The sequence below is a fragment of the Camelimonas sp. ID_303_24 genome, assembly GCF_053543495.1.
This window is the reverse complement of sequence record NZ_JBLLJM010000003.1, coordinates 171,299-228,969: the sequence shown is the minus strand read 5'-3', so window position 1 is coordinate 228,969 and position 57,671 is coordinate 171,299. Positions and strand designations below refer to the sequence as shown.

42 protein-coding genes and 2 tRNA genes (2 of these 44 running past the window's edge) are annotated in these 57,671 nt (G+C 66.2%); 15 read left to right on the top strand and 29 right to left on the bottom strand.

The genetic code is table 11. The annotated features are described in order from the left end of the window. Nucleotides 1-589, bottom strand: partial view of a hypothetical protein gene (locus ACERNI_RS04015; RefSeq protein ID WP_448831974.1) — the 5' portion only. 2,294 nt of this gene lie to the left of the window's left edge; 589 of the gene's 2,883 nt are visible here — the first part of the coding sequence; it begins with the start codon at nucleotides 587-589; the stop codon falls past the left edge of the window. Nucleotides 590-681: 92 nt separating this feature from the next. Next, entirely contained in the window at nucleotides 682-5,721 is a 5,040-nt protein-coding gene (locus ACERNI_RS04010; protein WP_448831973.1) for an RHS repeat-associated core domain-containing protein, read from the bottom strand. 178 nt (nucleotides 5,722-5,899) lie between these two features. Between ACERNI_RS04010 and ACERNI_RS04005 the strand changes: the two genes are divergently transcribed. The 4 genes from ACERNI_RS04005 to ACERNI_RS03990 all read left to right on the top strand — a co-directional run bounded on the left by ACERNI_RS04005 (nucleotide 5,900) and on the right by ACERNI_RS03990 (nucleotide 13,192). Further along, nucleotides 5,900-7,522 (top strand): hypothetical protein, encoded by a 1,623-nt coding sequence (locus tag ACERNI_RS04005; RefSeq protein ID WP_448831972.1) that lies wholly within the window; start codon nucleotides 5,900-5,902, stop codon nucleotides 7,520-7,522. Between the two features lie 188 nt (nucleotides 7,523-7,710). Beyond that, nucleotides 7,711-8,427 (top strand): hypothetical protein, encoded by a 717-nt coding sequence (locus tag ACERNI_RS04000; protein WP_448831971.1) that lies wholly within the window; start codon nucleotides 7,711-7,713, stop codon nucleotides 8,425-8,427. Then, complete coding sequence (locus ACERNI_RS03995; RefSeq protein WP_448831970.1) at nucleotides 8,424-9,920, top strand: hypothetical protein; 1,497 nt, start codon at nucleotides 8,424-8,426, stop codon at nucleotides 9,918-9,920. The genes ACERNI_RS04000 and ACERNI_RS03995 overlap by 4 nt, the downstream gene beginning before the upstream one ends. Before the next feature lie 44 nt (nucleotides 9,921-9,964). Continuing rightward, on the top strand, nucleotides 9,965-13,192 hold the full coding sequence (locus ACERNI_RS03990) for a hypothetical protein (protein ID WP_448831969.1): 3,228 nt from the start codon (nucleotides 9,965-9,967) through the stop codon (nucleotides 13,190-13,192). 249 nt (nucleotides 13,193-13,441) lie between these two features. On the opposite strand, the gene ACERNI_RS03985 is transcribed toward ACERNI_RS03990, so the two are convergent. The 13 genes from ACERNI_RS03985 to ACERNI_RS03925 form a co-directional block, all read right to left on the bottom strand. After that, a complete protein-coding gene (locus tag ACERNI_RS03985; RefSeq protein WP_448831968.1) occupies nucleotides 13,442-14,665 on the bottom strand; it encodes an acyl-CoA dehydrogenase family protein in 1,224 nt (407 codons plus the stop codon). A 523-nt stretch (nucleotides 14,666-15,188) separates the two neighbouring features. Then, complete coding sequence (locus ACERNI_RS03980) at nucleotides 15,189-18,728, bottom strand: AAA family ATPase (protein ID WP_448831967.1); 3,540 nt, start codon at nucleotides 18,726-18,728, stop codon at nucleotides 15,189-15,191. After that, complete coding sequence (locus ACERNI_RS03975; RefSeq protein WP_448831966.1) at nucleotides 18,728-20,014, bottom strand: metallophosphoesterase family protein; 1,287 nt, start codon at nucleotides 20,012-20,014, stop codon at nucleotides 18,728-18,730. The genes ACERNI_RS03980 and ACERNI_RS03975 overlap by 1 nt, the downstream gene beginning before the upstream one ends. Before the next feature lie 201 nt (nucleotides 20,015-20,215). Next, nucleotides 20,216-21,088: a glucose-1-phosphate thymidylyltransferase RfbA gene (gene rfbA, locus ACERNI_RS03970; protein ID WP_448831965.1), complete on the bottom strand. Its 873-nt coding sequence runs from the start codon at nucleotides 21,086-21,088 to the stop codon at nucleotides 20,216-20,218. Between the two features lie 570 nt (nucleotides 21,089-21,658). Then, nucleotides 21,659-22,984 carry a nucleotide sugar dehydrogenase gene (locus tag ACERNI_RS03965; protein ID WP_448832157.1) on the bottom strand — a complete coding sequence of 442 codons (1,326 nt, stop codon included), beginning with the start codon at nucleotides 22,982-22,984 and terminating at the stop codon, nucleotides 21,659-21,661. A gap of 173 nt (nucleotides 22,985-23,157) precedes the next feature. Next, a complete protein-coding gene (locus tag ACERNI_RS03960; RefSeq protein ID WP_448831964.1) occupies nucleotides 23,158-24,501 on the bottom strand; it encodes a UDP-glucose dehydrogenase family protein in 1,344 nt (447 codons plus the stop codon). Between the two features lie 161 nt (nucleotides 24,502-24,662). Continuing rightward, the gene (locus ACERNI_RS03955) at nucleotides 24,663-25,520 is read right to left on the bottom strand and encodes a sugar transferase (protein ID WP_448831963.1); all 858 of its coding nucleotides are present in this window, start codon (nucleotides 25,518-25,520) and stop codon (nucleotides 24,663-24,665) included. A 386-nt stretch (nucleotides 25,521-25,906) separates the two neighbouring features. After that, nucleotides 25,907-26,308 carry a monovalent cation/H(+) antiporter subunit G gene (gene mnhG / locus ACERNI_RS03950; protein ID WP_448831962.1) on the bottom strand — a complete coding sequence of 134 codons (402 nt, stop codon included), beginning with the start codon at nucleotides 26,306-26,308 and terminating at the stop codon, nucleotides 25,907-25,909. Then, the gene (locus ACERNI_RS03945; RefSeq protein WP_132009374.1) at nucleotides 26,305-26,586 is read right to left on the bottom strand and encodes a K+/H+ antiporter subunit F; all 282 of its coding nucleotides are present in this window, start codon (nucleotides 26,584-26,586) and stop codon (nucleotides 26,305-26,307) included. Before ACERNI_RS03945 ends, mnhG begins: the two co-directional genes overlap by 4 nt. Beyond that, entirely contained in the window at nucleotides 26,583-27,092 is a 510-nt protein-coding gene (locus ACERNI_RS03940) for a Na+/H+ antiporter subunit E (RefSeq protein ID WP_448831961.1), read from the bottom strand. The genes ACERNI_RS03945 and ACERNI_RS03940 overlap by 4 nt, the downstream gene beginning before the upstream one ends. Then, nucleotides 27,089-28,750, bottom strand: coding sequence for a monovalent cation/H+ antiporter subunit D (locus ACERNI_RS03935; RefSeq protein WP_448832156.1), 1,662 nt, complete (start codon nucleotides 28,748-28,750; stop codon nucleotides 27,089-27,091). The genes ACERNI_RS03940 and ACERNI_RS03935 overlap by 4 nt, the downstream gene beginning before the upstream one ends. Nucleotides 28,751-28,791: 41 nt before the next feature. Continuing rightward, nucleotides 28,792-29,130, bottom strand: a complete 339-nt coding sequence (locus ACERNI_RS03930; protein WP_448831960.1) for a Na+/H+ antiporter subunit C — start codon at nucleotides 29,128-29,130, stop codon at nucleotides 28,792-28,794. Then, complete coding sequence (locus ACERNI_RS03925) at nucleotides 29,130-32,138, bottom strand: monovalent cation/H+ antiporter subunit A (protein ID WP_448831959.1); 3,009 nt, start codon at nucleotides 32,136-32,138, stop codon at nucleotides 29,130-29,132. Before ACERNI_RS03925 ends, ACERNI_RS03930 begins: the two co-directional genes overlap by 1 nt. 211 nt (nucleotides 32,139-32,349) lie before the next feature. On the opposite strand from ACERNI_RS03925, the gene ACERNI_RS03920 reads away from it, so the two are divergent. Continuing rightward, nucleotides 32,350-32,652, top strand: coding sequence for a helix-turn-helix transcriptional regulator (locus tag ACERNI_RS03920; RefSeq protein WP_448831958.1), 303 nt, complete (start codon nucleotides 32,350-32,352; stop codon nucleotides 32,650-32,652). A 64-nt stretch (nucleotides 32,653-32,716) separates the two neighbouring features. Here ACERNI_RS03920 and tenA read toward each other — a convergent pair whose 3' ends face one another. From tenA to ACERNI_RS03900, 4 genes are all read right to left on the bottom strand, one after another. Then, a complete protein-coding gene (tenA, locus tag ACERNI_RS03915; protein WP_448831957.1) occupies nucleotides 32,717-33,400 on the bottom strand; it encodes a thiaminase II in 684 nt (227 codons plus the stop codon). Nucleotides 33,401-33,558: 158 nt separating this feature from the next. After that, a complete protein-coding gene (locus ACERNI_RS03910; RefSeq protein ID WP_448831956.1) occupies nucleotides 33,559-34,797 on the bottom strand; it encodes a saccharopine dehydrogenase family protein in 1,239 nt (412 codons plus the stop codon). Between the two features lie 48 nt (nucleotides 34,798-34,845). After that, nucleotides 34,846-35,946, bottom strand: a complete 1,101-nt coding sequence (gene nspC / locus ACERNI_RS03905; RefSeq protein WP_448831955.1) for a carboxynorspermidine decarboxylase — start codon at nucleotides 35,944-35,946, stop codon at nucleotides 34,846-34,848. Nucleotides 35,947-36,143: 197 nt separating this feature from the next. Beyond that, the gene (locus ACERNI_RS03900) at nucleotides 36,144-36,452 is read right to left on the bottom strand and encodes a hypothetical protein (RefSeq protein ID WP_448831954.1); all 309 of its coding nucleotides are present in this window, start codon (nucleotides 36,450-36,452) and stop codon (nucleotides 36,144-36,146) included. A gap of 197 nt (nucleotides 36,453-36,649) precedes the next feature. Here ACERNI_RS03900 and ACERNI_RS03895 point away from each other — a divergent pair, with 197 nt between their 5' ends. After that, complete coding sequence (locus ACERNI_RS03895) at nucleotides 36,650-37,150, top strand: peptide deformylase (RefSeq protein WP_448831953.1); 501 nt, start codon at nucleotides 36,650-36,652, stop codon at nucleotides 37,148-37,150. Between the two features lie 460 nt (nucleotides 37,151-37,610). Then, the gene (locus tag ACERNI_RS03890) at nucleotides 37,611-38,873 is read left to right on the top strand and encodes a Glu/Leu/Phe/Val family dehydrogenase (protein WP_448832155.1); all 1,263 of its coding nucleotides are present in this window, start codon (nucleotides 37,611-37,613) and stop codon (nucleotides 38,871-38,873) included. A 292-nt stretch (nucleotides 38,874-39,165) separates the two neighbouring features. Here the strand turns inward: ACERNI_RS03890 and ACERNI_RS03885 are convergent, their stop codons facing one another. Then, nucleotides 39,166-39,549 (bottom strand): YbaN family protein, encoded by a 384-nt coding sequence (locus ACERNI_RS03885; RefSeq protein WP_448832154.1) that lies wholly within the window; start codon nucleotides 39,547-39,549, stop codon nucleotides 39,166-39,168. A 220-nt stretch (nucleotides 39,550-39,769) separates the two neighbouring features. Continuing rightward, nucleotides 39,770-41,266 carry an MFS transporter gene (locus ACERNI_RS03880; protein WP_448831952.1) on the bottom strand — a complete coding sequence of 499 codons (1,497 nt, stop codon included), beginning with the start codon at nucleotides 41,264-41,266 and terminating at the stop codon, nucleotides 39,770-39,772. A gap of 331 nt (nucleotides 41,267-41,597) precedes the next feature. Here ACERNI_RS03880 and ACERNI_RS03875 point away from each other — a divergent pair, with 331 nt between their 5' ends. Together ACERNI_RS03875 and alkB are read left to right on the top strand one after the other, a co-directional pair. Further along, nucleotides 41,598-42,158, top strand: a complete 561-nt coding sequence (locus tag ACERNI_RS03875) for a TetR/AcrR family transcriptional regulator (RefSeq protein WP_448831951.1) — start codon at nucleotides 41,598-41,600, stop codon at nucleotides 42,156-42,158. Nucleotides 42,159-42,253: 95 nt separating this feature from the next. Further along, entirely contained in the window at nucleotides 42,254-42,883 is a 630-nt protein-coding gene (gene alkB, locus ACERNI_RS03870) for a DNA oxidative demethylase AlkB (protein ID WP_448832153.1), read from the top strand. Nucleotides 42,884-43,031: 148 nt separating this feature from the next. On the opposite strand, the gene ACERNI_RS03865 is transcribed toward alkB, so the two are convergent. The 3 genes from ACERNI_RS03865 to ACERNI_RS03855 form a co-directional block, all read right to left on the bottom strand. Then, entirely contained in the window at nucleotides 43,032-44,921 is a 1,890-nt protein-coding gene (locus ACERNI_RS03865) for a PAS domain-containing protein (RefSeq protein WP_448831950.1), read from the bottom strand. Nucleotides 44,922-45,073: 152 nt separating this feature from the next. Then, a complete protein-coding gene (cueR, locus tag ACERNI_RS03860) occupies nucleotides 45,074-45,484 on the bottom strand; it encodes a Cu(I)-responsive transcriptional regulator (protein WP_448831949.1) in 411 nt (136 codons plus the stop codon). A gap of 117 nt (nucleotides 45,485-45,601) precedes the next feature. Further along, nucleotides 45,602-48,076 carry a heavy metal translocating P-type ATPase gene (locus ACERNI_RS03855; RefSeq protein WP_448831948.1) on the bottom strand — a complete coding sequence of 825 codons (2,475 nt, stop codon included), beginning with the start codon at nucleotides 48,074-48,076 and terminating at the stop codon, nucleotides 45,602-45,604. A gap of 359 nt (nucleotides 48,077-48,435) precedes the next feature. Between ACERNI_RS03855 and ACERNI_RS03850 the strand changes: the two genes are divergently transcribed. Continuing rightward, nucleotides 48,436-49,410 carry a TerC family protein gene (locus ACERNI_RS03850; protein ID WP_448831947.1) on the top strand — a complete coding sequence of 325 codons (975 nt, stop codon included), beginning with the start codon at nucleotides 48,436-48,438 and terminating at the stop codon, nucleotides 49,408-49,410. Nucleotides 49,411-49,415: 5 nt separating this feature from the next. On the opposite strand, the gene ACERNI_RS03845 is transcribed toward ACERNI_RS03850, so the two are convergent. Further along, entirely contained in the window at nucleotides 49,416-50,309 is an 894-nt protein-coding gene (locus ACERNI_RS03845) for a LysR substrate-binding domain-containing protein (RefSeq protein ID WP_448831946.1), read from the bottom strand. Between the two features lie 119 nt (nucleotides 50,310-50,428). On the opposite strand from ACERNI_RS03845, the gene ACERNI_RS03840 reads away from it, so the two are divergent. Then, on the top strand, nucleotides 50,429-51,496 hold the full coding sequence (locus ACERNI_RS03840) for a YeiH family protein (RefSeq protein WP_448831945.1): 1,068 nt from the start codon (nucleotides 50,429-50,431) through the stop codon (nucleotides 51,494-51,496). 61 nt (nucleotides 51,497-51,557) lie between these two features. On the opposite strand, the gene ACERNI_RS03835 is transcribed toward ACERNI_RS03840, so the two are convergent. Both ACERNI_RS03835 and ACERNI_RS03830 read right to left on the bottom strand, forming a co-directional pair. Next, nucleotides 51,558-51,632, bottom strand: a tRNA-Gly gene (locus tag ACERNI_RS03835). A 187-nt stretch (nucleotides 51,633-51,819) separates the two neighbouring features. Then, nucleotides 51,820-51,894: transfer RNA gene (locus ACERNI_RS03830), tRNA-Gly, on the bottom strand. A 435-nt stretch (nucleotides 51,895-52,329) separates the two neighbouring features. Between ACERNI_RS03830 and trxA the strand changes: the two genes are divergently transcribed. The 3 genes from trxA (at nucleotide 52,330) to ACERNI_RS03815 (ending at nucleotide 54,273) form a co-directional block, all read left to right on the top strand. After that, on the top strand, nucleotides 52,330-53,229 hold the full coding sequence (gene trxA / locus ACERNI_RS03825; RefSeq protein WP_448832152.1) for a thioredoxin: 900 nt from the start codon (nucleotides 52,330-52,332) through the stop codon (nucleotides 53,227-53,229). A gap of 46 nt (nucleotides 53,230-53,275) precedes the next feature. Beyond that, entirely contained in the window at nucleotides 53,276-53,944 is a 669-nt protein-coding gene (locus ACERNI_RS03820; protein ID WP_448831944.1) for an LON peptidase substrate-binding domain-containing protein, read from the top strand. Nucleotides 53,945-54,042: 98 nt separating this feature from the next. Beyond that, complete coding sequence (locus ACERNI_RS03815) at nucleotides 54,043-54,273, top strand: Trm112 family protein (RefSeq protein WP_448831943.1); 231 nt, start codon at nucleotides 54,043-54,045, stop codon at nucleotides 54,271-54,273. Nucleotides 54,274-54,296: 23 nt separating this feature from the next. On the opposite strand, the gene ACERNI_RS03810 is transcribed toward ACERNI_RS03815, so the two are convergent. Further along, nucleotides 54,297-54,842, bottom strand: a complete 546-nt coding sequence (locus ACERNI_RS03810; RefSeq protein ID WP_448831942.1) for a hypothetical protein — start codon at nucleotides 54,840-54,842, stop codon at nucleotides 54,297-54,299. Between the two features lie 40 nt (nucleotides 54,843-54,882). After that, nucleotides 54,883-57,234, bottom strand: coding sequence for an NADP-dependent malic enzyme (locus tag ACERNI_RS03805; protein WP_448831941.1), 2,352 nt, complete (start codon nucleotides 57,232-57,234; stop codon nucleotides 54,883-54,885). Nucleotides 57,235-57,596: 362 nt separating this feature from the next. On the opposite strand from ACERNI_RS03805, the gene rpmB reads away from it, so the two are divergent. Further along, nucleotides 57,597-57,671, top strand: partial view of a 50S ribosomal protein L28 gene (rpmB, locus tag ACERNI_RS03800; RefSeq protein ID WP_448831940.1) — the 5' end (the start) only. The gene runs 213 nt beyond the window's last position; only the first 75 of its 288 coding nucleotides appear in the window; the start codon lies at nucleotides 57,597-57,599; its stop codon lies beyond the right edge, outside the window.

Below are 57,671 nucleotides of genomic sequence, written 5' to 3'. Positions count from 1 at the left end.
CGCCATCCGTCTGCGGGTTGCCGTTGCTGTCGCAGAAGAACGGTCCGCTGCCTGCCGGCAGGGTCATGACAACAGGTATCCCGGGCAGACCCATGCCATTTTTGCTGGTCACCGTTGCAGTCGCCTGGATCACCGAGCCCATGGTGATCTTGTCCGGGACAAGCGTCGCGGCGAGATTGTCCACCTTTGGCGGGATGAACGTGATGAGATTGCTTGGCGAGATGCTGTTGTGGTTTTCAAGCGTGTAGGTCGCCATGACCATGACTTCATCCGGTGATCCGTCGTAGACGGTGACGGTGGCCTGGCCCTGGCTGTTCGTCTTCGCAGTGTAGATGGCGCCGTTGCTTCCGCTATCGGCAGGGCTGAGACGCGCCTGCTGGTTTGCTGGTAGTGCGGAGTCATAGGTTGGCATCGCGATCCTGAAGATGACCGTCTGGCCGGGGTAGGCGACGTTGCCATTCGTCAGCGTGGCGGTGAGCGCGACGCCATTCGGATTGCCGTTGTCGTCATAGGTGGGAACATCGTTGCCGCCGCCCTGAAGCCGCAACTTGAAGTTTCCGTTTGATTTGGTGTCATCGCCATTGCTCATGATAATTTCCTTGAATATCTTTGGTAATATTATGAATTTGGTTGCTGGAATATTTGCCAAACTGACTGTTTCTGGCGTGAGTTGCTGGTGTTTCAGGCGCCGCGCGCGCCGGGGAAGACATGAGGCGACGCGCCAGCCGGCCAGCGGGCGGAGCCGGCCGCATGACGCAGCGGTTTGCGCCAGTGGCGTTGTCGCGCCGGGCTGTCATCGGGAAAGATGTCGCTGGTGAACGCGTCGTTGCCGTCGCCATGACTGGCGAGATCGGCGGGGCGCCGGCTGGGGCCATGGACAGGCGCATGCTGGTTGCGCCCGGCGCCCTTCTGGCTGATGAGCGCCTGGTTGGTGGGCGTTGCCTGGTGGCGGGGTCGTTTGCCTTTCGCCGGCTGCACTGATGTGAGCGCGCTGGCTTCGGGAATGGCCGCCGCCGGGGGGGCGGCCATCAGGACGGGCGTTGTTGTCGCCGCGTTGCCCGCCGGGCTGGCGGCGGGAGCGCTGGCGCCGCCGCCGCCTTTATAGCCGAACAGGCCGCCAAGTCCCAGCAGGAAGCTCCATTTATGAATTTCATGCACGGTGTCGCCGGCTTTGGCGTCGCCGTTCGCCGCGCTGCCGGAAGCGGGCGTGTCATAGCTGGCGGCGCCGTCGTCCAGGAACTGGTCGGCGATTCCGGTCGCCCCCCAGACGGTGAACGAGGCTGCGGCGACGACGCCGGCAACAAGGGCGAAGCCAATCCCGGTGGTGGCGATCGCCGCGACGGCGCCCACGGTGGCGACGGCGGCGACGACAGTCACCACGCTCCACAGCAGGACTTTCCACCATTTCGCCCGTCCTGACGGATCATTGAAGTTTACGGGATCGTTATCGCAGTATGCGAACGGGTTTGCGCCGCCTTTGCCGAATGGGCTTTCTGCGTCTGGTGTGAGGAACCTGCCGATGTCAGGTTTGTATGGCCTGTATCCGTTTCCGAGGTGCTGGAGGCCTGTTGCGGCGTCGCGGTAGTGGCCGTTGTATCCGGCCATGGGGGCGTTTTCCGGGATGTTTGCCGGCGTGGCTCCGTAGGGTTCGTAAGCAATGGTGTTGAAGTTTCTGGTTCCGGCCGTGGCCCAGCCGATGACGGTTCCGGCGGGATCTGCGGCGAGGATCGCGGTTCCCTGTGGTCCTTCCTCGATTGCGGGGCCGCCGGCGGCGTGGAGCCATGAGGTGGCCTCGCCGTCGTCGATGTCGCCGTTGGCGGCGTCGACGACGGCGGCCAGGGCGTCGCCTGCGTAGAAGAAGTATCGTGGATCGCCTTCGGCGGGGATCTGGCAGATGAGGCGGTTGAGGGCGTCGTAGCGGTATGTGGCGATTGTGACGCCGTTCTCGGCGACGCTGGCGAGGCGGCCGAAGCCGTCATGGGTGAAGCTGCGCCCGGCCATGGCGGTGATGGCTCCGGCTGCGTCGGATGTCACGGCCTGGCCGTTGAGGGTGGCGAGGACGAAGGGGTTGGCGTCATCGTAGGCGCAGGTGGTCGCGGTGGGTCCCTTTGCGGTTGTGCGCGTGATGCGGGTGATGTTGTTGCAGGCGTCGTAGGCGTAGGCGATGGCGGTGATGGGGGTTCCATCGTCCGCGACGGGCCCCCTGGCGCCGGCGCAGGCGACGGTTTTGAGGCGCAGGCGCTGGTCATAGGTGTAGGCGTTCTGCTGGATGGCGGCGCCGTTGAGCAGGACGCTGGTTTTGGCGACGAGGCTGTTGGGGCCGTATTTCTGGGTGGCGGTGGCGACGGATGTGCCGCCGGTGATGATGAGCGTATCGCCGCCGGTGATGGCGACGGTCCGGGATATCTCGCGTCCGAAGTCGTCATAGGTGATGGTGGCGGTGGCCAGGGTGTTGCCGCCCCGGGTCACGGTCCATCCGGCGATGCGTCCGCTGGCGTCGTCATAGGCGTAGGCGATGGTCGATCCGCCCTGGCGCGTGGGGTTGTTGCTGGCGGTCCTGAGGCGTCCGCTGGCGTCATAGGTGAAGGTGTATGCGCGTCCTGTGGGGTCGGTGTAGGTGAGGGGCCTGCCGATGGCGGTGTATGTCCATGAGGCCACGCCGAGATCGACGCCGCCCATGGTGATCTGCTCGGAGCTGAGCAGGCCCCAGGCGTCATATGTGCGGGTGATGGTTGAGCAGTTGTCCGGGTTGCTGCTGTCGGTCTGTGTTGCGGTGTGGAGGAGGCCGGCGGGGTTGCCGTCGGGGTTACCGGCCGGGTCGTCGTTTTTGTAATAGGTGAAGGCGTGGGAGAGGCTTCCGTTCCTGACGGAGCGCGTGCTGATGGCCTGTCCCAGTTCGTTGACATAGGTGCAGTCGACGGTGTTTGCGCCGGTTATGGCGTGGGATGCGGGGCGCGTTGCGGCTCCGTCATAGGACCATGTGGCGGCCTGTTTTCCCCACGCCTGGGCGATGACGCGCCCGAGGCCGTCATGGGCGCGCGTGGCGACGGTGGCGCTGTTGATGGCGATGGCGGTTGGCAGGGGCTTTGTGAAGGCGGTGTCGTAGGTTGCCGTGATGACGGTCGCGTCCGCGAGGGTGATGGTTGTTGGGCGGTTCCAGTCGTCGTGTGCGGCGTGGGTGACGTTTCTGGCCTCGTCGGTGTGGATGCGGGGGCGCTTGCGTCCGTCATGGGTTGTGGCGGATGCGCCGTCGGTGAGGCCCTTTGCGGTGAGGCGGGTGAGGGTGGCGGGTGTCTGGAGATCGTCGTAGCCGGTGATTGTCCTGCCGGCGCTCTGGGGGGCGACGTTGCGGGTCCATGATGCGATGCCCTTGCGGGATACGGGGTCGAAGTCGTCGCGGCTCCATGGTCCCGCGGTGACCTGGCGTATGTTGTTGAGGGTCCAGTCGTCGTAGCCGAATGACCCGGTGCTGGTGCTGGCGGCGGAGGTTTTTCCGGCGACATAATCGAGGATGGCGGCGGTGTCTGGCCTTCCGAGGGCGTCATAGGATGCGGTGGCGACGTTGAGCCACTGGTCGGCGCCGCCCACGGTTCCGTTGCCCCTGTCCATTGCGGTGAGGCGTCCGGCTCCGTCGAGGGCGATGCGGGCCTTGCGCCCTGCATTGTCGGCGATGGTTGCGGCGAGGGTTGGGACGGCGTCGGCTCCGCGTTTTGCGAGGGTGTAGGCGCAGTTTGTGATGTGGGCGTATGCGGAGCCTTCGGCGGCTGCGAGTGTCTGGATGCGTCCGAGCCAGTCGTATGCGCGGGTTGTGACGACGCCGAGTTCTGAGACGTTGCGGGTGAGCTGTCCGGTTCTTGCGCAGAATGAGCGGCTGGCTGTTGCGGTTGCGTCCGCGGCAGCGTGGCCGGTGAAGGTCATGGTCTCGGTGAATGTGTCGGCGGTTGTGTCATAGGCCATGACGAGGGATGCGACGTTGCGGAAGCTGCCTTTTTCGTCAGGCAGCTGCTCGGTGACGGCGCTGATGCGCGCGAGGTCTGCGCCGGTTTTGACATAGGCGATGTTGAGGATGCGCAGCTTTGTCTTGACGCCGTTTGCGATGGTCTTGCCCGGGTCGAGGGTTGATGAGCGGACGGTTGTGGGGACGACGGCGTATGGGGCGGGTCCGGTTGCCTGGCCGCCGCCCGGGATTGCAATCCTGTCCCACGCGAATTCGTGCAGCTCGGTGCGTGCGTCGAGGAGGTTTCCGGCGCCGTCGTTCACCTGGGGCCATGTGATGGTGATGGTTTTGATGTGGCGTTTGCGTCCCGAGAGGCTGTCGGGGCAGGCGTATGTGAAGCCGTCTGTTGTCGTGGTCTGGTTGTTGCGCGCGTCGTAATAGACGTAGTCGGTCCTGACGCCGTCGGGCGTCTGGATCATGGTGCGGACGCCGTCCTGGGCGTCATAGGCGAACCGGGTGACCTCCGCGCGCGCGCCGCCCGTCCCGTCCGCGCCGGCGGGGGACGCATACGTCGTCGTCACGCTCTGCGGAAGCTGGTAGTTGTTCGGCTGGTTCTGGAAGCTCTGGGATGCACTGCCATAGTAGGCTGTGACGCGTTTGCGCGATGTATTGTTGGCGTAATTTTCGATTTCTGAGGAAAGCCGGTGAAATGCGTCATAGCTGCGGGTGGTTATGACGGGCGTGGCGCCGGCATTGTTATGTGTGACTGTCGACGTGTACGCGTATGGCGGAGATTCGCCGGCATGTGCGTACAAATTGTCCAGGGTGGGATCATACTGCGGCGCGCCCGCGCCGAAATGCCCATCGCCGCCGCCAAGAAAATTGGCGGTGCTGAAGGCGTAGGTGAATGTTTCGACCGGCCCTCCGCCATGGGCGGTGCGGGTGAAGCTGCGCACATAGGGCAGCGGCGCGCTGGGGCCGCCGGGGGGGAAGCCGTGGCCGGCAATCTGGTAGGTTGCCTCTTCCACCATCCCGAGCGGATAGGTGACCCTGCAGAGAACCGGCCCCTGGGGCGGGGTATTGTCATAGCTGAAATTCCACGCCCAGCTCTGCGCCTTGCCATCGGCGTCCTTGCCGCTCGCGGTGAGTGAAGCCAGCTGGTCCATGACGATGGCGCCCGCGTAGACCACCTGGCTGGCCGAGCCGGGCCACAGGGTAAGGGTGAAGCCGGTCTGGCTGTAGCTCGCCGTCAGAACCTTGACGCCGGCGTTGTCGGTGATGCCGGTAATCTGCCACCTGTCCGGATTGTTGTGGTCCTCCTGCCAGCTGAGCGTGAAGGCGGCGCCGCCTGGCGCATAGATCCTGTCCGGCACCTTGACCGTATGGGCATCATTCGGGCCCTTCAGGATCTCGATCGTGCCATCGCCGTGGTCGACCCGGTACGCGCCGCCGCCCGATGAAAAGCTCAGCGATGTCAGCTTGGCCTGGTTCAGGCTGAACGATTGTCCGTTCTGCTGGACCGTGTAGTTTTCGCCGTTCATGCAGGTGAGAACGCGCGCGTCTGAATCGTAGGAGCTGAAGTTGAAGGTCCAGCCGGTTCCCAGTCCGAAATTGTCAGACTGGAATGGCGCATAACCAATCATCAACGGAAGCTTTGGGCCGCGAAACACATTCTCGGAGCTGTGCCCGAGTGTCGCCGTACACGTGAACATGCCGGTGCGGGGATCGACATTGCTTGAGACGCTGTTCACGAAATTGTCGGAATGGGAAAAATATGCGGACATCTGAATGCGCGCCTGAATATTGTTTCGGATTCATGCATGATATCACTGGGTAATCCTGGGTATATTTCGATCTGAAGGCGCATGTTTTATAACTAAATCATTCGATTTTGCATTTTACGTGCGCATCATGGCGGCGAACGTATGCTTGTTGCGTCAATGTTTTTTCATGGAGTTTGACGTGACTTACAACGGAACCATGACGTTGCTGCCCACCAGGAATCTGGCTGATCCAACTGATCAGAAAACCGGGGTGATCTATCGCAACCAGATCGTTCATTGTGTCGTGACCTATGCCGCGTCTCCTGACGACAGGAATCTTCCGGCAACCGCCATTGACGTCCAGATTGATTTTCTCGGCGGCGTCCAGCCTGACGCCGACACCCTGTCGCAGAATAACGGCCACTGGGTGCTTCCGCTCCGCAAGATCGATGGTTCGGAGCCGGTGCAATACCAGGGGGACTTCTATGCCTTTTCCCCCACCAGCGGGCGCGGCGGAGCGAATGTCGGTTATGAGATCACCCTGAGCGGCTATACAGGAAACAATGAGGCGCAGTGGCTGCTCCAGAAGGGGCCCGCCACGACCAGCTACTCGCTCGATGCCGCCGCCATCTCCGTCAACCCGGCCGACAATCTCAATGCTGATGAGCCGTTGGTGAGCAAGGTGGTGATGAAGGCGACGGTGACGGACGCGACGGGCGCTCCCGTGCCGGACTATGTGGTGTTGTGGTCGGGGGACAAGGATCCGCAGACCTTTGACCGGGTCAATGCATTCGCCGGCGCGGCGCGGCTTCATCCGGCGGCCACAGTGAGCTCGGAGGTTTCGCCAAACAGCCCCGTCATTCGCAGCGTTACCGATAGCAAGGGCGTGGCGCGGCTGACGCTGACGCCAAAGAAAGATGCGCTTTGTCTTGGGGTGCGTTGCTTCGCCCTGGCCACATCGCCTGTCGCGATGGATCTTGTGGCCGTCTATGACGCCAGCAAGCCTGACTTCCGCTACAACGAGCCGCGGGTTGATCTCGCCAACAAGGATGGAAAGTACGATCTGGATTCCATTCAGGCGAATTTCGTGCCTGTTTCTATCGGAACGAGCGTATTCCAGCAAGGTCAAAGCTACGATCTGTTCGTTTTCATGAATGGGCGAAACGTGCAGTACCAGGCCTTGCTCTTCCCGCCGGGCGACGTTCTGCCGGTCGATGTGCAGGTGTTGTTGAGCAAGGCGCTGTTTCGTTCAGATTCAACAGCAAAGGACGGCAAAGAGCCAGAGAATACAATCTACTATGTCGTCAACTCCCAGCAGGAGGGCTGTCTGACGTCATTGCATACGGCGGCGTTTCAGTGTGTGGGCGAGCCAGGCCTGTTCAGGCCGGATACGACCATTTCGCCGCGCGACCTGCCGCGGCCTGTGGTCGCGAACGCTGGTCCGGTGGTTAACGCCAATACCATCCAGAACGACCTGCAACTCCAGATTCCCGTCGGGAAGGACGCGGGCTGGACCCCACAGGTCGGCGATCTGCTTGTCTCGACCATTTATCTTTCCGGCTGGAACATCTGGACCGAGATGTTTGCAGGCAATGTGCTGAGCCAGAAGAAGCAGCTTGCCCAGGCAGACCTGGATGCGGCCCAGACGGTGGCGACCTATTCCAGGGCCAATTTGTATGGCTACGGGCCGGATCCGCGCGATCCCCTGCAGCAGGGCTCTTTCTACGCCGAGTATTACATCGTCAGAAAGGGTGAATCTGATGTAAAACAAAATCAGGTATATTCTGATTATGTTACCCTAAATCTCGATACGGGTGGCTAGCATCTGCCGGTCTCGCGGGGGAATGACGGTCTCTGAACGGCCTGTTTTGCGCTTCCTCCCGGTTTTCAAGATCATGATTTGTGTTTGGCGATGTGATTTCATCTGAGGCGCCAGCGCTTTCAGCTGTTCGCCCGGTTTGCTCCGGGGTGTGGTTGTCGCGTTGAAAAGGCGTCCCGGGAGATGCTGCAATGGCGATAACCAGTCTTGTTGCGACCCGTTTCGCGCCGGTTACCGTGACCGGGATAACGCCGCTGACCGGATACAACACGGTCTGGATCAGCGGGGCCGCCGGGGAGGTCATCAATGTTGCCCTCTCCGGCGGCGGCCGGTTTGGCAGCCCCGGCGGCAACGCATCGCAAATCCTGACGCTCGACGGCAATGGCGATGGCCTGGTCCGGGTGTGCTTTCCGGCCTCGGCCAATGGCCCGGCGACAGCGGTGCTCACAGCGAAAGGCGCCTCCGGCGGGCAATGGCGGCGGGTGCTGTCGTTCGCCCCGCTGATGGCCGGGCCGGGCAAATTCCTCTGGTATGGCGCAGCCGTAGGCGCCAGCGCCGGGGGCAAGCAGAACGCCGCCATCTTTGTCGCCCTGGACCAGAACTCAGATCTTGGGCCCATGCGGCTTGTCGCGGCCCGGGCCGCGGGGGCGGGCCTGATACGCAGCGGCGGCGCAACCGCGGACCGCAAGATCCTGAGCGTTGGCGCTGATGGTTGTGGGGAGATTCAGGTGGTTGATCCCTTGCCAGATACTGTCACGGTCCGGGCGTCCATGCCGGAATCCGCTGATGGCGAGGTCCTGTTCGTGAACTGCCCCTTTGTTGCGGATGTGGGGCTGGCGGGAACAGGTCCGGCGGGCGTCGCGCTGCTGCGACGCCCGGGGGCGACCGGCGGTGGAGGCTTGTCATGATCGCGAAGCGAAAGCCGCGCCGGCGGTTTCAGTATGGCGGCTATGAGGGTCTTGCGCCCCCAACCCTGCCCCAGGCGCGCAATGGCGCGCTTGACATGAGCGGGGTTGGAGATGCGGTGCAGGTGCGCGTTGCCCGTTACACCGACTACCGGATCAGCGACAGCTTCATTGTCCTGCTGGATGGCGCGCCAGCGCCGTTCGTTCCGCCGCCTGATGACGCCGGCGGCGACATCACGCTGCTGGTTCCGGCCTGGGCATTCAGCAATGGCAACCTGGCCGTGTGCTATGGCGTGGCGGATGCGGCCGGCAACGGGGCGCTCTCGCCGCCCACGGTGGTCGAGGTGTCCGGCGCGACCGGCACATGGCTGCCGCCGCCAGTGTTCCCCGATTTTCCTGCTGGCCGGGCGACTTTCCAGGCCGTCGCGCGGGCTGGCGGCGTCCGGGTGCGGACGCCGTGTGCCGACCTGCGGGATGGCGACAGCATCATTGTGACCTGGCAGGGGTACACCGGGGCCTGGGCGCCGGTTCCGGATGCGATGCGCGTGCTCCTGTCGCGTCCGGTGACGGCGGCGGATATTGCCGCTGGTCATATCGATGCCGTTGCGAAGATGGGCGATGTGCTGGTGGCCGGCGATGGCGGTCACTGCGTTGCGCGCTATGTCATTCACCGGCCGGGTGCCCGCGGTCCAGACGCGGTCCAGGCTTCCTTCCCGGAAAAACCCGCTTGCGCATGTGTATCCGGGCAGGAGCTGGCCACGGACCATCTGGTCGCGGACAATCCCGCCGGCGGGAGCCAGCCTCGGGGAGACGGGGCCTGGGAGAGCGGCGCCGGCATATCCCGCGCGGCCCTGCTGCAGCTGGCGGTGGGGGATCCTTTCATCCTGGCCAGCGCGACCTCGGGCGCGCCGTTCCGCACGCTGGACAGGCCCTGGCTGGCGCCCGCCAACCGGGTGTGGATACTGGCCCCGCCATTTCACGCCGTCACCCTGTCCGTCGATGCCGGCATCCGGTTCGCCGCCAGTGGCAGCGACACTCTGTCCGTTGTCACGGATGCGGCCGGTCTGGCGGTTGCCGATATCTGCCAGCAGGGGCCGAGCCCCACCTGGGTCGATTGCACCGTGACGGCGGTCGATCTCGAAGCGCGGGGGAGCGCCGCCAGCGCCGTCAGCCGCTTCCCGGGGCGCTATCTGGTCGACCAGACGGGAGCGATGAGTTACGGCTGCCGGGCGACAGCGATCGCCGGCGGCAATGATGTCTGCCAGATCAGCGTCGTGCTGCCGATCACCATGGTAGACGTCGCCGTGGCGGCGAGCGGCTCCGCCCTCGTCAATGGCTATGAAGCCACGGGCGTCATCGAGGTGCATCTCGACCAGACATGCACGATCAGCATTACAAATGACGTCGCCGAAGTTTCGACGATCACGCTTGGCGATGGCGTAAATTGCCATGCCCAGATCGATGTCGCATTCGTTTTGACGCCATTCTCCGAGTAAAATTATTTTTACTTAAATATATACTATAAATATCTGGAGTATTGATGATGACTGAACGGCCGGATGATCCCCCCGCGGGCTCTGCGACCTGCGCCATTACCCTGTTGCCAGTGAATGCCCAGCAAATCGTTGGGAGCGACATGACCGTATCGGGCGCCATTTCGGTGGGCGGCGTCGCCCAACCGGGAGCCACGGGAACATTTACGCTTCTGGGCGGGGCGCTGTTTAACAGCACCGGAGCGGCGACCTGCGATGTCACCGCCGATGATGTGGGCCAGATTCCGCCCGAGACATTCACCTGGGACCAGGCTGGACTTGGCAAGGTGCGGCTCACGCCGACCAGCCCGGCTGGCGCCCCGGGCTTGAGGGATTACACATTCATCAACGGGTCGCCGCTGCCCACGGTGGGGCTTGAGGTGGACCGGAACCAGGCGCCGGCGAACGGCTTCTCCGAAATTGTCGCCACGGCGTCGCTCACCAACGCCGGCGTCGCGGTGACCGACGGATCCATCTTGTTCGAGCTGCCCGGCCTGAGTAGCGCCCGGTTCGCGGACGATGACAGTGGTCAGAGCAGCAAGGTGGTCCCCGTCGATGGGCGCGGACAGGCTGTCGTGGCAATTGTCGATACGGTGGTCCAGCAGGGCGCGGTGCGTGCGTCGGCTGTCGGCAAATATTCGCAGGCGTCTCCTGGCCTGCAGGATATCGCATTCACGGTCCTGCCGGACCTGACCCTGAGCCTGAGCCCGCGCACCGTAACCTTCAACGCGGCGGAAGGCGGCGCGGTCATCGCCATTAGCGTCACGGGCACTGGCGGGGTTGGCGTTCCATATGCGCCGGTGAACCTCAGCGTCATCGGCGGCGATGCGTATTTTGACGCGTACAATAGCAATGCGACCCTCGTGGTGACCAACGCCGACGGCAAGGCCAGCGTAACGCTCAACGCGTTCACCTGGGGAGGCGGTCTGGTTTTTGGCAGCGTGGAGATGGTCCCTCCGGGGGGAAGCGCCCCGCAAACGGCGGTGGACCAGGTCAGCTACACCAGTGCGGCGCCTCCGGGGCTTTCGCTCAACGTCTCCGCCATCGAGTATGCGACAGATGGCGCTTTTGACAACTGGACATCGCTTGACGCCAGGGGCGCAACCTGCACCGGCGGCCCGGCGACCCTTTCCGGCCGGGTGCGGGTGAGCGCGCAATACATGCTGCGCGGCGCGCCCTGGAATGGCTACGGCGATATGGTTTTTTCCGTCGACGCCCAATCACGCGCGCAACTGATGGCGCCGTTCGCGTTGCCGCCGGATCCGCCAGTCTTTCCCGCCGCCGCCGTGACGGCAACATATAATCCGCCGCAACCGGATCAGTTTGTTCCCGACAATTCCGAAACCGGCCATGCGCCGGCCCAGGTGTGGATGCAGGACGGGGTCACTGAAACCGCCCTTCTGGCGTTGACGCCCGGCCCCGGCGCCGAAAGCGCCCGCGGCAACAGCGCGCCAATCGTGTTTGGCCAGGCTTGGGCTGGCGTGACGAAGGTTGTGGTCAATTTTGTTGGCGGCGGCGGCCAGGTCGCCGGCATTTACCAGAATGGCCTTCATCAGGCCGCCATACAGGTTGTTTTGACCCTTGAGGATGTCTTCGCACAGGATCTGACGGATGATAACAGGCCAACGGCGCAGCAGGTAATGGATGCTGTCCAGCTGATGGATTTCGGCGCCAGCAGCAATTACTCCATGGCTGGCCGGCCTGCTGCGCGCGGCCAGTTCGCCTTTGTTGGCGTGGGCCAGACGTCAAACTGCTTCGACAAGCAAATTCCCGCCATGTCAGGCATGATGCCCGCCCGGGCGGCGGCGATGCCAGATGACGGGCCGACTTTTTACGAAAACAAGGCGACGATCAGCTACTATCTCGTATTCAATGACCAGGGGAGCGGGCGTCTGCCGGGAACGACCGTGGGCATGGTCGTCAATCCAGCCTATCCCTATGTGGGCGGCAAGGTTCTAAAGTTTAACCAGGCTAACGGAGCGGACAGCGCGACGACTGTCCAGATCAATTCGCGCGGGACAATCGCGTATGCCGACAGTGATCTGCTGCAGTCGGTCATCCGGCGCAAGGGCCCTTCCGAGACCGATGCCGGCCCGAGCGTTTACAATGGCAATGACGCCGCGGGCAATTATGCCCGGCTTTGGGACATCACTGTCTCCCTGCGCAATTCGCGCTACGGCATCGACCTGTTCGGCGCATTCCTGCCGTCGTCGTCCCTGCCTGCGCCAGGGGATGCCGCGACCCGCAGCACCGGAGATAGCGTATTTTACGATGTGAAACGGGGCGCTTTCCAGACAAAGGCGTACCTCTGGCAAGAAAACAACTACCTTGTTTCAGAGGATGACTATGACGATGACGCCATGGACAGCGGCGTTGGGCTGACAGTTCCCGCGGGGCAGAACATCACGCTGGATGGCGTCGCCAGTTTGAGCCGGCAGTCTGTCGGCGCGGGGGAAATCGGTATCACTGTCGCCGCCGGCTTCGGCGATCTGGGGCCATCGGCGGGGACGTGGAAGCCGATGGCGTTCAAGCTGGTTGACCGCTATGGCAATGCAACCGACGAATATCGCGTCAATCTGGCTTTGCCGCAGCCGCCTGCATTGCTGGGCGATATGGCGAACGGCAGCTGGTTGCCGCTCACCAGCGTGGCCCCGGACGATGCCCCGGAGGTCATCGCCGACACTGGCATCACGATTTCACGCGTGGTGACGGTCGATGCCGGGGGCAGCGACTATGGCAACCAGAAAAAACAGCTGGGCTGGGATACGACGCCGTCCGCCGGGCAAAGTTTTGTCGGAGGTCTCCCCGCGACTTTCATCAGCCCGGGCACATCCTGGGTGCTGGAACAGGTGAACGCCGCTACGTCAAACAATGAAAAATTGTATGGCATGTCCGGAACATTCCAGGGCGCGACAAACTATATTACAACATTCAACTCAAAAGATAATAATAGTAGTGGTTATCATATGGTGATTGGCGTCACGGATGCTGGAAAGCGTGACTATGTCCAGCTGAAGCCATGCTGGAATACCGGAACCGCGATGATTTTCGCCACGAAAAGCGCCGGAACGCCAACTGACGGGACTTACTGGCAGTGGTCCGGGACGACGGATCAGACGAACCTGTTCAATGTGATGGTGTTTGGCTACCCGTATGGGTCGCCGCCATCCCAGATGGCCCTGTGGACGTTTGACGTGTACGGGCAGTCAAAAATGACGGATCCGCCAGTTACCTGAAAAACGGGGAGGCGGCCTGCCCCCGGCCGGGGCTGGCCATCGCCGGGATGGCCTGGTTCCGGCCTGAAGCCTGCATATGTAGAAGGCATTTGCGCCCAAACCCGGAGTGTTCGGCGCATCGGGTTTGGGCGTGGCCTGGACGGCGCCTGAACCTTTCAGGTCACGGATGCGTCGGCGCTTCCGTGACCTGGTTCGATTTGTCAGCTTTTGTTTGCCAGTTTTTACTTGTCGACTTTTACTCGCCGACTTTTATTTGCTGGCGTTGACGTATTCCTGGATTTTCATCTTGCCGAGCTGCGACATGTGCACTTCGTCCGGGCCGTCGGCGATGCGCAGGAAGCGGTTCAGGGTGAAGAAATAGGCCAGCGGGGTGTCGTCGCTGACGCCCATGCCGCCGTGGGCCTGGATGGCGCGGTCGATCACCGTCTGCGCCATCTGCGGCGCGATGATCTTGATGGCGCCGATCAGGTCCTTGGCCACCTTGTTGCCGTAGCGGTCCATGTGGTCCGCCGCCTTAAGGGTCAGCAGGCGGGCCATCTCGATCTCGCAATAGGAGCGGGCCACATCCTGGCGGATCGAGCTCTGGTCGGCCAGCTTCTTGCCGAAGGCAACGCGGCTGTCGACGCGGTTGGCCATGATCTCCAGGGCGCGCTGGGCCTGGCCGATCGAGCGCATGCAGTGATGGATGCGGCCCGGGCCGAGGCGACCCTGGGCGATCTCGAAGCCCTTGCCCTCGCCCATGATGATGTTCGACTTCGGAATCCGCACGTTCTCAAGCCGCAACTCGGCCTCGCCGCCGGGCGAATGCAGGCTGCCGAACACGGTGGTGGTGCGCACGATGTTCACGCCGGGCGTGTCGCGCGGAATGATCACCGTTGACTGCTGCTGGTGGCGCGGGTTTTCCGGGTTGGTCTTGCCCATCAGCAGCAGCAGCTTGCAGCGCGGGTCCATGATGCCCGAGATCCACCACTTGCGGCCGTTGATGACGTAGTCGTCGCCGTCGGCGCGGATTTCGGTCTCGATATTGGTGGCGTCGGAGGAGGCGACCTGCGGCTCGGTCATCAGATAGGCCGAGCGGATGTCGCCGTTCAGCAGCGGCGTCAGCCACTGGTCCTTCTGCGCCTGGGTTCCGAACTTGGCCAGCACTTCCATGTTGCCGGTGTCGGGGGCGGCGCAGTTGAACACCTCGGACGACCACGGCACGCGGCCCATGATCTCGGCCAGCGGCGCGTACTCAAGATTGGACAGGCCAGGCGAGTATTCGCCGTACTCATGCGGCAGGAACAGGTTCCACAGGCCCTCGGCCTTCGCCTTTTCCTTCAGTTCGTCCAGCTTCGGCCAGTGCTTCCACAGATTGTCGGGATTGCGCACCCAGGCATGGTGGTCATGCTCATTCGGGTAGATGTGCGCGTCCATGAATTTCTCAAGTTTGGCCTTGAGTTCGCGGACCTTCTGGCTGGGTTCGAAATCCATGCTGGGCTCCTGTTGTCTGGCGCGCGCGCCGGTTGCATCCGGGGCGCCCGCCCTGCCTGGGGTGGCGCCCGCGTCCAGGTCTCCGACCTTCCAGCAAGGCGCCTTGCGAAAATTTCAGAACGCGTCGCGGGCGATGCGGGCGTTACCCGCAGGGCGCGCGTCCTTCAGGAAAAACAATGCCGGCTCAGCATCCGGGGCTCCCATCCTGGCGCGCGCCTGTCCGGCCCGATGCGCGCTGGCTGGCGCAGGCGGTCGGCGCAAGGCGCAAACGCCCGGCCGCTTGCCGGCAGGGCAGGCGGGGACATGGCGACATGTCTGATATGGGAAGCGCGAGGATGGCTCCGGGACCATGGCGGGAACGTCGTTCTGTTGCGACGTGTCCCGCGCGTCATGGTCCCGGACGCCGCCGTCCTTGAGACGTTTTCTCCCTGTATGGGCAGATTTATTGCAAGCTTCCGCAACGCCGTCCAATTGGCAATTTTTCCGGAAACAAGCTGTTTTGGTTATGGATCGGCGGTGTTTCTCAGGCGGAAAGCTCGTGCAATATGGCGTCGGGGCAGCGCTGGGCCGCAATGTCGCATAGGTGGCGGTGATGGGTGAGGTAGATCACCTGGGATCTGCCGGCCATTTCCGCAAACAAATCAACCGTCGCGGCTGCGCGCGCGTCATCGAAGGTTTCCATCACGTCGTCCGCGACAAACGGCGGCGGCGTCTGGCTGGCGGCGAAATCGTGGAAGGCGGCGATGCGCAGGGCAAGGTAGAGCTGGAACCGGGCGCCCTTCGACAGCTTCTCGACTTCTTTCGGCCGGTTTTCCCGATCCATGGCGACCAGCACTTCGCCAGATGCGCCAGGTTGCGCCGAGAGACCCGCCCAGGCGCCGCAACTCATCTGGCTGAAGGCGCCGGAGGCGCGGCGCAGCAGGGAACTGCGGTGGCTGTCGCGCCAGGCTGACAGCGCCTGCTCCGTGGCGGCGACGCCAAGGCGCAGTTTGAGATAGTCGCGCGCCTTGGCGGCGATTTCCAGCAGCACCGTCTGGCGCCGGGTTTCGAGTTGCGCCGCCGCAGCGTCAGAACCGATGTCCGCGATGGCTTTTTCCAGCCGGCGGCGTTCGGCGTGCAGTTCCAGCACATGGGCGTGGGCGGCGTCGATGTCGGCCGCCAGCGTGGCGGCCTCGGCCTGCAGTGCGCCGCGGTCGGCGTCCGCCAGCTGGCGATCGGCGTCGGCGATGCCCGCCGCGCCGGTGTGCTGCAGAATCTGCTGCTCCAGTTCGCCAATCTGCGCCAGCGCGTCATGACGTTTTTGCGCCGCCGTAAGCGCGCGCTGGGCCTCCGCCAGGGTCTCAACGCGGAAGTGGCCTGTGATGTGGGCGGTTTCAGCCTCCAGCAGCGCTGCCTGCTGCGCAAGCTGTTGCAGGCGTTCGCGCACGTCGGCCTGTTCGTTCTGGATGTCCTGGGCGCGGCGGCGCGCGTCGTCCGCCGCCGCTGCCCGCGCCTGCAGGCGCTGATATAGCGCCAAAGCATTGTCCGCGTTGCCACTTGTCCTGTCGTCGGTTGCTTCGGCGCCCGTAGGCCCAGCGTCTGTCGCCCCATCGCCCGCCGCATGGCGTTGCGCCAGCGCCCGCACCGCGTCCGTGAAGCTCTGCCGGTCCCGCTCCATCTTGCCGATGCGGCTCATCAGGTCCTGGCGCCGCGACAGCGCCGCCTCAAGCTGCGGCAACACGTCGAGCGCCGCCCGCACCCGCGCCGGCGCGGGCAGGGGGCGTACGGCGCCCAGCCAGCAGGCGGCGCAGGCCTCGGACCAGGCCTCCGTCCAGGCGCTGGCGGCGGCTTCCACCCGCTCCAGTCCCTGTTTGCGGCTCTGGTATTCCCGCGCCGCCCGCCGCCGCTCATCGTGCTGGCGGCGGCTGGCGTCGACGGCGGCGCGCAGCCGGTCCGCCGCGGCGATCAGGTCGGCAAGGCTGGCGTCGGGTCCGGCAACGCCAGCTGGCGCGAGCACGGCGCGCAACCCGGCGGTGGCTTCATCCTGCAACACGCTGGTTTCGGCCAATTGCTGCTGCTTCGCCAGCAGCGGCTCCCATGTCTCCAGCGCCCGCTGGCGCCGCAGCAGCCAGTCGGCCAGGGCGTCTGGGGCATCAAGCGCCGCCAGATCCGGCGACAGCGCCCCGGTGAGCGTCCGGGTGCGCTGGCGCAGTTCGCCGATCCGGGTCTCCGCCGCGCCCAGCCGGGTCGCCAGTTGCGCCAGGCGCTGTTCGATCTGCGCCTGCTGCTGCCGCAATTGCACCGCCTGCAACAACTCCTTCTGACGGGTGAGGCGGGTTTCAGCCACCATGTCGTCGTGGCGCATGGCGGTTTCGAAGGCATCGGCGCTGGCCGCGTCCAGCGTCAGCCGGTGCGCCGCCCACGCCTGCTCGCGCCGGGCGCGCGCCTCGGCCACGCCGGCTTCGTCCACGGCGCCGGTGATCCTGGCAAGTCCCGCCAGCTCGGCCAGCGCCTTGTCATGATCGCTCCGCAGACCGTCGATGGCCTGGTTAAGGTGCTCGCGCGCGCGCAATGCCCCGGCCAGCTCTTGCGCCAGCGCCTCCAGCACGGAGGCAGCTGGCGCCGTCATCGCCGCCAGCGCCCCGGCCTCGCCGCGCCACGGCGCCAGAAGTTGCAGGTGCTGGTCGAGCCGGGCGCTGGCATCGGCGACCTCACGCCGCTGCGCCGCCAGCCGCCGGTCAAACCCCTGCTGACGGGCATTGTCGGCGGCCATCGCCAGCCGCGCCTGCCAGTCTCCGTCCTGAGCCAGGGCCGCATCCGCCGTGGCTGCGGGCAGGTCCGCAAGGGCGGCTTCCGCCTGGTCCAGCGCCGCCCGCGCATCGGCGTCTTCGCGCCGCGCGTCCTGCAACTGGGCGTCGAGCGCCGCCCGGCGGTCGATCAGCTCACGGAAGGTGAGAACGAGGCCTGCCGGCAACGGCAGGCGGGCGGCGTCGTCATCGGCCGGGCGGCCGAGCTGTCGCAACAGCGCGGTTATGTCATGGGCGCTGGCTTCCAGGTCATGGCGCCGGTTGGGAAGGCTGCGCGACCCCGAGACATATTGCGCGTGCAGCGCATCGAGCGCCGGCAACTCCACGCCAAGCCGCAGGCCGGCCTCATCCAGCCGGATGGCCGCCAGCCGTTGCGTCAGCTCTTCCTCGCGCTGGCGTTGCGCCCGCAGGCTTTCCTGCACCCGGGCCTGTTCGATGATCAGTTCGCCCGTCCGGTCAGCCCAGACCGCCGGCGCCTCGGGATATTCGGGCAGCCCGGCCAGTCTGGCGCGCTGCGCCGCCAGCCGCGGCGCCAGGTCCAGGGCGGCCAGCACGCCGCGGATGTCGTCGCTGCGGCGCTGGAGTTGCCCCTGGTCCCTGCTGGCGGCCGCATAGCTGGCCAGGCAGCGCTCCAGCTCGGTCCGCAGCGTCGCGTGGCGTGAGGCGATGACGTCGATGGCGTCGCGCTGCTGGCGCAACTCGGCCAGTTCGCTCTTCAGCCTGCCCAGTTCGGTGTTGCGGCCGCGCGGTTTCCAGAAGGCGTCGGCGCGGGCGCGCAGGTCGCCGAGCGCGCCGGAAAGGGCGCCAAGCCCGGCGCTGGCGGAGAACAGCATCTCGCCCAGCTGGCCCTTGCTGGCGATGGCCTCCTTGCCGCCCGCCTCCAGCGCGTCGGCGTCGAGGGAGAACATGTTGGCGTAGGCGGAGCGGCCAAGGCCGCCCATCGCCTCGACCAGCGCGTCCTCGGGCACCGGGTTGCCGTCGGCGTCGAGCAGGCTGTTTTTGGCCCGCTTCACCCGCACGTAATCACGCGCCCCGCCAGCCAGCGCCAGCCGCGCGCCGACGCGCATCAGTTCGTAGCCATGCTGAAAGGCATAGGGCGTGTTCGGCGCCATGCCATAGAGCAGGTCGAGCCAGGCGTTCAGCGCCGTGGTTTTGCCAGCTTCGTTGGGGCCGAGCACGATGTGCAGGTCAGGCTTGCCGGGACGGGCCGGGCCGAAATCCAGCGTCTGGTCGGTGAACCTGCCGTAGCGGGTGAGGTCGAGCCGTTCGATGCGCATCAGGCGTCCTGCTCCACGGCGTCCGCCTGCAGGCAGGCCATGGCGTCGGCGGCTCCCTCGCGGGCCAGCGCGGCGATCAGTTCATCGCGTCCCACATCGCTTCCAGGATCAAAATCGTCGCGCAGTTCCGGCGGCAACTGGCTGATCACATCGGCGAGCGCTGCGCGGGCGGCGGCGACGAAGGCCCCGGATGGCAGCACCCGCTCGCTGATGAGCCGCGCCAGCTCATGGGTAGGATCGGCGTCGGAGGCCATGGCGGTGGGCGCGACGTCGCGCAGGTCCGGGCCGATTTCCACCTTGTCGATGAAGCAATTGTCCAGCCGCTGCGCAGCGGCCATCGCTTCCGCGAGCAGGCGGTCGGCGTCGCGCCGCGCCCAGCCGGCCATGGCGGTGGCGCCGCCCAGTCGCAGCCGCGCCACCAGATGCTGGCTGCCAACGCCCTGGCGCAGGTTCGCCAGGCTTTTGTGCAGCCGCTCCGCCACCTCCGCCCGGGATTGCGCGCCGCCGAGATCGACCTCGGCCCGGGCAAATTCGGCGATGCTGGTCAGGCGCTCCTCCAGGGTAATGGTGCGGGCGTCATCGATGGAAACCAGGGTGACGGAGCGGGGCCCCGCTTCGTTGATGTCGCGCCCCTGCGGATTGCCCGGCATGACGACATCGCAGCGCCCCCGGTAGACCGCGCGCTTGTGAATATGACCCAGCGCCCAATAGTCGAAGCCGCTGCCGTCCAGATCGGCGATGGAGCAGGGCGCATAGACGTCGTGCCCCTCGGCCCCGCCGAGGCTGGTGTGCATCACGCCGATATTGATCGCTCCGGCCACCGGAGCCCTGAATTTTGGCAGCAACGATTCCGGCGCGTGGGGGCGGGCGAAACTGAGGCCATGGATGAACACCGGCATGGCGCCCGCAGGGCGCGGCGCCTCGATGGCCTGGGCGCGGCCATCAAACACCGTGACGTTTGGCGGAAGGGTCAGTTCCTTGGTGATACGCGAGGCGGCGTCATGATTGCCGCGAATGATGTAGACCCGCACGCCGGCCTCCTCCAGCCGGCGCATCTGCCCGGCCAGAAACAGCGCGGTTTTCATCGAGGTTTGATCGCCGTCATACAGGTCGCCAGCGACGATCAGCGCATCAACCTGCTCCTCGATGCAGATGTCGACGATGCGCGCCAGCGCCTCACGGGTGGCGTCGGCAATCAGCCGGCCGACCCCGGCGTCGCGCAGCGCCAGCGTGCGCAGGGGAGAATCCAGATGGATGTCGGCAGCGTGCACGAAACGAAACGCCAATCCCGTCTCCTCCTGGCGCCGGAGCGCCTGTGAAAAATGGGCGTCTTCCCGCCGGCGCCAATGCCGGCGCAACGGGTTTCATACCCGAAAACCAGAACGCGCCGCATCAGGGGTGATGCAGCGCGCCATTTACTGTCGGGCAAATGCAAGCCAGATGCCAGGCAGATGTCAGGGACATGTCCAGAGACTTGCTGCGGAACGTCAGCGCCCCTCGTGCGCCCGCCGCACCAGATACTGGCCATAGCCGCTTTTGCCGAGCTCCTGTCCCAGCCGTTCAAGCTGGGCGGCTTCGATGAAGCCCCGCTCGAACGCCACTTCCTCAGGGCAGGCGATGCGCTGGCCCTGGCGCTTTTCCAGGGTGCGGACGAAATTGGCGGCGTCCACCAGGCTGTCATGGGTGCCGGTGTCGAGCCAGGCGAAGCCACGGCCCATCTGCTGCACGTTGAGCTTGCCGCGCTCCAGATAGGCGCGGTTGACGTCGGTGATTTCCAGCTCGCCGCGCGGCGATGGCTTCAGATTGGCGGCGATGTCGACCACGTCGCGATCGTAGAAGTACAGGCCGGTCACCGCCGAATGCGAGCGTGGTTTCGCTGGCTTCTCCTCGATGCTGAGCGCGCGGCCGCTCTTGTCGAACTCGACGATGCCGTAGCGCTCCGGGTCCGTGACGTTATAGGCGAACACCGTCGCTCCGTCTGGCTGCGCCCGGGCGTTGGCCAGCAGGTTGGTCAGGCCATGGCCGTAGAAAATATTGTCGCCGAGGATCAACGCCGAATTGTCGTCGCGGACGAAATCCGCGCCAATAATATAGGCCTGCGCCAGCCCGTCGGGGCTTGGCTGCTCCGCGTAGGAGAATTCAACGCCCCAGCGCGCGCCGTCGCCCAGCAGACGCTGGAACTGCGGCAGGTCATGCGGCGTGGAGATGATGAGAATTTCACGGATGCCCGCCAGCATGAGCACGCTGAGCGGATAATAGATCATCGGTTTGTCATAAACCGGCATCAGTTGTTTTGAGGTAACCAGAGTCAGCGGATGCAGGCGCGTGCCGGAACCGCCGGCCAGAATGATACCCTTCATGAACTGTCAAATCCCGATGCGTGAAGCCCCTGATCGCCCGGACAATGAGCAAAACGCTTCCAGTTAGCAAGTAAAAGCAGCGGGGAGGCGGCGGCCGGACCTGTAACGGAGCCGCGGCCGCTGACCGGCGCCAGCGCCCCAGCCGGGCGTGATGCCCAAACCAGACGCGTCAGGCGCATTCGTTGTCGGGCAATGGCAATGGGCGGCCGGTTCTGCAGGTCGGTCATCACGCGGATGTGAATTTTGCAGCGCGTCCGTCGGGCGGGGTCATCACAACCTGGCGGCAACCGTCAGCGGCGGACGCCATGCGCCGGAGCGGTCAGGCCTGCTGCCTCAGGTGTGGGCCAGCAGATACAGCGCGCCAACCAGAGGGGCGACAATGCCAACCAGAAAAGGCAGCAGATTCTTGGCCATGATACGCATTCCGTCCGGGCTTGGTCTGGCTGGGAGCGCTGCGGCTAACCCATCCGTCTGTCATTAATCATTTGTTTACTCTGTTATAAAGCGAAAAAGCAGGCTGTGTGTTCCCACACAGTCTGCTTGGTTAATGCCAGTGGTCGGGGAGGAGGTTCAGGCGCGAACGATGCGGTCGCGGTTGGCGATGACGCCGGCGGTGGCGTTGCGCGTGTCGATCACCAGCGGCACGCTGGCGGTCAGGGTTTCATAGTCGACGCCATCGTGATCGGTCGCCACGAGCGCCGCGTCGAAGCCGGCCAGGGTTGCCGCCGACCAGACGATGGAGGCGCGGCCAGCCAGCGGCGCGTGCTCGCGGGTCATGGGGATGACCGGGACGAACGGATCGTAGAACGCAACCTGGGCGCCGCGACGCTCCAGCTCTTCCAGCAGGACGAACGCCGGGCTTTCCCGGGTGTCGTCGACATTCTTCTTGTAAGCCACGCCGAGCAGCAGGATGCGCGCGCCATGGACGCTGCGCTGCAGGCGCGCGCTCAGGACGTCGGTCAGCCGCTCGATAACCCGGTGCGGGGCGGCGGTGTTGATCTCGCCAGCCAGCTCGATGAAGCGCGTCGGCACGCCAAACTCGCGCGCCTTCCAGGTGAGATAAAACGGGTCGATCGGCACGCAATGGCCGCCGAGTCCGGGGCCTGGATAAAACGGCATGTAACCGAACGGCTTTGATTTCGCCGCCTCGATCACCTCCCAGATGTCGATGCCCATGCGCTCGTAGATCAGCTTCAGCTCGTTGACGAGCGCGATGTTGACCGAACGGAAGATGTTCTCCGTCAGCTTGACCGCCTCGGCGGTGCGGGCGTCGCGCACCGGCACGACATGGGTGACAATGGCGCCGTAAAGCCGCTGCAGCAGATCGCGGGTCAGGTCGTCATCGGCGCCGGTCACGCGTGGAATCGTCGATGTGCCGAAGCTGGCATTGCCGGGATCCTCGCGCTCCGGGGAATAGCCCAGGAAAAAGTCAGCGCCAGCCTTCAGTCCCGAAGCTTCCAGCTCCGGCCTGAGCACCTCATTGGTCGTGCCGGGCCAGGTGGTGGATTCCAGCACGACAAGCTGGCCGGGACGCAACACGGCGGCGATCTGCCGGCCGGTCGCCACGATGAACGACAGGTCCGGCTCGCGATAGCGCGACAGCGGCGTCGGCACGCAGATCAAAATGGCGTCCGCGTCGGCCAGCCGGGCCGGATCGCCGGTCGCCACGAAGCGTCCGCTCGCGGCCATGGCGGCGACGCGCTCCGCGGCAACGCTGCTGAGATGGCTGTGGCCGGCGTTCAGCCCCGTCACCTTGGCCGGGTCAATATCGAAGCCGATGACCTGAAAACCGGCGCCGGAGGCGGCGATGGCCAGCGGCAGGCCGACATAGCCCATGCCGATGACGGCGATGACCGCATCCCGGCTGTCGAGCCGCGCGCCTATCCGCCCCGCCAGCGCGGCGGTGGCTCCGGCCTGCTGGCCTGCGGCGGTGGATGGCGCATCGCCTGACGTGTGACGCACGGGAAAGTCTCCGGAAACAGGCGCCTGATGCGCGGCGCCGGTCAGGCGCGTTTCAGGTCCGGCGACGCCTTGCGCGCGACCGGTCGAAGAACGGGTATAGCCGTCGTTTACGGCGCCGCAATGGGGCCGCCGGCCGCCGGCGCGCCCGCTGGCCGCCCCACGCTCCAGTAATGCAGGCCTGCTTCCGCCACGTCTTCGGGCGGATAGATGTTGCGCAGGTCTACCAGGGCCGGACGCGCCAGGCGGTTGCGCAATTCATGCAGGTCAAGCGCGCGGAACGCGTCCCATTCCGTCACGATGACGAGGGCATCGGCGCCGTCAGCGCAGGCGTAAGGATCGGCGGCATAGTCGATGTCGCGCAGAACCTGCTTCGCCTGGTCAACGCCTTCCGGATCGTAGGCGGCGATGCGCGCGCCGGCCGCCTGCAATTCATTGATGATGGCGATGGACGGCGCGTCGCGCATGTCGTCGGTGTTGGGCTTGAAGGTCAGGCCAAGGATGGCGATGCGCTTGCCGGCGACGTCGCCGTCGCAGGCGGCGATGACGCGGGCGGCCATGGCGCGTTTGCGCGCGTCATTGATGGCCACCGTGGTTTCCACCAGCCGCACCGGGCTGCCATGGTCCTGCGCCGTCTTGACCAGAGCCAGGGTGTCCTTGGGGAAGCATGAGCCGCCATAGCCGGGGCCGGCGTGCAGGAACTTGGCGCCGATGCGTTTGTCGAGACCGATGCCCCGCGCCACCTCCTGGACATTGGCGCCCACCTGTTCGCACAGATCGGCCATTTCGTTGATGAAGGTCACCTTCATCGCCAGAAAGGCGTTGGCGGCGTATTTCGTCAGCTCCGCCGTGCGCCGGCCGGTCATGACCAGCGGCGCCTGGTTGAGGAACAGCGGCCGGTAAAGGTCGCGCATCACCTCCTGGGCGCGCGCATCCTCGACGCCGATGACGATGCGGTCCGGCCGCTTGAAGTCCTCGATGGCGGCGCCTTCGCGCAGGAATTCCGGGTTGGACACCACGGAGAAATCCGCCGCCGGATTGGTCTCGCGGATGATGCGCGCCACCTGGTCGCCAGTGCCAACGGGCACCGTGGATTTGTTGACCACCACGGTGTAGCGGGTGAGCGCGGCGGCGATCTGGGCTGCGGCCTGATGCACGTAGGTGAGATCAGCGTGACCGTCGCCGCGCCGCGAGGGCGTGCCGACGGCGATAAAGACCGCGTCCGCGTCCGCCACAGCGGCGGCGAGATCGGTGGTGAAGCCGAGCCGTCCCTGGCGCACGTTGGCGGCGACCAGTTGGTCGAGGCCTGGCTCATAGATCGGCAGTTTGCCAAGGCGCAGATTGTCGATCTTCGCGGCGTCCGTATCGACGCAGATGACCGAATGGCCGAAATCAGCGAAGCAGGTTCCGGAAACCAGGCCGACATAGCCTGCGCCGATCATCGCGACACGCATGAAACCCCGCAGTTGGTAAGGAGCCGGCGGCGCCAGTCCGCGCCGCGCCGTTGGGCGGCGAACTTCAGTCCGCCGTTTCGGCCCCGACTCTGCCCATACATGATGACAGGCGTTTCATGTCCGCTACCGGCTCCGCAACGCCCGGAATGCGCTGGCCCGCGTCAGGTCAGGCGACCTGCCCGCGCCGACAGCCTCCAGCGGGAGGCCGGTCCGGTCCGGCAGGGTCTGGCGCGGCGCCGCATCCGCCCCCTATGTAGCGGGGCGAGGGCCATATGGGTAGTGCGCGCGCGGCGCGCTGCGGAAAATTCGCGGGCGTCAAATGCTCCCGCGCCCATATTGCCGGCAGCCGGCTGGCGCGGGTCCAGCAGGCGCCATGGCGTTTTCAGGAGAATGGCCAGATCCCGCCACGGCGACCAGGCGCGGACGTAGGCCAGATCGGCGTCCAGACGCGCCGCCATGGCCGCGACATCCGGCGTCGGGCCGCGCGCGCCGCTGATCTGGGCAAGGCCGGTTATGCCCGGCCGCACGGCATAACGGCGGCTGATGTGCGCCAGGCGCAGACGGAACAGGGCGTCGAGTTCCGGCATGTGGGGGCGCGGACCGACCAGGGACATCTCCCCGCGCAGCACGTTCAGCAATTGCGGCAGTTCATCCAGGCTGGAGGCGCGCAGGAAGCGGCCGCTCCAGGTGACGCCAGGGGCGGCGCCAGAGGTCTGGATGCGGCGCAGGCGGGTCTGGAAACTGTCGGGAGCGCCAGACGCGTCAGTTGTGATGGCGGGGCTGGCGCAGTCCGCCGCTTGCCGCATGGTGCGGAACTTGAGGATGGTGAAGGGCGCGCCGCGCCAGCCGGTGCGCGTCTGGCGAAATAGCGCCGGCCCCGGTGAATCCAGACGCACAAGCAGGGCGATCAGCAGCATCAGCGGCGCGAGCATGACAAGCAACGGCGCCGCGAGCGCCAGATCAATCAGGCGTTTCCCGGGCTGGCGGGCGACAGGCGGCGGCTGGCGCGGCCGTGGCAAGGCGCGCAGCCGGCGACGCCCGCAACGGGCAGGGGGCAGCATCCAGATGGACTGATCCCGCCGTGGAGTGTCAATGGGCATGGCGATGACATCTCGCGTGGTGTTGTCATCAGAGCGTAGCAGTTTCGATCAAAATGAAAACAAATATATATAAATAATTAATTTGCTTATTCTGGAGATTGTCTAAATTTCAGCAATGGAAAGTTCTGTGTGCGAAGGATTTTTTGCTGGGCGATTGCAGGGGGCATGGGTTCGGCGCGCAATATTGGGGTGACGACGAAGGGGCGCGAAAAACTGTTTCCTTCAGCCCAAGGATCGCGCCGCCACGGTGCGCACAGGCTCAGGTTTCCGGCTCAGGCTTCCGGCTCCAGATCCCGGCCTCCGGGTCAGTCAGATTTGGCGCCCGCAACAGGCTCGGCCGCGATGCCGTTGGCGGCGAGCGGCGGGGCGTCGGTAATCTTGGGCGCCCTGCCTTCGGCCCGGTCGCGGTAGAGCGTCGCCTGGGTCAGCATCAGCATGGTGACCGGCGTCGTCACCGTGACGAACAGGGCGATGAGGATTTCATGGACGACGGGGCGGGTTTCGCTGACGGAGAAATACACCATTGAGGCCAGCAGCACGCCGCCGATGCCGAGGGTCGCGCCCAGGGTTGGCGCGTGCACGCGCTCATAAAACGAGCGGAACCGCACGAGGCCGATGGCGCCGATCATGGTCAGCGCCGCGCCGGCCAGCACCAGAAACGCCGTGAGGAGGGCCGCCCAGTCGGGCAGGGTTTTGATGGCGATCATTCAATCGCCTCCCCGCGCATCAGGAATTTGGCCAGCGCCACGGTCGAGACAAAGCCGAGCAGCGCGATCACCAGCGCCGCCTCGAAATACAGCGTGCTGCCCGAGACGATGCCAAACACCAGCATCAGCCCCATGCCGTTCAGATAAAGCGAATCCATGGCCAGCACCCGGTCCTGCGCGCGCGGGCCGCGAAACATGCGCAGGCAGGCGCAGACCATGGCGATGGCCAGCATAAATTGGGCCGCCATCAGCGACCAGGTCAGAATGGTCATGCTCATTCGAACACCTGTTGCAGCCATTGCTCGTAGCGCCGGGTGATGGCCCCCGCCAGTTCGTCCGCGTCCTTCAGGTCCAGCACATGCATCAGCAGCAGCCCGGTCTGCGGGTTGAAGCTGATCCACGCCGTTCCCGGGGTGGCGGTGAGAATGCAGGCCAGCATGGCCAGCGACCATGGCGAGCGTATGCTCAACGGCACCAGGATGTGACCAGCCTGGCGCTCGGGGCCGGAGAACAGGATCGCCCGCGTCACCTTGTAGTTAGAGATGAAAATGTCCGGCAGCACATTGCCGAGCAGGCGCACGAGGGCCCATGGCCGCCGCATGCGCAGCGGCGGCGTATCCAGCGTGGTCAGCAGGCGCGGGGCCGTCAGGGCCAGCAGCAGGCCAAGGAAGATCTGCCCTGGCGACACGCTCTGGTTCAGCAGCAGCCATATGGCCAGCACCAGCGCCGAGACGGCGGGCCACGGCAGCAGCCAGGCAAGGAAGCGGCTTGCACGCCCTGTCATCGCGCGGCCTCCTTCTTCTGCGGGGGCAAGACTGGCGCCGGGGCGCTCCGGCCGCCGGCCGGCGCGGTGGACGCATCCGCGGCGGAGGCCGGCGTGGCGACCACCGGCTTTTTCAGCACGGCGTCCATGTACAGCTTGCGCTGGGCCAGCTGTTCGGTGGTGTCGCGCACGAAGCGCATGGCCGGGCCAGCCTGGATGGTCAGGCCGACGCACAGCGCCAGCAACACCAGCACCGGCCCCAGCTCGATCATGCTGACGCGCGGCGCCTCGCGTTCGAAGGACGGCCAGAAGGTGCGGATGCCGGCGCGCATCATGGCGATCAGCGTGGCGAGGCCAGACACGACAAGGGTCGCCACCAGCAGCCAGGCCGCCCAGGCCGAGCCTGGCGCCGGCCCGTTGCGCGCCTGGTCGAGCAGGGCGTCCAGCATGGCGAATTTGGCGATGAAGCCGGATAGCGGCGGCAGGCCTGACAGCAGCAGGGCGCAGCCCATGAAGGCGATGCCGAGGATCGCCAGAATGGCTGGTACGGCGGCGCCGGCCTCGCGGCTGTCCTCGCTGTCCTCGTCATAGACGATGCCATAGGCTTCCAGCGTCACCGCCAGCACGTCGTCGGCGCGGGCGCGCCCCCGCTCCGCCAGCTCGATCAGCATGAAGAACGCCGCGATCGCCAGCGTCGAACTGACCAGATAATACAGCGTCGCGCTGAAGACATTGGCGTTGCCGGCGCCCATCACCGCCAGGATGGTGCCAGATGACACCAGCACGCTGAAGCCGGCCAGCCGCGCCATGGCCTGGGAGGCCAGCATGCCCAGCATGCCGTAGATGATGGTGATGACGCCGCCGGTCAGCAGCAGGCCGCTGGCGGCGATCACATTGGTCTGGCCGTCTGGCGAGAACAGCAGGCCGAGACGCAGGATGGCGTAGACGCCGACCTTGGTCATGATGGCGAACATGGCCGCCACCGGCGGCCCCGCCGCGGCGTAGGTGGTGGGCAGCCAGAAGCCCAGCGGCCAGATCGCTGCCTTGACCAGGAAGGCCACGCCCAGCACCGCCGCGCCGACGCGGAACAGCGTGGTTCCATGCGCGTCGAGATCGCCGATGCGACTGGCGATGTCAGCCATGTTGAGCGAGCCGGTCGCGCCATAAATCAGGCTGACGCCAATCAGGAACGCCGAGGAGGCGACGAGGTTGACGGAGATGTAATGCAGCCCGGCCTTCACCCTGGCGTGCCCGGAGCCATGCAGCGCCAGGCCATAGGAGGCCGCCAGCATGATCTCGAAGAACACGAACAGGTTGAACAGGTCGCCGGTCAGGAAGGCGCCGTTCAGACCGACAAGCAGCACCTGGAACAGCGGATGAAAGAAGCTGCCGGCCTTGTGCCAGCGCGCCAGCGAAAACACCATGGCCGCAGTCGCCAGCAGGGCCGTCAGCGCCAGCATCATCGCCGACAGCCGGTCCAGCGCCAGCACGATGCCAAGGCGCGAGGGCCAGTTGCCGATCTGGTAAACCTGCACGGCGCTCTGGGCGCCGCCGGCCGAGGCCTGAACCAGCAGGACAATGGCGATGACCAGCAGGGCGAAGGTGGAGGCCAGACCCAGCGCCGCCGTGATCCTGCCGCTGCGGCCGTCGATGACCAGCATCAGCCCGGCCACGACCATGGGCAGCAGGATGGGCGCCAGAATCAGGTGCTGGATCCAGCTCAAAGGCCGTCCTCCCGGCCGTCCACGTGGTCGCTGCCGGTGAGCCCGCGCGAGGCGATGGTCACCACGAGCAGCAGCGCCGTCATGGCGAAGCTGATGACGATGGCCGTGAGCACGAGGGCCTGCGGCACGGGATCGGCGAGGGCGCTGGCGGGGCCTGCGCCCTCGGTGAAGGTCGGCGCGCCTACCTTCAGGCGTCCCATGGAGAAGATGAACAGGTTCACCGCGTAGGAAATCAGCGACAGGCCAACGATGACCTGAAAGGTGCGCGGACGCAGCACCAGCCAGACGCCGGAGCCCGTGAGCACGCCGATGGCGATGGCGATAACGGGCTCCATCAGGCGTCTCCCCTGTTGCGCGAGGCGGCCTTTTCGCGCGCGGTCGCCTTTTCCATGGTGCGGTAGACGCGGATCGACTGGTGGGCGATGGCGATCAGCATCAGCACCGTGGCGCCAAACACCAGCGCGAACACGCCGAGATCGAACGACAGGGCGCTGGCCAGGGGCGTCTTGCCGAACAGCGGCAGGTCCACGTAGCGGAAGGCGGTGGTGAGGAACGGGCGGCCGAACAGCACCGCGCTGAGGCCGGTGGCGGCGGCGAGCAGGATGCCGGCGCCGATCCAGCGCACCGGCAGCACCACCAGCCGGTCTTCCACCCAGCGGGCGCCGCCGGCGATGTATTGCAGGATAAAGGCGATGGCGAAGGTCAGGCCGCCGATGAAGCCGCCGCCGGGCAGATCGTGGCCGCGCATGAACAGGAACGCCGCCATGGCGCAGATCACCGGGAACAGCAGCCGGATGATGACGCCCTGCACCAGCATGTAATGGGCGTTGATCGGGTCCCTGGCCGGCGCGTAGCGGGTGCTGTCGTATTCGATCTGGAAGCGCTTCTGGTCGGGCGCGGCGAAACTGTCCCGCGCCGGCCGGTAGCGGCGCAGCAGGGCGAACACGGTGATCGCCACGGCGCCAAGCACGGTGATCTCGCCAAGCGTGTCGAAGCCGCGGAAGTCGACGAGAATGACATTGACCACGTTGTGGCCGCCGCCTTCCGGGTACGCGCGCCGGATCAGCTCATCGCCGATGGTGGCGGTCTGCTCCGAGGTCAGCACGGCGAAGGCCAGCGCCGCCACCCCGGCGCCGGCGATGATGGCGATGAACAGATCGCGCAGCCGCCGCAGGCGGGCCGAGGTCTGCTGGTCGTCGGCGATCAGTTCGTCGCGGCGCGGCATCCAGCGCAGGCCCAGCAGGATCAGCACCACGGTGACGATTTCGACCAGCAACTGGGTCAACGCCAGGTCTGGCGCCGAATACCAGACGAAGGTGATGCTGGTGGCGAGGCCAGAGCCGCCCATCAGGATCAGCGCCACCAGGCGGTGATATTTGGCCTGCCAGGCGGCGCCAACGGCGCAGGCAATGCCCACCCCCCATACCAGCACCAGCGCCGGATCGAACATGCCGACCATGGGCACCGAGGAGGTCAGCCAGCCCGGCGACAGCCACGTGCCGCCAAGCCAGGCGCCCACATTGGCCAGCGCCGTTGCGGGGGAGAAGGCGGCGCTGGCGAGCAGCGGCCAGCAGCCGGCCAGCACCATGATGACCACGAGGGCGCGCAGCTGGGATTGCAGGTGCGTGGTGCCCAGAAACTCTTCCAGCACGCGGGCCCAGCGCCACGACAGCATGGCGATGGCGCGCTCGAACAGCCGGCGGCCGCTGAGGCGGCGCAGCAATGGCGGCCCCTCCACCGCGCCGGAAAGGTAGTCCTTGAGGCCGAGATAGGTGAGCGTGCCGCCGCCGAGCGCCACCACGCTCATCAGCAGCGCCGGCGTCAGGCCGTGCCAGACCGCCAGGCTGTATTCCGGCGTCAGGGCGCCCAGCACGCCGAACACCGCCGCGCTCAGGAAGCCGCTGATCGTCCAGGTGGGCAGCACGCCGACCAGCAGGCACATCAGCGCCAGCAGGGCCGCCGGCGCCAGCATCCAGATCGCCGGATCATGGGGCTTGCGCGGCAGGTCCTTCGCTACGGGGCCGAAGAACACCTGGTCGATCAGCCGCAGCGAATAGGCGACGGAGAACATGCCGGCGAGCGTCGCGAGATAGGGCAGGACGTGATCGAAGGCGGAATCGACGTGGGTCTCGATGGTTTCCGCGAAGAACATTTCCTTTGACAGGAAGCCGTTGAGCAGCGGGACGCCGGCCATGGCCGCCGCCGCAACCATGGCAAGGGTGGCGGTGATGGGCATGGCCCGGTACAGGCCGCCGAGCTGGCGGATGTCGCGGGTGCCGGCCTCGTGGTCGATGATGCCGGCGGCCATGAACAGCGACGCCTTGAAGGTGGCGTGGTTGATCATGTGGAAGATCGCCGCCACGGCCGCCAGCGGGCTGCCGAGCCCGAGCAGCAGCACGATCAGGCCCAGATGGCTGATGGTGGAATAGGCCAGCAAACCCTTCAGGTCCTGCTGGAACATGGCGAGGAAGGCGCCGATCAGCAGCGTCGCCGCGCCCACCGGCGTGAAGATCCAGAACCAGTAGTCGCTGGCGGCCATCACCGGCCACATCCGCGCCAGCAGGAACACGCCGGCCTTCACCATGGTGGCCGAATGCAGGTAGGCCGAGACCGGCGTCGGCGCCGTCATGGCGCGCGGCAGCCAGAAATGAAACGGGAACTGGGCGCTCTTGGTGAGCGCGCCGAAGGCCACCAGCACAAGGGCGACCGGATACATCGCATGGTCGACGATGGCCCGGCCCGAGGACAGCACCACGTCCAGCTCATAGCTGCCGACGATGTGGCCGATAATCAGCATGCCGGCGAACAGGCTGAGGCCGCCGGCCGCCGTCACCGTCAGCGCCATGCGGGCGCCGTCGCGCGCCGCGTCCTTGTGATGCCAGTAGGCGATCAGCAGGAAGGAAAACAGGCTGGTCAGTTCCCAGAAGAACACCAGCTGGATCAGATTGCCGGAGATGACGACGCCCAGCATGGCGCCCATGAAGCCGAGCAGGAACGCGAAAAAGCGCGGCGCTGAATCATCCGGCGACATGTAATAGCGGGCATAGAGCACCACGAGCGCGCCAATGCCGGAAACGATCATCGCGAAGGCCCAGGCGAAGCCGTCGAGCCGGATGGAGAAATTCAGCCCGTACTCCGGCAGCCAGGCATATTGCGCCCGCAACACCGTGCCCGCGTAAATGTCAGGGGCGGCCCACAGTCCAAGACCAAAAACCGCCAGCGCCGTCAGGCCCGCCAGCCACGCCACCGAACTGCGCGCCCCCAGCGGCATGAGCGCCGTTATCGCCGAGCCGGCGAAGGGCAGAAAAAGCATGAGCGTCAGGAGCAGCTTGGCGTCGGGCATCTGCGATGGAAAAACCTTTCAGAACGGCAAACGTATCGTGAAAACCAGCAAAAAGCGCTCGAGCTTGCTCCTGTTCGCCCATTATGGTTGATTTGGCGGACGAAATGCAATCGGGTTCAATGAACTGGACAACCGCAGCCGCTGGAAAAATGGCTGCTGGAACGCCGGACCCGCGATGGCTCCGGAGAGTCTGCCTTAAACGCGATGGTCGATGCACATGGGGGCATTTCTGAAACCTGTCCGCAGCATGAGTCCGGGGCAATGCCGCGCCGCGCGCGGCCTGCTTGACTGGACGCAATGCCAGCTGGCGGAAGAAGCCGGCGTGTCGCGCAGCACAGTGCGCGATTTCGAGAGCTGCCGGCACGGCCTGCAAAAGGCCAGCGAAAGCCAGATCGTTGGCGCTTTCCAGAAGGCGGGCGTGCGTTTTATCGCCGCTGGCCGCGAGGGGCCGGGGGTGCGCCTGGAGCGCGACGCCTTCGCGCGCAGCCTGCAGGCGGGGCCGCCAAGGCGCTGATCTGGCCAGCTTCGCCCAGGCAACCCGGGTCTGGTCAGGGGCGTCTGGCCAGTCCTGTCTGGCGTCAATCCGCCAGGGTCAGGCCCATCTGCCAGAAATCCGCTTCCAGCCTGGTGGCGTCGCGGAATATCCGCGACAGCTGGGCGAGGCGCTCCGGCGTCACGCTGGCGAGGCGGGCGTTGAGCCAGTCGCGCTCGGCCTGCGCCGCCTGCTGGAATTCGGCGTCGGCGTACATGCTGATCCAGCGCATGTAGGGGTTGCCGTCACGCTTCAGGAACGGCTGGGCCAGCAGCCAGCTGGCGACATCGGCGTAGCCGACGACGCAGGGCGCCAGCGCCACGTGCAGGTCGAGCAGATCGCCGCTGGCCCCGGCGTCAAGCACATAGCGGGTGTAGGCCATGGTGGCGCGCGATTCCTGCAGCGCGGCGAGATCGTCCTCGCTGACGCCCCACTCGGCGCACCATGAAATGTGCAGGCCCATCTCCAGATCGACAATGGCCTTCAGAATGTCGAGGCCCTGGCGCAACTCGGCCATGCTGCGCGCCTTGTAGACCGCCAGCCCCCAGGCCCGGGCGAAATGCACCAGGAACAGGTAGTCCTGCTTCAGGTAATGGCGGAAGCTGGCCTCGGGCAGCGAGCCGTCGCCCATGCCGCGCACGAACGGATGTTCAATATAGGCGCGCCAGTCGCTGGGGCAGGCGTCGACAAGCCGGTCGAAGGGCAGGGCGTTGGACAGGACGGCGCTCATGTTTTTCTCCCTGCTGTTTTTCCCGGGGCGCGCAGAAACGGCATCGCGCAGAAACCGCATGCAGACATGCAAAGGGCTGGCGCAGCCGCCAGCCCCGGAGTTCTTCGGCCGGGTTCTTCGGCCGGGCGCGCCGGTCAGGGGCGCGCCCGCGAAAAACATCAGAACGCCAGTTCGCGGTCGCCCCGGGCGTCCTTCACCCGGTTCGGCAGGCCGATGCGGTTCAGGAGGTTGATGAACGGCTCCGGCGGCAGTTCCTCGACGTTGACCATGGTCTTCGCGTCCCATTCGCCGGTGGCGATGAGCATGGCGGCGGCGGCGGCGGGCACGCCGGCGGTGTAGGAAATGGCCTGGCTGCCGACTTCCTCGAACGCTTCCTTATGATCGGAGATCTGGTAGATGAAGGCCTCGGCGTCCTTGCCGTCCTTCTTGCCCTTCGCCAGCACGCCAATGCAGGTCTTGCCGGTGTAATCCTGCGCCAGCGACGACGGGTCGGGCAGCACGGCCTTCACCACCTTCAGCGGCGCGACCTCAATGCCTTCGGCGGTGCGGACCGGCTGCTCGGAGAGCAGGCCGAGGTTCTTCAGCACGGTGAAGACGTTGATGTAATGCTCGCCAAAGCCCATCCAGAACCGCACGTTCGGCACGTCGAGGTTCTTCGAGAGCGAGTGAATCTCGTCATGGCCGGTCATGTAGGTGGCGCTGGTCCCGACCACGGGCAGGTCCCAGTCCTTGCGGATCTCGAACATCTGGTTCGAAGTCCACTGGCGGTTCTGCCACGACCAGACCTGGCCGGTGAACTCGCGGAAATTGATTTCCGGATCGAAATTGGTGGCGAACCATTTGCCGTGGCTGCCATCATTGATGTCGATGATGTCGAGCGAATCCGTGGTGTCGAGCCAGTCGCGAACCAGCAGCGCCGCATAGGCGTTGACCACGCCAGGGTCGAAGCCGGCCCCGAGAATGGCGGTGACGCCGGCGGCGGCGCAGGCTTCGCGGCGCTTCCACTCGTAATTGCCGTACCACGGCGGATTTTCGCAGATTTTCAGCGGGTCTTCGTGGATCGCGGTGTCGATGTAGGCAACGCCGGTTTCAATGCAGGCCTGCAACACGGACATGTTGACGAAGGCCGAGCCCAGATTGATGACGATCTGGACGCCGGTGCGCGCGATCAGCGCCTTGGTCGCCTCAACGTCAAGAGCATCCAGCGCGTGCGCCTCAAGGACGCCGGGCTGTTTCATGCTCTTTTTCTCGTGAACCGACGCGATGATGTCGCGGCACTTGCCGACGGTGCGCGAGGCGATGTGGATGTCTCCAAGCACATCGTTGTTCTGCGCGCATTTGTGGGCAGTGACCTGGGCGACGCCGCCGGCGCCGATGACAAGGACGTTTTTCTTCATTTCACGCGAAAACCCCGTGTTCTGTGAATCTGCAAGGTGGGCGGGCGCTCAGGAGAGCGCCGCCGCGAAGTCGTCGTAACCGAAGGCGCGCACCAGGCGCACCTCGCCATCCAGCTCGCGGATGGCGATCGACGGCATTTTGACGCCGTTGAACCAGTTCTTTTTCACCATCGTATAGCCGGCTGCGTCCTGGAAGGAGATGCGGTCGCCGACCGCCAGTTCCTTCCCGAACCGGAACTCGCCGAAAATGTCGCCGGCCAGGCATGACTTGCCGCACACCATATAGGGATGCGGGCCGGCGTCCGGCTCCACTTTCGCATGCTGGCGGTAGATCAGCAGGTCGAGCATGTGCGCTTCCACCGAGGCGTCGACGATGGCCAGTTGTTTGCCGTTGTCGAGAATGTCCAGCACGCTGACTTCCAGCGTCGTCGAGCGGGTGATCGCCGCCTCGCCTGGCTCCAGATAGACCTGCACGCCGTAGTCGGCGGCGAACTTCTTCAGGCGGGCGCAGAAGGCGTCGAGATCGTAGCCGTCGCCGGTGAAATGGATGCCGCCGCCGAGGCTGACCCATTTCACCTGGGTCAGCAGGTCGCCAAAGCGCTCCTCGATCTTGCCGAGCATGGCGTCGAACAGCTCGAAATCGCCGTTCTCGCAATTGTTATGGATCATGAAGCCGTCGATGCGGTCCATGAACGGGCGCACCCTGTCCGCGTCCCATTCGCCAAGGCGGCTGAACGGCCGGGCCGGATCGGCGAGGTCGAAGCTGGACGACGAGACGCCAGGGTTCAGGCGCAGGCCGCGCTGGATGCCGTCGGCGCGATCGGCGAAACGGGTGAACTGGCCAAGCGAGTTGAAGATGATCTTGTCGGCGCACGACACGACCTCGTCGATCTCATGATCGGCGTAAGCGACGGAATAGGCGTGGGTTTCGCCGCCGAATTTCTCACGGCCGAGGCGCACCTCATACAGGGACGAGGAGGTCGTGCCGTCGAGATACTGGTTCATCAGATCGAACACGGACCAGGTGGCGAAGCACTTCAGCGCCAGCAGCAGCTTCGCGCCGGACTGCTCGCGCACGCGCCGGATGATCTCCATGTTGCGCAGCAACGCGGTCTTGTCGATCAGGTAATACGGCGTCTGGATGCTCAATTGTCGGTCCTGCTGTTGCGAGCCGCATCCGGAGGCGTCCGGCGCGCGATATCGGTATTGATGGGTGCGGCGCGCCGTCTGACGGCCCGCGAATTGCTCTGCTGGACAGCGTCCTGAACAGGCGCAAACAGCGTAGCGCCCCGATATGTCGCCAAAGTCACAGCCCAGAAGGCGGGGCGCTGCGTTGGGCCAGCGGGTCAACCCCGCCGTTTGATCCCGTCTTGCCGGTTCGCCAGGCGACTGGCGATCCACGCCGCCACCCCTGCCCAGGCGCGGTCGCGCAGCGTTGGCGCTGGTCTGGAGCCGGATGCGATGGATATTCGCGCATGCGTCGCGGCGCATGCGCTGCGCGTTCGCGCGCCTCGCGTCGGCATACCCGATTGCGCCTCATGAAACAGGGCGCGTGCGCGGCGCGTCGTGGCGCCGGAACCGATCGTGTCTTCCGTTTGGGAGGCTTTCAGCAGAACTGCGCCCATCCCCAATTGGAAGAGGCCGTCGTATGACATGGCGTCCTCCCCAACCAGCAGATGCAAGCCGCATAGTGCGGATGGGGGTCCATTAACGGCCCTGGCGCCAAAACTCAAGCCGGAGTTGCTGCGGAATTACGTCGCTGGGCGGCCGGAAACCTCCACGCTGCTTGCGCGGCCGGCGCTGGCGGCGCACAAACGCGGCGCAAATATCACTTCCGACCCCGGCAATTGTCATGACCGTCCGCTCTCCCGTCCGTTGGCCCGACCCCCGCCTCGCGGAGCAATCCCTGCCCGTGCAGGCATTCAATGCGGAGCTGCGCGCGCTGGCGGATGAACTGCTGGCGATGATGCGGGCGGCGCCTGGCGTTGGCGCGACGGCGGCGCACATGGGCGTTCCCGTTCGGCTGTTCGTCATTGAGCTGCCGGGCGATGCCGGCCCGTGCTTTTACGTCAACGCCGAAATCATCCAGGCGTCGGCGCAGATGCAAAGCCACGCGGAAGGCAGCATTTCGATGCCGGGCGCCCATGCGGAGGTGGCGCGACCCGCTGAGGTGCGGGTGCGCTGGCAGGACCTTGACGGCGCCGCGCATGAAGCGGCGGCGGACGGCTTTCGCGCCGCCTGCCTGCAGCACGAGATCGACCAGATGAATGGCATTTTCTGGCTGCAGCGCCTGTCGAAACTGAAACGGGACCGGGTGATTGCCCGCTGGCGGAAACAGATGCGGCCAGAATGAAATATAAAATATAATAAAACGCGCTGCTGGCGCCGGTTGGCGCGGTTCCTGCCTGGGTAGAAAGCTGTTTGTCCAGAAGAACCTTCGCCGGCGCCGGCCTGCGGAACGTCGCCTGAATAGCTGGGGCAACGCCTGCGTTTGCGGCCCCGTTCGCCGTCATCGTGGGCGATTTGGGCGTTATGTGCGCAAAATATCCCGAAATCGCTGGAAAATTGTTCAGGTCGCCTTTATGCATCTGCGAGTCGATGGCCTGTGGGCGCCTGGCGCCAGCCATCCTCACCCCCGCGGCGCCAGTTAAAGACCGGCGCCAGCCGCGTCGGTGGACAGCTCCCAGGATGGGGTTCAGGCGATCAGGCGATGTTTGCGCAGGCAGGCGTCGATCCGGTCATGGCCGCTCCGGCCCCCTCCATGCCGATCTTCCGCCGCCCGGCCAGCGCCCGGCAGAGGTTTCAGGAAGAACATCATGGAAAAGTCCCAGCTTGAGCAGGCCCTTACCCGTCTTGATGACGCGGCCCGGTATCTTGATCTCGACGCGGACGTCCTTGAAAAGCTGAAATACCCGCGCGAAACCACCAAGATGCGCCTGATGGTGCGCATGGATGATGGCTCGCGCAAATCGTTCATGGCCTGGCGCTGCCGCTATGACGACACCCGCGGCCCCACCAAGGGCGGCATCCGCTTCCACCCGCAGGCCAGCATGGACGAGGTGGAAACGCTGGCGTTCTGGATGACCTTCAAATGCGCCGTCATGAATCTGCCCTACGGCGGCGGCAAGGGCGCGGTGCAGGTCGATCCGCACGTGCTGTCGAAGGCGGAGCTGGAGCGCCTGTCGCGCGCCTACATGCAGGCGTTTGCCAACATCGTTGGCCCTGACCGCGACATTCCGGCGCCGGACGTCTACACCAACGCCATGATCATGGGCTGGATGGCGGATGAATACGCCTCGATCATCGGCCGCAATGCGCCGGCCGTCATCACCGGCAAGCCGATCTCCCTCGGCGGTTCGCTCGGCCGCGACGACGCCACGGCGCGCGGCGGCTTCTACCTGGTGCGCCACCTGGAGAAGGAACTGGGCGTCGCCCCCGGCTCCTCGGTCGCCATCCAGGGCTTCGGCAACGCTGGCACCCACATGGCCCGCCTGATGGCCGATGTGGGCTACAAGGTTGTCGCCGTTTCCGACTCGCGCGCCACGCTGTACTGCGCCGATGGCCTCGATGTGGAAGCGGTGCTGACGGCCAAGGCCGCCAACAGGCTGACCTCGCTTGCCGGCTCCAACGGCATTGAGGCGCTGCCGCCGGACTACATCGTCAGCGTGCCCTGCGACATCCTCGTGCCGGCCGCCATGGAAGACCTCATCAACGAGAGCAACGCCGATGAGGTGAAGGCTCGCGTCGTGGTGGAGCTGGCCAACGGCCCGATCACCCCGGAGGCCGACGCCATCCTGTTCAAAAAGAACATCGTCGTTCTGCCGGACATCCTGGCCAATGCCGGCGGCGTCACCGTCTCCTATTACGAATGGGTGCAGAACCGCCAGGGTTTCTACTGGACCGTTGGCGAGATCCACCAGCGCCTGAAGAACAATATGGAAGTCGAAGGCCGGGCGATCTGGGACCTGGCGAAGGACAAGAACATCAGCGTGCGCAGCGCCGCTTATGTGCATGCCCTTGGCCGCCTCGCCGAAGCCATCGAGGCGCACGGCACCCAGCAGTACTTCGCATCCTGACGGACGCCGGTTCCCGGAAGGGGACCAGATAGCCAAGGGGACCAGATAGCCAGGGGCGGCGTCAGCGCCGCTCCACCCGGCCGGGGACTTTCCGGTCCTGACGTTCGGGCCTCTTCCGGTCAAGATGGATCGGGAGAGGCTCCAGCATCTTTCATTGTTGAGCGAACGCCAGTCGGTCAGACGCTTTCGTCTGATCGGATGGCGCGCCAGTCCGGCGCGGCCGTGGGCAGAGTTCCGTCGAACCCGACGGGCATTCCGCCCATGGCAGCGCCGTTTTTCGTTGCGCCGCTTTTTATGGATGGGTTTTGGGGAGCGGCGGGGCCGACGGCCTGGACAGCACGTAGCTGGCGCTGGCCAGCATCAGCGCGGCGACGGCGAGCGCCAGCGGCCAGCCGGGCCGGGTCATCAGCCAGAAAAAGCCGTAGCCCACCGCCATGCCGCCGCAGGCCAGCCGTTTGGCCCTGGGGGGGATGGCGCCATGGCGCCGCCAGTCGCGCAGGGGCGGGCCAAAGTGGCGGTGGTTGAGCAGCCAGGCTTCCAGACGTGGTGAAGACCGGGCGAAACAGGCGGCCGCCAGAATGAGAAACGGCGTCGTTGGCAGCACCGGCAGCACGGCGCCCACCAGGCCGATGGCGACAAAGCCGCCGCCAAGGATCGCCCACAACAGACGCTTCAGGCTCCAGCGTTCCAGTCCGGATCTCCGCTGTCAGGATGGCCGCATTGCATTGCATGGCCTGGCGGCGCGCGGCGCTCGCGTCCCGTCTGACGCAAGGCGGCGTGCGCCCTGTTGCGCAAGGCTCTAGCGTTTTCCCGCCGCCCGCGCAAACTGGCGGCATCCGTAAAAAAGGCGGGAGCCGTCCTGGCTCCCGCCTTGCATCATTCAGAGGCGGGCCGGATTAGCCGGCGCGCGCCCTGGCCGGGGCCGGGATGTGGCGCATCGCCAGCCAGATCAGCGCGGCGGTGACCAGCACCAGCGCCGCCGCCATGCCGAGCACGGCGTAGAACGAATGGTCGAAGGCCAGCCGGGCCTGGGCCAGCAGCGTGGCGGCCATGTCCGGCGACATTTGCCCGGCGGCGCGCAAGGCGCCGTCAATGCTGTCGCGGGCGGCCGCCGGCGCGCCGGCGACGGAGCCCATGGCGCTGGAATACAGGCCGGACAGGGCGCCGCCGATGGCGGCAACGCCGATGGCGCCGCCCAGTTCGTAGGAGACTTCCTCAACGGAGGCCGCCATGCCGCTGTGATCGGCCGGCGCGTTGCCCATGATCGCCGCCGATGCCGCGGTCATGGCGGCGCCAAGGCCGCCGCTCGCCGCCGCCAGCAGCAGGGCGTGGGCCATATGGCCGTGGGCCGGGGCGATGGTGAACAGCGCCAGCGCCGCGCCGGCGACGGCCATGCCGGTCCACATCACCCGCGGCGCGCCCACGCGGCCAACCAGCATGCCGGCGAGGGGGCCGGCGACGAGCGCGCCAAGCGGCAGCGGCAGGATCATCAGCCCCGCCTCAAGCGGCGAAAGGCCGAGAACCAGCTGCAGGCGCTGGCTGTAGACCAGCTCGACGCCGATCATGGCGACCGAGGTCAGCAACGCCACCAGCATGCCCATGGCGATGGCCGGCTTGCGGAACATCCGGAAGTCGATCATGGGCGCCGCCATGGCCTGCTGGCGCCGCACGAACAGGGTGAGCGCCGCGCCGCTGATGGCGAAGGCGCCAAGCACGATCGCCAGCGGCCGCTCGCCGGCGCCAATTTCCTTGATGGCGACAGCGAGGGCGATCACGCCGGTCATGGCCAGGGCCGAGCCGACCAGATCAATCCGGCGCGCCGGGTTGGGGCGCGACGGCGCGATCAGCCAGGCGCCGGCGACCAGCGCCGCGATGACGATCGGCGCGTTGATGAGGAACACCGAGCCCCACCAGAACCACGACAGCAGCACGCCGCCGACCACCGGGCCAAGGGCGGCGCCGCCCGAGGCGATTGCCGCCCAGACGCCGATGGCCATGGCGCGCTCGCGCTCGTCGGTGAAGGCGATGCGAATGATCGACAGGGTGGTGGGCATCATGACGGCGGCGCCGACGGCCAGAGCCGCGCGGGCGGCGATCAGCGAGCCGGCGTCCGGCGCGAAGGCGGCGAGGATGGAGGCGACGCCGAAAATGGCGAGACCGGCCAGCAGCATCGGCTTGTGGCCATACCGGTCGCTCAGGGCGCCGGCGGTGGGCAGCAGGCCGGCGACGACAAGCGCATAAGCGTTGACGATCCAGAGCTTTTGCGACGCCGTGGCGTTCAGGTCATGGGTAAGGGTAGGAAGGGCCGTATAGAGTACTGTCATGTCGATCACGACAAGCAGCAGCGCGCTGGATGCGATCGCAAGAACGATCCAGCGATTGGGGGAAGACATGGGTCACCATTGTGTCCGGGGCTTCTCTCACGGCCTCCGGAGGTTGCGAAACGTATGGCTACATTATAAATCCATACGTATGGATTGAAAAGGGGGCGATTTCATTCCCGTCAGCCGCAGGCCAGAGGTTGGTGAAATATCCTTTTCAGGCAAATATTTACAGCTCTGCGGCCGGAGCTGGCTCCGCTCCTGCCAGCGCGCCGGAGCGATCTGGTCTGAGCGGCCCCGTCTCCACGCCAGGGGGAAGGCCGGAGCGCGCCAGAGGCCGCCCGGCAGGGTCCATCCGGGTCCAGAGGCTGCATATTCAGGTCAGGAGAGGTGCGCGCGCGCCATGGGACGCAGGCAGACAATTGACAGGAACGCGGTTCTGGACGCCGCGGAAGCTGTGATACGCGAGAAAGGTATCAACAGTTTGACAATCGAAGCCGTTGCCCGCGCTGGCGGAATCAGCAAGGGCGGCGTCCAGTACTGCTTTGGTTCGCGCGACGCCATGATCCGCGCCATGATCGACCGCTGGGAGGCGGAATTCGACGGTGAGGTCGCCGCCATGCCGGAGAACGACGGCACCGTCGCCGGCCAGGTGCGGGCGCACGTGGCGGCGACGGCGCAGTCGGGGCTCGCCTCGGCCGACCGCGCCGCGGTGATGCTCGCCGCCTTGTCGATGAGCGCCGGCCAGCGCGCCGAGGCCCGCACCTGGTACACCGGGCGTTTGCGCGAGATCGCCGCCTCTGGCGCCGACGCCGGCGCGCTGCGTCTCGCCTTCCTGGCGACGGAAGGCGTGTTCCTGCTGCGCAGTTTTGGCCTTGTCGACATGGACGACGCCGAATGGGACGCCATATTCAGGGACATAGCCGCCACGGCGGCGCATGGCGACGCAGACACAAAGGCCTGAGCGCCGGGCCGTCACGGCGCGCCATGGGCGATGGAGGCGACAACATGGACCTGTTCGATTTCGCCTGCGCCGCTTCCGGTCCGGCGCGGGAAGATATGGCCCGAGAACACATGGCGCCAGAACACATGGCTACTGGCGCCGTGCTGTTGCGCGGGCGCGCCCTCGCCGATGAGCGCGACCTGCTGGCCGGCATCGCCGCCGTCGCCGCGCAGGCGCCGTTCCGTCACATGCGCACGCCGGGCGGGTTCGAGATGTCCGTGGCCATGACCAGTTGCGGCGAGGCTGGCTGGGTCACCGACCGGCGCGGCTACCGCTACGCGCGGCGGGATCCGGACAGCGGCGCGCCATGGCCGCCCATGCCCGATGCGTTCGCCGCCCTTGCCCGGGCCAGCGCCGCCGAAGCCGGGTTCCCGGATTTCACGCCCGATGCCTGCCTCATCAACCGTTATGCGCCAGGCGCGCGCATGTCGCTGCACCAGGACAAGGATGAGCGGGATTTTGCCCGGCCGATCGTCTCGGTGTCGCTGGGGCTGCCCTGCGTGTTCCAGTTCGGCGGCGCCGCGCGCAGCGACCCGGTGAAGAAGTATGAATTGCGCCACGGCGACGTGGTGGTCTGGGGCGGGCCATCGCGGCTGTATTATCACGGCGTGCTGCGGCTCAAGGACGGCGAACACCCGCTGACCGGCGGGCTGCGCTACAATCTGACCTTTCGCGGCGCGCTCTGAGACGCCCACGAGAGCTGGCCGCTGATCGCCTTGTCTGGTGATCCGTCTTCTCTGGCGCATGTCGCAGGCTGTTCGCGCGCTGCCGTTCACGACAGGCGCGGCGCCTTCGCAGCGCAGCCGGAACTGGCGCGGGTTCAGGGCCCGCCCTTCAGCCAGCCTTGCCCGGGGGCGGCTTGTCCAGGGGTTCCTTGTCCGGGGTTGCCTGGCCCGGGCCCTCCTGGCCCGAGGTTTCCAGGCCGAACGCGCTGGTGGGCAGCTCCAGAACGACTTTCAATCCCTCTGGTTCAACGGAACGCTTCACGGCGCCGTGCAGGTTGCTCTCAACGATCATGCTGAGAAGGCGGGAACCGAAGCCGTTGCGGGCGATTGCGACAGGCGCATCATGGGGCGCGCCGGTTTCTTCCCAGATAATCCGCAGGGTGTCGCCGGACCGTTCGGACGTCACCGTGACCATGCCGGCGGCTGTGCTGAAGGCACCGTATTTTGCCGCGTTGGTCGCCAGTTCGTGAAAAATCAGCGCCAGCCAGGTAATCGCCCTGGTGGGAACCGCGGCGTCGTCGCCGCTGACTGCGATGCGTTTTCGCGCGGCGTCATAGGGCTCCAGCAGCTCCCTGACCAGCCGCAGCAACGAGCTGGCGCTGGCGCCGGAGATGATGGCGCCATCACGCACAAGCCCGTGGGCGTGGTGCAGGGCGGTCAGCCGGCCGCGCAGCTGCTCGGTGAAGGACTGAAGGGTATGGTCTTCGCGGGCGGTGATGCTGATCAGTCCCTGAACCAGCGCGAACAGGTTGCGGATCCGGTGCTCCAGCTCATGGGAAACCGTTTCCCGCTCTGCTTCCAGCAGGCGCGTCTCATGAATGTCGGTCAGCGTGCCAATCCAGCTGGCGATGGCGCCCGCCGGATCGCGGATTGGAAGCACCGCGGCCTGGACCCAGCGGTACTCGCCGGACTGGTGCCGGTGGCGGGCAACGCAATGGCATGGCTCGCCATTGGCCAAAGCGTTGCGCCATGTCGCCAGGAGGTTGGCCTGGTCATCCGGATGGACGCAGGTCAGCCAGTCGGCCGTGGCCGCCCCCGTCTCGGAGTGGCCGCTGAATTCATACCAGCGACGGTTCAGATAGGTCGTGCGTCCGTCCGTGTTGCAACTGAAGACGATGTGCGGCAGCGCCTCCGTGTAGGTGCGGAAGCGCAGTTCGCTTTCGGCGAGCGCGACGGCGGTTTCCACCTGGCTGGTGACGTCGATGACCACGCCGCCAAGCGGGCCCGCCTCGCCGCCGGGAAGCTGCGTGGCGCGGCCTGACGCCACGACCCAGCGCACGCCGTCAACGCCGTGGACGCGATGCTGGCACATGTAGACGCCGGTGGTCCGCGCCTGCTCCAGCGCAGCCTGCACCTGCGGCAGGTCGTCCGGGTAAACCCCGGCGAGAAACATTTCTGACGCGGCGCCGCCGCGCGCGATGTCCGGCGCCACCCCAAGCAGCCTGGCCACCCGGTCGTCCGCCTGCGTCGTGCCGGCGGCGAAATCGATGGTCCAGGCGCCGACAATGCCGCTGGCGTCCAGCGCATGGTCGAGCTTGTCGCGGGCCCGCAGCAGGTCCTGATAGCTCTCCACCCGCCCGGTTGTTTCGTCGCCAATGACCAGCGCGCCAAGAATGGCGCCGTTGTCATCGACCACGGGAGTGTAATCGAGGTCAAACCATCCGGTTTCCCAGACCCCGTTGCGGAACAGACGGAACGGCAGATCGCGAAACCCGGCGGATTTTCCCTCAAATACCTTGTCCAGCAAGGGCAGGTAAAAGTCGCCGGAGCCGTCGAACACATCGACGATTGGCTGGCCCAGCAGGTGATCGTAAGCCGGGCCGATCAACGCCCGCACCGCGTCATTGTAGACAAAGGCGCCCGCGCGCCCGATCAGCAGCGCCATTGGCGTCGTTGACCGCACCACCGTTCGCCAGATGCTGCGCATGTCCGCCGGCCACGCCTCGGGCGGACCTGCCGGCGACCGGGACCAGTCGAGCAGCCGGATACGCTCGGGCATGGATTGGTGCGGTTCTGTTGCGTTTTCCATCGCGTCTCTGATTCAGGAAAATGCAGGTCAGGGCTTCGCCGCATCTTCTGTGCGATTTTCCATGCTGTTTGTCGATCAATCAACTGCACAAGCGTCGCGCCGTCCAGCGCCCGGCGCGCAGGTCAGATTCGCGCCTGACGCGCGTTCACCCGGCCGGCGAGATCATCAAGGATCGGACATTCCGGCCGGTTGTCGCCATGGCAGTTGCGCACCAGATGGCGCAGCGCGTCGCGCAACTCCGCCAGTTCGGTGAGCTTGCGCTCAACCTCCGCCAGTTTGGTTTTGGCGATGGCCCGGACATCGGCGCTTTCCCGGCTGTGATCGCCGTACAGGGACAGCAACTGCCGGCATTCCTCTACGGAAAATCCGAGGCTGCGCGAACGCTGGAGAAAACGCAGGCGGTGGACGTCGCTGGCGGAATAGTCGCGATAGCCATTGTCGGCCCGGTCCGGCGTCAGCAGGCCAATGTCCTCGTAGTAGCGGATGGTCTTGGCGGGAAGGCCGGACTGCTGCGATGCGGCGCCAATGTTCATGGTGGCCTCCTGCAATCATGCGGCCCGGCGGCGAAACGCGCCGGAGCCGCTGTTGATATAAGATTCCCGGAACTGGAAGATCAAGCCAGGCGACGCGGACGCCGTCCGGCCCAGGGGTCATGGCCTGAACTTGCGCAGGCGCAGGGCGTTGCCCAGCACGAACACGCTGGAGAGCGCCATGGCGCCAGCGCCCAGCATCGGCGACAGCAGCAGGCCGGTGGCCGGGTACAGGGCGCCCGCCGCCACCGGGATCAGCGCCGCGTTGTAGCCAAAGGCCCAGAACAGGTTCTGGCGGATATTGCGCATGGTCGCCCGCGACAGGGCGATGGCGCTGGTGACGCCATTGAGGTCGCCGGACATCAGCGCCACGTCAGCGCTTTCGATGGCCACGTCCGAGCCCGTGCCGATGGCGACGCCGACGTCGGCCTCGGCCAGGGCCGGCGCGTCATTGATGCCGTCGCCGACGAAGGCGATTGCGCCGTATGCGTCGCGCAGGCGATTGAGCGCCGCCACCTTGCCGTCCGGCAGCACCTCCGCCACCACATCGTCGATGCCCAGTTGCGCGGCAATGGCTTCCGCCGTGCGCCGGTTGTCGCCGGTGATCATCGCCACCTTCAGCCCGAGGGCGTGCATCGCCTGGATGGCGCGCGGGGTGGTGGGCCGCACCGGGTCGGCGACGGCGATGATGGCGGCCAGCCGGCCGTCGATGGCGGCGTAGAGCGGCGTCTTGGCTTCGGCGCCGAGGCGCGCCGCGTCGGCCTCCAGCGTCATGACGTCGACGCCCAGTTGCGCCATGTAGCGCGCGGCGCCGATGGCGACGTCGCGGCCGCCGACGCGCGCCTTCACGCCCATGCCCACGTCGGTGGAGAAATCGCTGGCCGCGGCCAGCGTCAGGTCCTGTTCGCGCGCCGCCGCCACGATTGCCGACGCAACCGGATGTTCGGACTGGGTTTCCACCGCCGCGACCAGCGCCAGAACGTCATCGCGCGCAAAGCCTGGCGTCGTGACCAGATCGGTCAGGGCCGGCTTGCCGACGGTCAGCGTGCCGGTCTTGTCGAGGGCGATCACCCTGGCGTCGCCCAGCGATTGCAGCGCCTCGCCATTGCGAAACAGCACGCCGAGTTCGGCGGCGCGGCCCGTGCCGACCATGATCGAGGTGGGGATGGCGAGGCCCATGGCGCAGGGGCAGGCAATGATCAGCACCGCCACCGCATTGACCAGAGCGAAGCTCAGCGCTGGCTGCGGGCCAAAAACCAGCCAGACGCCGAAGGTGAGGGCGGCGATGGCCATCACCGCCGGCACGAACCACATGGTGATGCGGTCGACCAGGCCCTGGATCGGCAGCTTGGCGCCCTGCGCCGTCTCCACCATACGGATGATCTGCGCCAGCACCGTGTCGGCGCCAACCCGCTCGGCCCGGAAGGTGAAGGCGCCGGCCTGGTTGATGGTGCCGCCAATCACCTCGGCGCCTTCCGCCTTGGCCACCGGAACCGGCTCGCCCGAGATCATCGACTCGTCGACGTGGGAAGCGCCGGAGAGCACCACGCCGTCCACCGGAATGCGGTCGCCGGGCCGCACCTGCAGCACGTCGCCGGTCGCCACCGCTTCCAGCGGGGTCTCAACAAAGACGCCGTCGCGCTGCACGTGGGCGACCTGCGGCTGCAGGTTCATCAGATGGCGGATGGCGTCGCTGGTGCGCCCCTTGGCCCGCGCTTCCAGAAAGCGCCCGAGCAGGATCAGCGTGACGATGACCGCCGCCGCCTCGAAATACACGTGGGCCGAGCCTTCCGGCAGCGCCTGGGGCAGGAAGGTCGCGACCGTCGAATAGCCCCAGGCCGCCATCGCGCCGAGCGCCACCAGCGAATTCATGTCCGGCGCCAGGCGCAGCAGGGCCGGGACGCCCTTGCTGAAGAAGCGCAGACCCGGCCCGAACAACACCAGCGTCGTCAGCGCGAAACTGGCGACATGCAGGTTTTGCTGGCCGAAATTCCCCGCCAGCCAGTGGTGCAGGGCGGGAATAACGTGCCCGCCCATCTCGATCATGAACACCGGAATGGTGAGCGCGGCGGCGATGATGAGATCGCGGCGCAGGCTTGCCATTTCGCTGGCGCGCGCCGCCTCCCGGGTCTCCTGACCCGCCATGGCGGATGCGGCCGCCTCGCGCGGTTCATAGCCTGCCTGGCGCACCGCCGCCGCCAGCGCCGCTCTGTCGATGGCGCCTCCGGCGGTCTGCACCGTGGCGCGCCCCGTCGCAAGGTTCACGGCGGCGGAGGTCACGCCAGGCACGGCGCCCAGCGCCTTCTCGACGCGGCCGACGCAGGAGGCGCAACTCATGCCGTCAATATCAATCTCGATGATGTCGCCTGACACGTCATAGCCGGCGCCCCGGATGGCGGCGATCGCCACGGCCGGGTCGGTCCCCGGCGCCAGCGTGACGTCGGCGCTTTCCGTGGCCAGATTGACCGACGCCGCCGTCAAGCCAGGGGCTGCGTTCAGCGCGTTCTCCACCCGGCGCACGCAGGAGGCGCAGTTCATGCCGGTTACGGCAAAGTGTCGCCTCGCCGGAGCCAGATCGCTGTGTGTGACGCTCATCAATCGGCCCTCCATTTAGCCGCCCTGCATGAAGCAGAACCCGCGCCGGTTGCGTTCAGCAAGATTGCGCGCTGGATCTTGATGTAATGGTTCCAGCTGCAGGAAGGTCAAGGGGCGTGGCGCCGGCGCAGTTTCCGCATGCGCAGGCTGCGTGCGGCGCAAAATGTTTGTGCAGGGCCATTGAGCAGCGCCAGCGTCTGCGCATATACAGATGACGCGGACCGGGCCCCTCTGGCGGATGCTGAACAGCAACGTGATGTCGGACCGCATCGGAGCCATCCGGTGCACTGACGGGCCTGTTTTCTCCCCAGATGCGTTTGCGGTCGCTCCGGTGGTTCCCGATTTTGAGGAGCAGCGCCGTGGATTTTCTGTTTGCCGTCTGGCTTGGCACGCCTGTCTGGTTCTGGGTGGCGTTCGTCACTCTGGTTGTGGCCCTGACCGTTTTCGATCTGGGCGTCCTCCACAGGGAGGACCGCGAAATCGGCATTGCCGAAAGTCTGAAGCTGTCAGCCTTCTATATTGGCGTGGCGCTTCTCTTCGGCGTCTGGGTGTGGATTGCGCTCGGCCCGCGCCAGGGCATGGAATACTACACCGGCTTCTTTATCGAAAAGGCGCTGTCGATCGACAACGTCTTCGTCATCAGCCTGATCTTCACCTATTTCGCCATTCCGGCGCGCTACCAGTATCGGGCGCTGCTGTGGGGCATTCTGGCGGTGATTGTGCTGCGCGGCCTGATGATCGCCGGCGGCGCCGCCCTGGTCGCCGAAGCTCACTGGGTGCTGTATCTGTTCGCCGCCTTCCTGCTCTACACTGGCGTGAAGATGTTCTTGTCCGGCGACGAGCCGATGGATCTGTCGGACAGCGCCGCGATCCGCTTCATCACCCGGCACATGCGCGTGACGAAGGAACTGCACGGCGACCGCTTTTTCGTGCATGTCCCCGACAGGAAGGGGCGGGTGGTGCTGACGGCGACGCCGCTGTTTCTGGCGCTGGTCATCATCAACCTGGCCGATCTGGTGTTCGCGGTGGACAGCGTGCCGGCGATTTTCACCATCACGACCGACACCTTCGTCATCTACACCTCGAACATCATGGCGATCCTGGGTCTGCGCGCCCTGTACTTTGCGCTGGCCGCCATGGTGCACCGCTTCCACTATCTGAAATATGCCCTCGCGGGAGTGCTGATCTTCATCGGCGCGAAGATCTTTATCTCCGACTTCTTGCTGGGCGTGGACAAGTTTCCGCCGGCGGTCAGCCTCGGCGTCACCTTTGCGTTGATCGCCTCCGGCGTCATCTTCTCGATGTGGAAAACGCGCAGGGACAACCTCTCGTGATGGCGTCAGCCTGATGGCGCTCCCCCCTGGCGCGCTCCGGTGAACATGTCCACAAGCGCATCGGCGGCGCGGCTGCGATAACGCTCCTTGTGGCGCAGGCCGTAAAACAGCCGCGCTCCGAAATCGGCCGGCGCCGCGTGCAGCGCGCCGGCCGCCAGCGACGGGCCGACGACGAGCGATGACAGCGCCGTCACGCCGGCGCCCGCCTCCACCGCCGTGCGCACGCTCTCGTTGGAGGGCAGCACCAGAGCGATGTCCAGCGCCGCCGGATCGACGCCCAGGCCGCGCAGGGCGTCTTCGAGCGCCGCCCGCGTGCCGGAGCCGCGCTCGCGCATCACCCAGCGCGCCTTGCCCAGCCACGCGGCGTCGGGCGGCGCGGCGAACGGCGTCGCCGCCACCAGTTGCAGCCGGTCGGCGCCGATGGGGAACACCGCCAGCGCCGGATCATCCACCGGCCCTTCCACCACGCCGAAATCCGCCTCGCCCTCATGCACCCGGCCCGCCGCCTGGTCCGAGTTGCCAATGTCGAGGTTGATGGCGATGCGCGGGTAGGCGGCGCGGTAGCGGGCGAGGATCGCCGGCAGCCAGTAGGCGGCGGTTGTCTGGCTGGCGACCAGCCGCAGACTGCCCCGCGTCAGCGCGCGCAATTCGTCGAGCGCCTGCTCCGCCGCCGCCGCCCGCGCCAGCACGGCCCGCGCCTCCCGCAAAAAAATGCGCCCCGCGTCGGTCAGCTCCACGCCGCGCCCCACCCGGTTGAACAGCCGCACGTCGTGGCGTTCCTCCAGCGCCGCGATCGCCGCCGACGCCGCCGATTGCGACACGTGCAGGGCCCGCGCGGCGGCGGTGACATGTTCGCGCTCGGCGACGGCGACGAAAATTCGCAATTGTTCAAGGGTCATTGTTCGGGGTCATGCGGCCGGATGAATCGAATGATCTGAAAAACAGATTATAACGACAAAAACGATGCGTTGGAATGATTGGTTCGCGATGTCCAGGATGCGTCGTGAAAGGACATCCCATGACCGCCATCGCCAGCCGTCTGTTTTGTGGTTTCGCCAGATTGCGGACGCTGGCGCCCGGCGTCGCCCTGTGCGTCGCTGTTGGCTCCGCCGCCTTGGCGCTGGAGGCCGGCGAACGGACGCTGTTCGGCAAGGCATGGCTGGAGCCGATGGTGCTGGCGATTCTCATGGGGGCCGCCGTGCGCAGCGTCTGGAATCCAGGGCCGGACTGGGAGCCGGGCGTGGCCTGGAGCGCCCGTTTCCTGCTCGAACTGGGCGTGGCGCTGCTCGGCGTGTCGGTGAGCGCCGCGACGCTGCTGGCGACCGGGCCAGGCATGATTGCCGGCGTCGCCGCCGTGGTGGCGCTGGCCATTGTGCTGAGCTTCGGCATTTGTCGCCTGCTGCGCCTGCCGGTGCGCATGGCGCTGCTCATCGCCTGCGGCAATTCGATTTGCGGCAATTCGGCCATCGCCGCCGTGGCCCCGGTCATCGACGCGGACAGCAACGACGTGGCCGCTTCCATTGCCTTCACGGCGGTGCTCGGCGTGCTGGTGGTGCTGGGGCTGCCGCTGCTGGGGTTGTGGCTGGGCATGGGCGCCGTGGGTTATGGCGCGCTCACCGGCCTGACCGTCTACGCCGTGCCGCAGGTGCTGGCCGCCGCCGCGCCGTTTGGAACCACGGCGATGCATATGGGGGCGCTGGTGAAGCTGGTGCGCGTGCTGATGCTCGGCCCGATCTGCCTGGTGCTGTCGCTGTTTGCCCCGCGGCTGGCGCCGCGCCCGGCCGCGGGGGGCCGCAGCGCGCCGCGCCGTCAACCCGGCGTCATGCACGCGCTGCCCTGGTTCATCGCCGCCTTCATGGTTCTCGCCGCACTGCGCTCGGCTGGCCTGGTTCCTCAGGCGCTGGTCGCGCCGGCCAGCGAGGCGGCCAGCATCCTGACGCTGCTGTCGATGGCGGCGCTGGGGCTTGGCGTCGACGTGCGCATGGTTGCCCGCTCGGGCTGGCGGGTTGTCGCAGCGGCGGTGCTGTCGATCCTCGCTCTGACGGCGATCAGCCTGGCGCTGCTGCTGTTGCTGGGCATGGTCTGAGCGGAAATATGATCTGAACGCAAAAAAGCCGCCTCGCGGCGGCTTGTCTGCTGGCCATTTCTGGAGCGGGCGAAGGGATTCGAACCCTCGACCCCAACCTTGGCAAGGTTGTGCTCTACCCCTGAGCTACACCCGCTTCCATCCGCAGCGTTGCCGCCGCCGATGAGCGCTATCTGCCCCAGATTTTTTCCCCGCGCAATATGTCTGGCGCATTTTTTCCACGCTGGCGCACATGATGCCGGACCTGGCGCCGCCGCCGTGGCAAAGGTCGTGGTCCAAACGCAAAAAAACCGCCTCGCGGCGGTTTGTCTGCTGGCCATTTTTGGAGCGGGCGAAGGGATTCGAACCCTCGACCCCAACCTTGGCAAGGTTGTGCTCTACCCCTGAGCTACACCCGCTTCCATCAGCAACGTCGCCGCCGCCGATGGGCGCTATGTGCCCTGGAACGTGGATGGACGCAAGGGGAGATGTGGCGCGTCGTGTGAAAAAGCTGTGACGCTGCGCCAGGGATGTGGACAACCAGAGGCGGGCCTGCTGCGGGAAAACGGGCTTCCCAGTCGCAATTCCGGGGCAGGCGCGTTTCTGGGGCGGGCGGCCGTGTGGGGCGGCTTTCGGGCGTGGCGGCGCCGCGCCGCGCCAGGCCTGCCCCCCGGTTCCGCCGGGCTGTCCGCAATTGTCTGCCCCGAATTGTGTCGCCGGAATTGTTTTCTGGCCGGCGAAGCCCCATTTTGACGGGCAGAAAATGACGCCTGCGCCGTGGTGAACCGACAGACCGCGCCGCTGCGTTCAGGACGCCGTTGCCAGGGACCCCGCCGCCGATGACCGAGTTGCCGATGACCGACCAGACTGCTTCAGCTTCCGCCGCGACCTCCGTCAAGGACGTAACCACGGCGAGTTTCGCTGACGACGTGATCCGCGCCTCCATGAATGCGCCGGTTCTGGTGGACTTCTGGGCGCCGTGGTGCGGCCCGTGCAAGCAACTCGCGCCGGCGCTGGAGAAGGTGGTGGCGTCGTCTGGCGGCAAGGTGTCGCTGGTCAAGATGAATATCGACGATCACCCGGAAGTCGCCGGCCAGATGGGCATCCAGTCGATTCCGGCGGTGATCGCCTTCAAGCGCGGCCAGCCGGTGGACGGCTTTATGGGCGCGGTGCCGGAGGGGCAGATCCGCACCTTTATCGAGCGCCTTGTCGGGCCGTTGGGGCCGACGGCGATCGACGCCCTGCTTGAGGAAGCGGCGGCGCTTGACGCGGCCGGCGACGCCCAGGGCGCCGCCGAGCTGTACGCCGCCGTGCTGCAGCAGGAGCCGGACAACGCCGACGCCATCGCTGCCCTGGTCAAACTGCACGTCACGCTGGATGATCTGGAAGGCGCCCGCAGCTTCCTGGCTCTGGCCCCGGCCGACAAGCACAACCATCCGGCCATCGTCTCGGCCCGCTCGGCGCTGGAGCTGGCGGAGCAGGCCGGCGATCTTGGTCCGGCGGCGGAGCTGGAGGCGCGGCTCGCCGCCAATCCGGACGATCACGAGGCGCGCTTCGATGTGGCGCTGGCCCACAACGCGAGGGGCGACCGCAAGGCCGCTCTTGAGGAGTTGCTGACCATTTTCCGCAAGGACAGGGGCTGGAACGACGAGGCCGCCCGCAAGCAGCTTGTGCAGTTTTTCGAGGCGTGGGGTCCGAAGGACCCCGCGACGCTGACAGGCCGGCGCCGCCTGTCGTCGCTGATGTTTGCCTGAGCCACAGCAAAGGCCCAGGCAACAGTTCAGGAAGAGGCATGACGCCGTGGTAATGAACGCTGTCTATCGTGGTCCGCAGGACTGCCCGCTGACGATTCCACTGTTTCCACTGTCGGAGGCGTTGCTGCTGCCGCGCGGCGAGATGCCCCTGAATATTTTCGAACCACGCTACCTGGCCATGGTCGACGACGCCCTGGCTGGCCGGCGGGTCATCGGCATCATCCAGCCGCTGAAGGAGGAGGACCGGTCGCCCGCGCCGGATCTTTACGCTACCGGATGCATCGGCCGCGTTACCCATTTCGCCGAAACCGGCGACGGCCGCTACCTCATCACCCTCACCGGCGTGGCGCGCTTCCGCCTGACGGAGGAGCTGGCGGTGACCACGCCTTACCGCCAGGCGCGGGTCGACTATCACCCGTTCTGCGATGATTTCTGCGCCCGCGCCGGCGAGGACGAGGTCAACCGCGACGCCGTCATTGCGGCGCTGGAGGCTTTCGTGAAGGCGCGCGGCCTGCGCATCGACTGGCGCGGCGTGCGCAGCGCCTCCAATGAGGCGCTGGTCAACGCCCTGTCGATGATGAGCCCCTACGGCATGCGCGAAAAACAGGCGCTGCTGGAGGCGCCGGACCTGAAAACCCGCGCCGAGATGCTGGTGGCCATCACCGAGATCGAACTGGCGCGCGGCGGCGCCGGCTCGGACCCGTCGCTGCAATAAGGCGCTTTCCGGCCAGACGGAATCGTCTGGCCGATCAGAAACCGCTCCCAGGCGGCGCTGGCAGACAGCGCCCCGACAGATCAACTGGAAACCATCCCATGACCGGCCAGACCGACGCCAAAAAACAGGACGCCAACCAGGGCAGCCCGACGCCGGGCGTCACCCGGCTCGACCCGCGCCTGCTCGAATTGCTCGTGTGCCCGCTGACCAAGGCGACGCTGGAATATGACGCGGAGCGTCAGGAACTGATCAGCCGCCAGGCGCGTCTGGCCTATCCGATCCGCGACGGCATTCCGATCATGCTGCCCGACGAAGCCCGCCAGCTGTAATCGCCGCAAACCTGGGGCGCGCGTCAGGCCCGGCGGATCTCCACGTCCCAGGCCTGCGCCCCGTTGACGTGGCGCTCATGTACGATCACCTCGTCGCCGTCATGCAGGCGGCCGAGGTTTTCCTCCCTGTCCGGCAGGACAATCGTGGTGCTGTCGCCGGTCACCACCAGCACCTGGCGGCGGCTGGCCGTCGCCGCCGCGGCCCATGTGCGGATCTGGCTGAACCATGGTTCGCGCCGCCAGACGCCGGCGGCGCCCGGGTCGGTCTGCACCACCAGGCGCGCGCCGCCGTGCTCCGTGTACAGCACCAGCTTGCTGCGGTCCGGTCGCCATTCCTCCCCCAGAAATCCCTCGCCCAGCCACAGGCAGGAGAATGTCCGGCACTCGTCTGGCCGCGCGTCATAGGCGTCGCAGCCCTTGCCGGGCTTGCAGTGCTGGCACCAGCGCCCGCGCGGCTTGTCGAGGGCGACGATGCCCATCACCTTGCAGCACAGGGTGCAGGGCCCGCACGTCCGCGCGGGGGCCTGCGTCTGCGCTTGCGCAGGTGATTGCAATCCCGACAGGTTCATGACGCGCCCTCCGGTTGATCGTGGTGGTGAGACACTGCCTTCAGGATGCGCCGTCCGCCAGCTTTTTGCGGGCGTGTTCCTTCTCGGCGTGCTCCTTCCCGGCGTGTTCCTTCCCTGCGTGTTCCTGGGCCTCGACCACGGCGATGGCCGTGATGTTGACGATGCCGCGCGCCGTCACCGAGGGAGTGACGATATGCGCCGGCTGCGCCGGGCCGATCAGGATGGGGCCGACCGGCAGGGCGTCCGCCACCGCCCGCGTCATCTGGAAGGCGATATTGGCGGCGTCCAGATTGGGCATGATCAGCACGTTGGCCGCGCCCTTGATGCGGGCGTTGGGGTAGACCTTGTCGCGCACCATTTCGGAAAGCGCCGTGTCGGCGGCCATTTCGCCGTCGATCACCAGGTCCGGCGCCCGCTCGCGCACCAGTTCCAGCGCGGCGCGCATCTTGCGGGCCGAGGGGGAATCGGACGAGCCGAAATCCGAATGCGACAGCATCGCCATCTGCGGCTCCATGCCAAAGCGGGCCACATGGCTGGCGCAGGCGATGGCCATGTCGGCAAGTTCTTCCGCGTTCGGGTCCTGGCGCACATGGGTGTCGGCGATGAAGAATGGCCCCTTGCTGGTGATGACCAGGGACAGGGCCGACATTTCCTTGATGCCGGGCGCGAGGCCGATGATGTCGCCAATGTGCCGCAGCCGCGACTGGAAGCGCCCCTCCAGGCCGCAGATCATGGCGTCGGCGTCGCCGCGCCGCACGGCGATCGCCGCGATCACCGTATTGTTGGTGCGCACCAGGGTGCGGGCGGCGTCCGGCGTGATGCCTTTGCGGCCGGCGACCTCGAGATAGGCGGCGACATAGTCCCGGTAGCGCGGATCATCCTCCGGATTGGTGAGGTCGAAATCGACGCCCTGGCGGATGGTCAGGCCAAAGCGCTTGATGCGGGATTCAACCACCGCCGGGCGACCGACCAGGATGGGGTGGGCCACCCCGTCCTCCACGATCGCCTGAACGGCGCGCAGCACCCGCTCGTCCTCGCCTTCCGCATAGATGACGCGCATGGGGTTTTCCCTGGCGCGGCTGATCAGCGGCTTCATGACGAAGCCGGAGCGGAAGACGAAACGCGTCAGGCTGTCGGCATAGGCGTTGATGTCGGCCAGCGGCCGGGTGGCGACGCCGGTGTCCATCGCGGCTTTGGCCACGGCCGGGGCGATGCGCAGGATCAGGCGCGGATCGAAGGGATTGGGAATCAGCGAATGCGGGCCAAATGGCTGGGCGCCGCCGCCCGCCGTCGCCACCATGTCGGAGGGCGCCTCACGCGCCAGGGCGGCGATGGCGTGGGCCGCCGCCAGCTTCATCTCCTCATTGATGGTGGTGGCCGCCACGTCGAGCGCGCCGCGGAAGATGAAGGGGAAGCACAGGACGTTGTTGACCTGGTTGGGGAAATCCGAGCGCCCGGTGCAGATCATCGCGTCGGGCCGGGCCTTCTCCGCCTCATCCGGCATGATCTCGGGATAGGGATTGGCCAGCGCCATGATCAGCGGGCGCGGCGCCATGGCCGCCAGCATCTCCGGCTTCAGCACGCCGCCGGCGGAGACGCCGAGGAAAATGTCGGCGCCAGGGATCACCTCGGCCAGGGTGCGCTTGTCGGTGTTCTGGGCGAACACCGCCTTCCAGCGGTCCATCAGCGCGGGGCGGCCTTCATAGACCACGCCCTCCAGGTCCGTGACCCAGATATTCTCCCGCTTCGCGCCGAGCGACACCAGCAGGTTGAGGCAGGCGAGGGCCGCCGCGCCGGCGCCCGAGGCGACGATCTTGACGCTGGCGATGTCCTTGCCGGCGAGAGCCAGGCCATTGGTCACCGCCGCCGCCACGATGATGGCGGTGCCGTGCTGGTCGTCGTGGAACACCGGGATCGACATGCGCTCGCGCAGCCGCTCCTCGATCTCGAAGCATTCCGGCGCCTTGATGTCCTCAAGGTTGATGCCGCCGAAGGTTGGCTCCAGCGCCGCCACCACATTGATGAGGCGCTCCGGGTCCTTCTCCGCCACCTCGATGTCAAACACGTCGATGCCTGCGAACTTCTTGAACAGGACGGCCTTGCCCTCCATCACCGGCTTGGCGGCCAGCGGGCCGATGTCGCCAAGGCCGAGCACGGCGGTGCCGTTGGAAAGCACCGCCACCAGGTTCTGGCGGATGGTGAGACGGGCGGCTTCCGCAGGGTCAGCGGCGATGGCCTCGCAGGCGGCGGCGACGCCTGGCGAATAGGCCAGGGCAAGGTCGCGCTGGTTGCCGAGCGGCTTGGTCGCCTTGATCTCCAGCTTTCCGGGCTTTGGATGGCTGTGATAGACAAGGGCTCCGGATCGCAGATCGCTCGACAGTTTCGCGGCCACAGTATGTCCTCCGCATGCGCCGCCCAGGGGGCGCGCCAGATGTCCGATGGTGGGCGGCCATATGGCATGATTCCGGTTTCTGTATGGTGAAGCCCGGCGGCCTGTTTTTGCATTGTCCTCTGGACGCGCTTTTTGAGCCGGGCCCCTTGAGCCGCGTCCCTTGAGCCGTGGCGGCTGGTGACAGTGGGGAAAGGCGCCGTCCATCGCGCCTGACCAGGACATTTGTCCGCCAGCGCCGGGACAATGGCTTGACGCTGCCGCCGCGCGCCATTATAGCTCCGGCACTTCATGGAATTGTCGGTCAAGCAAGCTGTCCGCCATTTGGGGACCGCGCCGCTTCGCCGTTGAGCAGGACAACGATCATGGCCCGCCGTTGCGAGCTGACTGGGAAGGCCGTTCTGACCGGCCATCTCGTGAGCCACTCCAATCGTAAGACC

Coding starts and splice junctions, on each gene's coding strand:
- ACERNI_RS03810 (WP_448831942.1), bottom strand. CDS start 54,842: ATGAACCTGTCGGGATTGCAATCACCTGCGCAAGCGCAGACGCAGGCC.
- ACERNI_RS03855 (WP_448831948.1), bottom strand. CDS start 48,076: ATGAGCGTCACACACAGCGATCTGGCTCCGGCGAGGCGACACTTTGCC.
- ACERNI_RS03930 (WP_448831960.1), bottom strand. CDS start 29,130: ATGGAGCCCGTTATCGCCATCGCCATCGGCGTGCTCACGGGCTCCGGC.
- ACERNI_RS03920 (WP_448831958.1), top strand. CDS start 32,350: ATGCACATGGGGGCATTTCTGAAACCTGTCCGCAGCATGAGTCCGGGG.
- mnhG (WP_448831962.1), bottom strand. CDS start 26,308: ATGATCGCCATCAAAACCCTGCCCGACTGGGCGGCCCTCCTCACGGCG.
- ACERNI_RS03980 (WP_448831967.1), bottom strand. CDS start 18,728: ATGCGCATCGAACGGCTCGACCTCACCCGCTACGGCAGGTTCACCGAC.
- ACERNI_RS03900 (WP_448831954.1), bottom strand. CDS start 36,452: ATGTCATACGACGGCCTCTTCCAATTGGGGATGGGCGCAGTTCTGCTG.
- ACERNI_RS03990 (WP_448831969.1), top strand. CDS start 9,965: ATGATGACTGAACGGCCGGATGATCCCCCCGCGGGCTCTGCGACCTGC.
- ACERNI_RS03895 (WP_448831953.1), top strand. CDS start 36,650: ATGACCGTCCGCTCTCCCGTCCGTTGGCCCGACCCCCGCCTCGCGGAG.
- ACERNI_RS03875 (WP_448831951.1), top strand. CDS start 41,598: ATGGGACGCAGGCAGACAATTGACAGGAACGCGGTTCTGGACGCCGCG.
- ACERNI_RS03840 (WP_448831945.1), top strand. CDS start 50,429: ATGACCGCCATCGCCAGCCGTCTGTTTTGTGGTTTCGCCAGATTGCGG.
- ACERNI_RS04010 (WP_448831973.1), bottom strand. CDS start 5,721: ATGTCCGCATATTTTTCCCATTCCGACAATTTCGTGAACAGCGTCTCA.
- ACERNI_RS03910 (WP_448831956.1), bottom strand. CDS start 34,797: ATGAAGAAAAACGTCCTTGTCATCGGCGCCGGCGGCGTCGCCCAGGTC.
- alkB (WP_448832153.1), top strand. CDS start 42,254: ATGGCCCGAGAACACATGGCGCCAGAACACATGGCTACTGGCGCCGTG.
- tenA (WP_448831957.1), bottom strand. CDS start 33,400: ATGAGCGCCGTCCTGTCCAACGCCCTGCCCTTCGACCGGCTTGTCGAC.
- ACERNI_RS04000 (WP_448831971.1), top strand. CDS start 7,711: ATGGCGATAACCAGTCTTGTTGCGACCCGTTTCGCGCCGGTTACCGTG.
- ACERNI_RS03995 (WP_448831970.1), top strand. CDS start 8,424: ATGATCGCGAAGCGAAAGCCGCGCCGGCGGTTTCAGTATGGCGGCTAT.
- trxA (WP_448832152.1), top strand. CDS start 52,330: ATGACCGACCAGACTGCTTCAGCTTCCGCCGCGACCTCCGTCAAGGAC.
- ACERNI_RS03880 (WP_448831952.1), bottom strand. CDS start 41,266: ATGTCTTCCCCCAATCGCTGGATCGTTCTTGCGATCGCATCCAGCGCG.
- cueR (WP_448831949.1), bottom strand. CDS start 45,484: ATGAACATTGGCGCCGCATCGCAGCAGTCCGGCCTTCCCGCCAAGACC.
- rfbA (WP_448831965.1), bottom strand. CDS start 21,088: ATGAAGGGTATCATTCTGGCCGGCGGTTCCGGCACGCGCCTGCATCCG.
- ACERNI_RS03935 (WP_448832156.1), bottom strand. CDS start 28,750: ATGGTCGTGGCCGGGCTGATGCTGGTCATCGACGGCCGCAGCGGCAGG.
- ACERNI_RS03940 (WP_448831961.1), bottom strand. CDS start 27,092: ATGACAGGGCGTGCAAGCCGCTTCCTTGCCTGGCTGCTGCCGTGGCCC.
- ACERNI_RS03865 (WP_448831950.1), bottom strand. CDS start 44,921: ATGCCCGAGCGTATCCGGCTGCTCGACTGGTCCCGGTCGCCGGCAGGT.
- ACERNI_RS03960 (WP_448831964.1), bottom strand. CDS start 24,501: ATGCGTGTCGCGATGATCGGCGCAGGCTATGTCGGCCTGGTTTCCGGA.
- ACERNI_RS03985 (WP_448831968.1), bottom strand. CDS start 14,665: ATGGATTTCGAACCCAGCCAGAAGGTCCGCGAACTCAAGGCCAAACTT.
- ACERNI_RS03945 (WP_132009374.1), bottom strand. CDS start 26,586: ATGAGCATGACCATTCTGACCTGGTCGCTGATGGCGGCCCAATTTATG.
- ACERNI_RS03815 (WP_448831943.1), top strand. CDS start 54,043: ATGACCGGCCAGACCGACGCCAAAAAACAGGACGCCAACCAGGGCAGC.
- ACERNI_RS03845 (WP_448831946.1), bottom strand. CDS start 50,309: ATGACCCTTGAACAATTGCGAATTTTCGTCGCCGTCGCCGAGCGCGAA.
- ACERNI_RS03925 (WP_448831959.1), bottom strand. CDS start 32,138: ATGCCCGACGCCAAGCTGCTCCTGACGCTCATGCTTTTTCTGCCCTTC.